Genomic DNA, 57,671 nt, shown 5'->3' on the forward strand with positions numbered 1-57,671 from the left:
GTATCAGACGGTTCTTCTCCGCGGCCGCGCCGGGAGTCGTCAACGTCGGCGCCGGCGGCCCGCCCGTCCTCGACGATCAGCTCGAGCGCGCCGCACCAGCGGATGCCGCGGCCGAGGCCCGCGCGGGAGGAACGGCGACCGTCGAGGTCGCACCGCCGGCCCCGGCGACGCTGCGGATCGGGTACGCCCCTGACCGCGACGGCGAACCCGATGCGGGTGAGATCGTGTGGACGTGGGTCCCGTACGACGAAGCGGACGGAAGAGGCAAGGACCGGCCCGTCCTGGTGATCGCACGACAGGACGAGGACCGTGTCTACGCGGTGCGTCTGACCAGCAAGGCCCACGACGGCGATCGCGAGTACCTCCCGATCGGCACCGGCGACTGGGACTCCCGCGGCCGGCCTTCGTGGGTGGACGTGGAGCAGATCTTCAGCGTGCATCGCGACGGCATGCGGCGGGAGGCCGCCGCACTCGAGTTCGAGCGATTCGTGCGCGTGGCCGGCGCGCTGCACCGCCGCCACGGGTGGGACGTCGCCGACTGACCGACGAGGGCATGATGCCGATCGAGAGCGAGCACCGAGACACGGATTCGCCCTACGTCACGCGGGTGTGGCGAGGGCGCACCACCGGCGCCGGATTCATGAACTCCGTCGCGACCTCGACGTGGGAGCTCGTCTTCTGGGAGGACGACGGCGTGGTCCACGCGGCAGTGCGCGGGCCCGAGACCCGGCCCACAGCCGTCGCGATGGACAGCGAGTCCGAATCCTTCGGAATCACCTTCGCGCACGGCGCGAGCATGCCGCACCTGCCCAGTCGTCGCCTCATCGATTCGGAAGCAGAGAGCGTCCACGTCGAACGCGGCCGGTTCGTACTGCGGGGCGAGGAGTGGGAGATCCCGGATTACGACAACGCCGAGCAGTTCGTCCACAAGCTGGTGCGCGCGGGAGTGCTCACCCGCGATCCGCTCGTGGATGATGTGGTGTGGGGTGAGATCGCACGCGTGGGCGCCCGGTCGGTGCAGCGCCGGGTCGCCAGCGCGACCGGCTTGACGGCCGGCGCGATCCGGCAGATCGAGCGCGCGCGGCGGGCCGCCCTGCTGCTGGGGGAGGGCGTCCCCACTGCACGGGTCGTGCACACCCTCGGCTTCTACGACCAGCCCCATCTGGCCCGCTCCCTCCAGCGGTTCATCGGGCGCACCGCGACGCAGTTGCAGAACCCTGCCCCCGACGATGCGCTGTCGCTTCTGTACAAGACCGAGTCGGGGGACCCTTCGTAGCGTGGCTTCGACGCGGCGGAACCGTCGCGCACGATCCTCACGGAAGGAACCGACATGCTCGACGGCACTGTCCACTCCGCAGACGGCACCCGCATCGCGTACTCCGCATGGGGTGACGGCGATCCGATCGTCATCATCGACGGGGCGACCGCCCATCGCGCGACGACGCCGGAGAACGCCGCCACGGCGGAGCTCCTCGCGGACGAGTTCCGCGTGATCAACTACGACCGTCGGGGCCGGGGCGCGAGCGCAGACACTGTCCCGTATGCCCCCGAGCGCGAGTTCGAGGACCTGGCGGCTGTCATCGCACAGGCCGGTGGGGGCCGCCCCGCGACGGTCTTCGGGTGGTCCTCCGGCGGGCTGCTCGCACTCAACGCCGCCCAGGCCGGCGTTCCGATCGCGCGTCTGGCGGTGTTCGAGCCGCCGGTTGTCGTAGGCGACACGCGCCCGCCCTTGCGCGCCGACTACGTCGAACAGCTCGACGCCGCCGTCGCCGAGGGACGACCCGGAGACGCCGTGCTGCTGTTCCTCACCGACGCGGTGGGCCTGCCACCCGAGATGGCTGCGGGCGTGCGCGAGGATGCATCGATGTGGGCACAGCTCGAGGCGATCGCGCCCACCATCGCGTATGACGGTCGTCAGATCGGCGAGACGATGTCCGGCCGACCTCTCCGTCCCGACCTGTGGGACGCCATCGAAGTGCCGGTGCTCGTCCTGCACGGCGACGCCACGTGGCCGCAGCTGGCGGCCGGCGCCCGCGCGGTCGCCGATCATCTGCCCACGGCGACGCTGCGGGCGGTGCCGGGCGAGAACCACAGCACGAGCGGTGACGCGCTCGCCGCCGCCGTGCGCGACTTCGCGAAGGAGAACTGACATGGGCGACATCGTGGTGACGCAGTTCATCTCGCTCGACGGCGTGGTGGAGGCGCCGGGAGGGGAGGACTTCCGCTATCCGAACTGGAGTTTCGAGTTCGATCGCGGCGCCGACGGCGAGCGATACAAAGAGGTCGAGGCGCTGCAGGCCTCGGCGCTGCTCCTCGGCAGACGCACGTACGAGGGCTTCGCGGGCGCATGGCCGGAGTACGAGGGCGAGCTGGCCGACAAGTACAACGGCATGCCGAAGTTCGTCGTCTCGCAGACTCTCGTATCTCCCGAATGGGCCAACACGACGGTGCTCCGCGGCGATCTCGGTGAGACGGTGGCCCGTCTGAAGTCGGAGGTGGATGGTGAGATCTCGGTGCCCGGAAGCATCCGGCTCGTCCAGGGACTGCTGGAGTACGACCTCGTCGACGAGATCCATCTCATGACGTTCCCGGTCGTCCTCGGGCACGGCCGCAGGCTGTGGACGCAGACGCCGGACAAGACCGCCTGGAACCTGGTCGAGGCCACCGCCTACGGCCATGACGGCGTGCTCGTGACCGTCTACCGCCGGCGACGCTGAAGGAATCGTGTGGTGGGCGATACCAGACTCGAACTGATGACCTCTTCCGTGTGAAGGAAGCGCGCTACCAACTGCGCCAATCGCCCGTCTCCCGTGGGGGACGAGTAACGATCCTACCGGATGCTCACGGTCCACTTGAACCACTCCGCGAGACACGCGCGACGTGCGCTCGGTTTGGCAGTGCGCGATTCGTGGGCTAAAGTTTTCCAAGTGCCGGGGTGAGAATCCCGGAACGAAATGCGGATGTAGCGCAGTTGGTAGCGCATCACCTTGCCAAGGTGAGGGTCGCGAGTTCGAGTCTCGTCATCCGCTCGAGTGCAGGGATCTCTCCCGAGATCGCGGCACGTGGGTCAATCCACACGCGGTGGCGTGGCCGAGCGGCTAGGCACCGGCCTGCAAAGCCGTTTACACGGGTTCGAATCCCGTCGCCACCTCGCCTGCACAACTGAATAGCCCGAACGGGCGCGATTGGCGCAGCGGTAGCGCGCTTCCCTGACACGGAAGAGGTCACTGGTTCGATCCCAGTATCGCGCACCACATGAAACCCCCGGTTCACCGGGGGTTTTCGGTTTCAGGACTCAACGCACATGCTCGCTGGGGTAGGTGTCCCGGATCCGATCACGGAAGTACCGCCCGGCGCTCTGCGCGTCGAGCAGCCCGCGGTGCACCGATCCGGGCACCGCGAAGTAGCGGTACACCTCGCCGGACGTGAACTCCAGCTCGAGGACCGCGGTGGCAGGGTCGTAGCCCGCCGCCGCGATGGCGGACGACTCCAGACTCGTGCGCTTCATCCCTTCCGAGGCTACGCCGTCCGCCGCCGGAGCCGGGGGAGAGGTGCCGGGGCGATAGCCTTGAGGGCGTGTCTGACGCCGTGTCCTACCCCGCTGACGGGTTCGCCCTGTTCCCCGACCGCTCCGTGGTCGCCCTCCGTGTCAACGGCGACCTGAAGGATCTCGCCACGACGGTGCAGGAGACGGATGCCGTCGAGCCCGTCACCATCGACAGCCCGGACGGTCTCGACATCCTGCGCCACTCGACGGCGCACGTGCTCGCGCAGGCGGTGCAGCGCATCAACCCGCAGGCCAACCTCGGCATCGGCCCGCCGATCACCGACGGCTTCTATTACGACTTCGGCGTGGAGCATCCGTTCACCCCGGAGGATGTCAAGGCGATCGAGAAGGAGATGCAGCGCATCGTCCGGGAGGGCCAGCGCTTCGTGCGCCGCGTCGTCACCGACGAGGAGGCTCGCGCCGAACTGGCCGCAGAGCCGTTCAAGCTCGAGCTGATCGGGCTGAAGGGCGGCGCGGACAAGACCGAAGGCGCCGCCGTCGAGGTGGGAGCAGGCGAGCTCACGATCTACGACAACGTCGACCGCGACGGGCAGACCGTCTGGAAGGACCTGTGCCGCGGTCCCCACCTGCCCAATACGCGGACGATCGGAAACGGCTGGGCGCTGCAGCGGATCGCCGGCGCGTACTGGCGGGGGAGCGAGAAGAACCCGCAGCTGCAGCGCATCTACGGCACCGCGTGGCCGACCAAGGACGAGCTGCGCGCCTACCAGTCACGTCTTGAAGAAGCCGCCAAGCGGGATCACCGCAAGCTCGGCAAGGAGCTCGACCTGTTCTCGTTCCCGGACGAGATCGGGTCGGGCCTGTCGGTGTGGCACCCGCGCGGAGGCGTCGTCCGGGGCGAGATGGAACAGCACGCGCGTCGACGCCACGTCGAGGGTGGCTACACCTACGTGTACACGCCGCACATCTCGAAGGAGGACCTGTTCCTCACCTCGAACCACCTCGTCACGTACAAGGAGGGCATGTTTCCGCCGATCGTGATGGACGAGGAGCGCGACGAGCACGGCGAGATCGTCAAGCACGGCCAGGACTACTACCTCAAGCCGATGAACTGCCCGATGCACATCCTGATCTACAAGGAGCGTGCACGCAGCTACCGTGACTTGCCGATGCGGCTCGCCGAGAACGGCACCGTCTACCGCAACGAGCTCTCGGGCGCCCTGCACGGGCTCACCCGCGTGCGCGGCTTCACACAGGACGACTCGCACCTCTTCGTCACCCCTGAGCAGCTCGAGTCGGAGACCACGCGTGTCCTGGAGTTCGTGATCTCGATGCTCCGCGACTTCGGTCTCGACGAGTTCGAGCTCGAGCTGTCGATGCGCGACGACGAGAAGGACAAGTGGATCGGCTCGGACGAGTTCTGGGACTACTCGACGAACGCGCTGCGCAACGTCGCGATGGCCAGCGGGCTCAAGCTCACCGAGGTCCCCGGCGAGGCGGCGTTCTACGGACCCAAGATCGACCTCAAGACCCGGGATGCCATCGGTCGCGTGTGGCAGCTCTCGACCGTGCAGGTCGATCCGAACCTGCCCGAGCGCTTCGAGCTGGAGTACACCGATCGCGACGGCCAGAAGAAGCGGCCGATCATGATCCACCGCGCCTTGTTCGGCTCGATCGAGCGGTTCTTCGCGATCCTGCTCGAGCACTACGCCGGGGCGTTCCCGGTCTGGCTGTCGCCGGTGCAGGTGGTCGGCATCCCGGTCGCCGAGGAGTTCGCCGACTACCTCGGCGAGGTGATATCGACGCTTCGGGCCGGGGGCGTGCGGGCCGAGCTCGATCACTCGGACGACCGCATGCAGAAGAAGATCCGCACCCACACGACGCAGAAGGTGCCGCTGCAGCTCATCGCGGGTGAGCAGGACCGGTCCGCCGGCACGGTCTCGTTCCGCTTCCGCGACGGGTCTCAGGAGAACGGCGTGCCCATCGACGACGCAGTGCGCCGCATCCGCGAGGCGATCGCGAGCCATGCCCTCGTGAACACGGCCGAGGACCTGGCGTGAGCGACGACCCGGTCGCGGGTGAGGACGATCCCTCAGACGCGGCACTCGTCGACGCGGCGACTCTGCCGGGCGTGCCGGACGAGTTCCAGCGTCTGTGGACCCCGCATCGCATGGCCTACATCCAGGCCGGTCCCGAGGTGCTGCGGCACGAGTGCCCGTTCTGCGAGGCGCCGCGCAAGTCCGACGAGGACGGTCTCATCGTGTTCCGCGGGCGGACGGCCTATGCGCTGCTGAACCTCTTCCCGTACAACTCCGGCCACCTGCTGGTGTGCCCTTACCGTCACATCGCGACGTACGACCAGGCGACGGACGAGGAGGTCGCCGAGATCGGCCTGCTGACGCAGCAGGGCATGCGGGTGTTGCGCAGCGTGTCGCGCTGCGACGGCTTCAACATCGGCATGAATCAGGGTCACGTCGCCGGCGCGGGCGTCGACGAGCACCTCCACCAGCACATCGTGCCGCGCTGGGCCTCGGACGCGAACTTCTTCCCGATCATCGCCAAGACCAAAGCGCTCCCGCAGCTGCTCGGCGAGGTGCGCCGCGCCGTCGCCGACGCCTGGCGCGGCTGACCGAGACACGCCTCAGCGCACCTGCTGCACCTCGAACTGCAGGCGCGGGTGGGCGTAGGCCTCCTGCGACTCCACGAGCTGCAGCTCGCGCTCGCCCGAGGCATGCGTGCGCTCGAGCAGGTCGAACACGCTCGACGTCGTGCGCGCGAGCGCGTCGGCGGCGTCCCCGGACCGACCGAAGTGGGCTGTGAACAGCGCGGCGGTGACATCGCCCGAGCCGTTGGCCTTCATGGGGATGTGGGGCGTCTGCACGAGCCACGCACCGTCGTCGGTGACGGCGAGCATCTCGATCGTGCCCTCGGGACGGTCCGGACGCTCGACGCTCGTCACCAGGACCGTGCTCGGCCCCATTGCGCGGGCGAGGTCGACCGAGGCGAGCGTCGATTCCAGGTCGGCGGGGTCGGTCTCGGTGAGGAAGCCGAGCTCGAACTGGTTCGGCGTGATGATGTCGGCGGCCGGCACGACGCGATCGCGCAGCAGCACCGGGATCGCCGGGGCGACGAAGCAGCCGGACTTGGCGTTGCCCATCACCGGATCGCACGCGTATACGGCACCGGAGTTCGCGGCCTTCACACGCGCGACGGCGTCGAGGATCACATCGGCGATCCCCTCGCCGCCCTGATACCCCGACAGCACGACGTCGATCTGCCCGAAGACGCCGCGTTCCTCGATTCCGAGGATCACGTCGCGCACGTCGTCGGGACTGATCAGAGGGCCGCGCCATGCGCCGTAGCCGGTGTGGTTGGAGAAGTTCACCGTGTACACCGGGAGCACTTCCACGCCGATGCGCTGCAGGGGGAATACGGCCGCGGAGTTGCCGACGTGGCCGAAGGCGACGGCGGACTGGATCGACAGGATCTTCACCGGTCGATCATCCCACCTCGGCGGCCAGACGCCGTCCGGCCACCGCGTGCACGGCGGCCGCGATGTCGGCGGCCAGCTGTTCGGCGTCGGCGTCGTCGAGGTCGTGCACGGTGAGCCGGAGCCGCTCTGAGGGCTCGGCGTCCGCGAGCACGAATTCGTCGCCGCTGCGCGCGAGCCAGCCTCGGCGCATCAGCCGCTCGGCGACAGCGCGCGCAGGCACCGGCAACGCGACCCACAGGTTGAGTCCGTCGCCCGGCTCGGCGGGGACGCCGTGGGCGGTGAGACGCTCGGCGAACGCCGCATTGCGCGCCGCGTAATGCGCGCCGGCGCGGTCGATGTCGCGCATCACGGCGGCATCGGTCACGAGCGCGTGTGTCAGTCGCTGCAGCAGGTGGCTGACCCACGTCGTCCCCGGGGTGAGACGCGTCGCGAGCCGCTCCGCGGTATCGGGATCGGATGCCGTCACGGCCAGGCACATGTCGGGCCCGAGGAACTTCGAGACCGAGCGGATGAGCGCCCAGCGCCGGTGCTGCGGTCCGATGAGCGAGTGGAAGGGGCGCTGCGATAGCAGCGAGAAGTGGTCGTCCTCGATCACGAGGACGTAGGGGTGGTCCGCGAGCACCTCCCGCAGCAGCGCGGCACGCCGCTCGGTCAGGCTCGCACCGGTGGGATTCTGCGCGCGAGGAGTGCACACCACGGCGCGGACCCCCTGCTCGAGGGCGCTGCGCAGTCCGTCCACCGTCATCCCTTCGGCGTCCACCGGGACGGGAACCGGTCGGTAGCCGCCGAGCCGCACGGTGTGGATGCTCGCGAGGAAGCAGGGGTCCTCGAGCGCGACCGCATCGTCCCGCGTGAGGGATTGCGCGAGCAGCCGTTCGACCGCGTCCGCGGCTCCGCTGGTGATGGTGAGCCGGAACGGACCAGCCGAGGCCAGATCGCGCTGCATCCATGCGCCGGCCCAGCTCTCCAGACCGGGATCGATGACCGGTTCGCCGTACAACACGGGCCTGCCTGCCATGCTGCGCAGCGCCTTCGACGGATCGGGGATGCGATCCGGGTCGGGATTGCCGGTGCCGACGTCGCGCAGGACGGAATCGGCGGCGAACCCCTCCTGGGCGACGGGGGAGCGGTCGGCGACGTGCGTCCCTCCGCGGCCCCGCGTGACCACCACGCCCGCCTGCGTGAGCTGGCGATAGGCGGCGACGGTCGTGTTGCGGTTGACGCCGAGGCTCTCGGCCAGAGCGCGCACCGGGGGAAGCGGATCGCCGGGCCGCATCATCCCGCGCTCGACGAGCCCGCGCAGGCTGTCGGCGATCTCCGACGCCGTGCGGCCGCTGATTCTGTGGTCCATGTCACCGTTCATCGCCTTCCCGAGTGTAGGCCCGGTACATGCTATCTTTTGGCCTAGGTCAATCACGATGACTGTCCGTCCGCGTGCGCCGGGATGGCGCATCCACCCGAAGGGAACCCGCTGTGACCAGTGCCGACACCGGAACCAGCCGCGTCAAGCGCGGCCTCGCCGAGATGCTGAAGGGCGGCGTGATCATGGACGTCGTCACGGTCGAGCAGGCCAAGATCGCCGAGGACGCGGGCGCCGTCGCCGTCATGGCCCTCGAGCGCGTGCCCGCCGACATCCGTGCACAGGGCGGCGTCTCGCGCATGAGCGACCCCGACATGATCGACGGCATCATCGACGCGGTCTCGATCCCGGTCATGGCGAAGGCGCGCATCGGGCACTTCGTCGAGGCGCAGGTGCTCCAGGAGCTCGGTGTCGACTACATCGACGAGTCCGAGGTGCTCTCGCCCGCGGACTACGTCAATCACATCGACAAGTGGAAGTTCACCGTCCCGTTCGTCTGCGGAGCGACCAATCTCGGCGAGGCGCTGCGCCGCATCAACGAGGGCGCGGCCATGATCCGCTCCAAGGGCGAGGCCGGCACCGGCGACGTCTCGGAGGCCACCAAGCACATCCGCAAGATCTCGAGCGAGATCAACGTGCTGCGCTCGATGACGAAGGACGAGCTCTACGTCGCGGCCAAGGAGCTGCAGGCGCCGTACGAGCTCGTCGCAGAGATCGCCGAGACCGGCAAGCTCCCTGTCGTGCTGTTCGTCGCCGGTGGCGTCGCGACGCCGGCCGACGCGGCGATGATGATGCAGCTGGGTGCCGACGGCGTCTTCGTCGGCTCCGGGATCTTCAAGTCGGGCAACCCCGCCCAGCGCGCCGCCGCGATCGTGAAGGCCACCACCTTCTACGACGACGCGAAGGTCGTCGCCGACGTGTCGCGCGGCCTCGGCGAGGCCATGGTGGGGATCAACGTCGCCGACCTTCCCGCCCCGCACCGCCTCGCCGAGCGCGGCTGGTGAGCACGAGGCGCCCCCGCGTCGGCGTGCTCGCCCTGCAGGGCGACGTGCGCGAGCACGTGCGCGTCCTCGCCGGCCAGGGGGCGGCCGTCTCACTCGTGCGACGGCCGGCCGAACTCGCCGCCGTCGACGGCCTCGTGATCCCCGGCGGCGAATCGAGCGTGATCGACAAGCTCTCTCGTGCGTTCGGCATGCGCGAGCCGATCCAGGAAGCGATCGCCACGGGCATGCCGGTCTACGGCACGTGCGCGGGGCTCATCCTCCTGGCCGACTGGATCACGGACGGCATCGCAGGCCAGCAGACGTTCGGCGGCCTGGACGCGACCGTGCGCCGCAACGCCTTCGGCAGCCAGGTGGACTCGTTCGAAGTCGACCTCGAGGTGCCGGAGCTGGGCGACCAGCCCGTGCATGCGGTGTTCATCCGCGCGCCGATCGTGGAGGCGGTGGGAAGCGGTGTCGAGATCCTGTCCCGGCTCCCTGACGACCGCATCGTGGCGGTGCGCCAGGGTTCCCTTCTGGGGACGGCGTTCCACCCCGAGGTCACCGGCGAGCACCGCTTCCATGAGATGTTCCTCGACATGGTCCGCGGCCGCGCCGCGTGAGGGCGGCGACCCCCGCCGATATGCGGACTACGTTCTGACAACGGGTCCAGTCGCTGACCGACGGGCCGGTGTACTTCCCGTTCATCGGCTCAGCCGACACCCTGGCGCCGGCGCCTGCCGCCCTCACGAAGGTGCCGCGCGACCTCGTCGCACTCCTGTCATCCCGCTTCGGCTTCGAATTCGCACTGTAGGCACGGGCTTAGAATGGTCTGCCGGCGGAGACTGCGCAGGATTCGCGCCGAGCCGCGCACGCATCGCCGACCATGATCACAGGAGGACCATGTCCGGGCATTCCAAGTGGGCGACGACCAAGCACAAGAAGGCCGTCATCGACGCACGCCGTGCCAAGTCGTTCGCCAAGCTCATCAAGAACATCGAGGTCGCCGCGAAGATCGGCGGCGCAGACCTCGCGGGCAACCCGACCCTGTACGACGCCGTGCAGAAGGCGAAGAAGACCTCGGTCCCCAACGACAACATCGACCGCGCCATCAAGCGCGGCGCGGGCATCGGCGGCGAGGCCGTCGAGTACACCTCGATCATGTACGAGGGCTACGGACCCAACGGCGTCGCCCTGATGATCGAGTGCCTCACCGACAACAAGAATCGCGCCGCCGCAGAGGTGCGCACGGCACTGACCCGGAACGGCGGCAGCCTCGCCGACCCCGGCAGCGTCGCCTACAACTTCACTCGCAAGGGCGTCATCGTGGTCTCGGGCGAGGGGACGACCGAGGACGACGTCATGATGGCGGTGCTCGATGCGGGCGCCGAAGAGGTCGAGCCGCACGCGCAGGGCTTCGAGGTGGTCACCGAGGCCTCCGACCTGGTGAAGGTGCGCTCGGCGCTCCAGGACGCAGGCATCGACTATGAATCCGCCGACGTGGAGTTCGTGCCGAATCTCAAGGTCGAGGTCGACGCCGACACCGCCCGCAAGGTGTTCCGCCTGATCGACGCGCTCGAAGACAGTGACGACGTGCAGAACGTCTACAGCAACTTCGATCTGAGCGATGAGGTGCAGGCCGAGCTCGAGAACGACGAGGACTGAGCGAAGGGCGCGCCTGGCCGCGGCATCCGTCGTCCTCGCCTAGCGTGGGGGAGTGACCTCGCGTTCCTCCCGCTCGCCGCTGCGGGTCCTGGGCATCGACCCCGGGCTCACGCGCTGCGGTGTCGGCGTGGTGGATGTCGCGCCCGACCGCTCGGCGCAGCTCGTGCACGTCGGCGTGGTCCGCTCGGATCCCGGTGAGCCGATCGAGGTGCGCCTCGCGCTCATCGCGGCCGGGCTGCGCGCCGTCATCGAGGCGCACCGGCCAGACGTCGTGGCGGTCGAGCGCGTCTTCGCGCAGCACAACCGGCAGACGGTGATGGGCACCGCGCAGGCGAGCGGGATCGCCCTGCTGGTGGCGGGCGAGCGCGGGCTTCCGGCCGCTACTCACACGCCGTCCGAGGTCAAGGCGGCGATCACCGGATACGGATCGGCAGACAAGAGGCAGGTGCAGACGATGGTGGCCCGGGTGCTGCGCCTGGACGCGCTGCCCCAGCCCGCCGACGCGGCCGACGCGTTGGCACTGGCGCTGTGCCACGCGTGGCGCGGGGGCACGACGGCGGCCGCGGCATCCGGCCCCCTCACTCCGGCACAGCAGGCCTGGGCGGATGCCGAGCGCCTCAGCCGCCGGTGAATCATCGCGCCGAGCGCTGAGCGTGTCGCTCGAACAAACGTCCGAACCGGCACGTAGGCTCGACGCATGATCTCGTCAGTCCGCGGCACTGCCGTCCACGTCGAAGCGGATTCGGTCGTCGTCGAGGTCGGCGGGGTCGGCCTTCACGTCGCCGTCACACCGCAGGTCGCGCGGGCCACGCACGTCGGCGCGTCCGTCCTGCTTCACACGACGCTGATCGTCCGCGAGGACGCGCTGTCGCTGTTCGGCTTCGAATCTCGCGAGGAGCTGACGGTGTTCACCCAGCTGCTCGGCGTGACGGGGGTGGGCCCGAAGTCGGCGCTCGGCGTTCTCGCGACGCTGAGCGTGCCGCAGATCGCCGATGCGGTCGGCGCCGACGACGACGCGCCTTTCCGGCGCGTGTCGGGCATCGGCCCCAAGACGGCGAAGCTCATCGTCGTGCAGCTGACCGGCAAGATCACGGCGTCGCGCACGGCACTGGGAGGAACGGATGCCGGGACTCCGGCGGGCGTGACCGCTCAGGTGGTGCAGGCCCTGGTCGGCCTGGGCTGGTCGGAGCGCGTGGCCGCCGACGCGGTCGAGACGACGGCGCTGGACGCGTCCGAGACGGACCGGGCCTCGGTGCCCGTCCTGCTCCGGCTGACGCTCGCAGCATTGGGCCCGGCCCGGAAGGAGACCGTGAATGGCTGACGTGCGCGAAGTCGGCGACCCGGTCGACGAGACCGAGCTGGCCATCGAGGGCGCCCTTCGCCCCGGGTCGCTGGCGGAGTTCGTCGGTCAGCAGAAGGTGCGAGGGCAGCTGCAGCTGCTGCTGGACGCCGCGCGCATCCAGCAGCGTCCGGCGGATCACATCCTGCTGTCGGGCCCGCCGGGCCTCGGCAAGACGACGCTGGCGATGATCGTCGCCCACGAGAGCAACCGGCCGCTGCGATTGTCGAGCGGTCCCGCGATCCAGCACGCCGGCGACCTGGCGGCGCTGCTGTCGAGTCTGACACCCGGGGAGGTGCTCTTCATCGACGAGGTCCATCGCATGGCACGCTCCGCGGAAGAGATGCTGTACCTCGCGATGGAGGACTTCCGCATCGACATCATGGTGGGCAAGGGCGCCGGCGCCACGAGCATCCCGCTCGATCTGGCCCCGTTCACGCTGGTCGGCGCGACGACGCGATCCGGAATGCTGCCGAATCCGCTTCGCGACCGGTTCGGCTTCACTGCGCACCTGGAGTACTACGAGCCCGAAGAGCTCGAGCGCGTCATCGAGCGATCGGCCGCGATGCTGGGCGTCGCCGTTCCGCCGGGCCCCCGCGCCGAGATCGCGCGTCGCTCGAGAGGCACACCGCGCATCGCGAACCGCCTGCTGCGGCGCGTGCGCGACTACAGCATCGTGCACGGCAACGGCCGGGCAGCGGATGCGGCCATCGTCGATGCGGCTCTCGACCTGTATGACGTCGATGCGATCGGGCTCGACCGGCTCGACCGGGCCGTGCTCGACGCCCTCGTGCGACGGTTCCGCGGGGGACCGGTGGGCCTCGGCACGCTCTCGGTGGCCGTCGGCGAGGAGTCCGAGACCATCGAGTCCGTCGTCGAGCCCTACCTCGTGAGGATCGGGTTCATCGGGCGCACGCCGCGAGGAAGGATCGCGATGCCGGAGGCGTACGCGCACCTCGGCGTGGCCTCGCCGGAGTCGGTGCTGGGATTCGATGACCTATAATCACTGGAGGCTTTCGCCCACCCCCCTTTGAAAAGCAGCGCCGCCTGGCGTGCCTGAACCGAAAGGTGCTCTCGCCTCCATGGACATCGCTACCTTCCTGAGCAATTACGGCCTCATCATCCTGCTGGTCGTGCTCCTCGTCTTCATGTTCTGGAGCTCGCGCCGTCGGATGCAGAAGCAGAAGCTCGAGCAGGAGCAGAAGGCGCGCGAGACGGTCCCCGGCGCCGAGGTCCTGCTGCAGGGTGGGCTCTACGGCACCATCATCGCGTTCGACCCCGACAACCTCGACCAGCCCGCGATCGTCGAGCTCGCGCCCGGTGTCGAGATCAAGGTCCACAGCCAGGCCATCCTGCGGGTCGTGAACCCCACCGAGGGCGCCGTCAGTGAGGACGAGTACCTCGCCGCGGAGGAGAGCCACGCCGAGTACGCCGAGGGCGTCGCCAACGGCGACATCACCTCCATCAGCGACGACCACCGCGTCACCAGCAACGACGAGAACGACCCCGACGCCGAGTCCGGAACCAAGTCACGCGACTGACCGTCTGACCGACCGCCCGTCAGGGCACTCCAGAAAGCGAAGACGTGGCGACATCCACTCCCGTCCGGCATGCGTGGCGCGCGCTGATCGGCCTTCTCGCCATCACCGCCGTACTGTTCGGCATCAACGCCCTCGGCGTCTATGTGTTCAAGGGCAGTTCCTGGGTCCCCGAGCTCGCGCTCGACCTGCAGGGCGGCACGCAGATCGTGCTCGAAGCGCAGACCGAGGACGGCGCCGACCCGTCGACCGAGCAGATGCAGCAGGCGGTCACGATCATCCGCCAGCGCGTCGACGCGTCGGGTGTCGGCGAGGCCGACGTCACGACGCAGGGCGGCAACCAGATCGTCGTCCAGATCCCCGGACAGGCAGACGAAGAGACCCGCAACCGCATCGAGGCCTCGGCTCAGCTGCAGCTGCGCGCCGTGCTGGTCGCCGGCGCGCCGACGAACACGTTCGTGGGCGAGGACGGCAACGAGACGCCGTACCCGACGCCGGATCCCACACTGCAGGCGACCCCTTCCGTCGCGCCGACCAACGGCAGCGACACCGCGTGGGTCACTCCGCACCTGTCGGCCGAGTTCCAGGCGTACGACTGCGCCGATCCGGCCAACGACCCCGCGAGCGCACCGGCGGACGAGCCGCTCGTCACGTGCGACGCCGACGGCACGGTCAAGTACATCCTCGGACCGGTGGAATTGGACGGATCGTCGATCGACGACGCGACGTTCGGGCTGCAGACCACCAACAACCAGTGGGCGGTCAACCTCGACTTCGACGACGAGGGCACCGAGACTTTCGGTCAGATCAGCCAGCGCCTGTACGGCGCCGATCCGCCGCTGAACCAGTTCGCGTTCGTGCTCGACGGCTACGTCCTGTCGGCGCCTTCGATGAACGGCGTGATCCTCGACGGCAAGCCGAGCATCACGGGCAGCTTCACGCAGGAGACCGCGAAGGTCCTCGCCGATCAGCTCAAGTACGGCGCCCTGCCGCTGAGCTTCAGCGTCGAGAGCTCCAACTCCATCTCGGCGACGCTCGGTTCTCAGCAGCTGCAGATCGGACTCATCGCGGGTCTCATCGGTCTCGCGCTGGTCGCGCTGTACTCGCTGATCGTCTACCGCGCGCTCGGGTTCGTCATCATCGCGTCGCTCGTGGTGATGGCGGTGCTCACCTACATCACGCTGTGCATCCTCGCGTGGCGCATGGGCTTCCGTCTGTCGCTGGCCGGTGTGGCGGGCCTCATCGTGACGATCGGCTTCACGGCGGACTCGTTCATCGTGTACTTCGAGCGCATCCGCGATGAGCTGCGCGACGGCAAGTCGATCACGAGTGCCGTCGAGGACGGCTGGGGTCGCGCCAAGCGCACGATCTACATCTCCAAGTCGATCAACATCCTCGCCGCCGTGGTGCTGTACATCCTCGCCGACTCGACGGTGAAGGGCTTCGCGTTCACGCTCGGGCTCACCACCGCGATCGACGTGCTCATCTTCATCCTCTTCACCCACCCGGTGATGCAGCTGCTTGCACGCACCCGGTTCTTCGGTTCGGGGCATCCGCTCTCGGGACTCGACCCGACCGCTCTGGGCGCGGTGTACCGCGGCCGCGCACAGTTCCGTGCTCCGGTGCCCGCCGTCGCCCCGACCGCATCGGCACGTCGCGCCGCCAAGTCGCGCGGCGAGGCCGTACGCCGTCAGACGATCGCCGAGCGCAAGCAGGCGGAGCTGGCCGCGGGAGGTGCGGGTAACGCATCGAACCCGAGCGGCACGAAACCCGGCAAGCCCGTCAAGGAGGGGGACGACTGATGCGCTCCATGAGTCAGCTCGGCAACGACCTCTACACCGGCAAGACGTCCTTCCCGTTCGTCGGGCGTCGCAAGCTGTGGTTCCTCATCGCCGCCATCCTCGTGATCGGCTCGGCGCTGGTTCCCCTGATCCGTCCCATCCAGTTCTCAATCGAGTTCACCGGCGGCTCGCAGTTCACCGTCAACGGTGTCGCGACCACCGACCAGCTGATCGCGACCGAGGCGGTGCAGTCCGTCGTTCCCGACGCGACGACGAAGGTCGTCACGATCGGCGAGGACGCGGTGCGCGTGCAGACCGATCAGATGACGGATGCCGAGAGCCGCGAGGTCTCGGCGGCGCTGGCCGAGGCATACGACGTGGCGGCGACCGAGGTGAGCTACTCGTTCATCGGCCCGAGCTGGGGTGCCGACGTCACACGCACGTCGCTGTGGGGTCTGGCCATCTTCCTGGCCCTGACCTTCCTGATCCTCGCGCTGTACTTCCGCACCTGGAAGATGTCGGTGTCGGCGATCATCGGCCTGGTCGATGTCCTCATCATCACGATCGGCGTGTACGCCCTGTTCGGTTTCGAGATCTCGCCTGCGGCGGTGATCGGGTTCCTGACGATCCTCTCGTACGCGCTGTACGACACCACGGTCGTGTTCGACAAGATCAGGGAGAACACCAGCGAGGACGGCGAGGTGTCCGGGCGGACGTTCGGCGAGTCGGTCAACCTCGCGGTGAACCAGACCCTGGTGCGCTCGATCAACACGACGGTCGTGGCGGTCCTGCCGACGGGGGCGATCCTCTTCATCGGCCTGCTGTGGGTCGGCGCCCAGACGCTGACCGACCTGTCGTTGTCGATCTTCGTCGGAACGATCGTCGCGGCCTACTCGACGATCTTCGTGGCGGCACCGCTGTACTCCCTGCTGCGCGAGAACGAGTCGGCGATCAAGACGCGCGACGAGCGCGTCGTGGCCGCTCGGGAGCTCGCCGGCACGCCGGCCTGAGACGGCCGGCGGCCGGGCCATCCGCGGGTCGGGCGTAGGATTGTGAGGTCCAGCGGAGGGGAGGGGATCGTATGACCGAGACCGTTCCTCCCGCCCAGACCTCGTCGTTGCGGCGCCTGGTCCCGCGCATCTTCTCCCGCTCCGCGAGGCGTGACGACGTGGAGCAGCTGCTCCGGACGGTGCGCACGCATCATCCCAAGGGCGACCTCTCTATCATCGAGCGCGCCTACGCCGTCGCGGATCAGGCCCATTCGGGGCAGGCGCGACAGAGCGGCGAGCCCTACATCACGCATCCGCTGGCGGTGGCCCAGATCCTCGCCGATCTCGGGCTGGGTCCGCGCGCGATCGCCGCCGCCCTGCTGCACGACACCGTCGAAGACACGCAATACTCGCTCGAGACGCTGAGCGCCGAGTTCGGCGACGAAGTCGCGATGCTCGTGGACGGCGTCACGAAGCTCGACAAGGTCAAGTACGGCGAGAGCGCGCAGGCCGAGACGGTCCGCAAGATGATCGTCGCGATGTCGCGCGATATCCGCGTGCTCCTCATCAAGCTCGCCGACCGCCTGCACAACGCCCGCACGTGGGGGTTCGTCCCGCCCGAGAAGGCGCGGAAGAAGGCGACCGAGACCCTCGAGATCTATGCGCCGCTGGCGCACCGGCTCGGCATCCAGGCGATCAAGTCCGAGCTCGAGGACCTCTCGTTCGCGGTGCTGCACCCCAAGCTCTACGCCGAGATCGACAGCCTCGTCAAGCAGCGCACGCCGCAGCGCGAGCAGTACGTGCAGAACGTCATCGATGCGGTGGACGGCGACCTGCGGGAGCTGCGCATCCGCGGCCGCGTCATGGGCCGTCCCAAGCAGCTGTACTCGGTGTACCAGAAGATGGTGGTCCGCGGGCGCGAGTTCGACGACATCTACGACCTCATCGGGATCCGCATCCTGGTGGGCAGTGTGCGCGACTGCTACGCCGTGCTCGGGGCGATCCACGCTCGCTGGACGCCGCTGCCCGGACGTTTCAAGGACTACATCGCGACACCCAAGTTCAACCTCTACCAGTCGCTGCACACGACGGTGATCGGCCCGGGCGGCCGCACCGTCGAGATCCAGATCCGCACCAACGAGATGCACCAGCAGGCCGAGTACGGTGTCGCGGCGCACTGGAAGTACAAAGAGCGGATGGCCGGCGGCAAGGCGGACCCGAAAGCCCTCGACACCGACATGGCCTGGCTGGCCCACATCTCGGACTGGCAGGCCGAGACGGCCGACCCGGGTGAGTTCCTGGACTCGCTGCGCTTCGAGATCGGCGCCAAAGAGGTCTACGTCTTCACCCCGAAGGGCCGCGTCGTTGGTCTGCCCGCGGGGGCGACTCCGGTCGACTTCGCCTACGCGGTCCACACCGAGGTCGGCCACCGCACCATGGGCGCCAAGGTCAACGGCCGGCTGGTGCCGCTGGAGTCCGAGCTCAAGAGCGGGGACGTCGTCGAGGTCTTCACCTCGAAGAACCCGGATGCCGGGCCCAGCCAGGACTGGCTCGGATTCGTCAAGAGCACGCGGGCTCGCAACAAGATCCGAGGCTGGTTCACCAAGGAGCGTCGCGAAGAGGCGGTCGAGCAGGGCAAGGAGGCGATCGCCCGGGCGATGCGCCGCCAGAACCTGCCGCTCCAGCGCCTGATGAGTCAGGACTCGTTCTCGGAAGTCGCGCATCAGCTTCGCTACGAAGACGTGTCGGCGCTCTACGCCGCCGTCGGCGAGGGTCATGTCTCGACCCAATCGGTCATCGAGAAGGTGACCGCGCTCGTCGCCGCCAACGACACCACGACCGGGCCGATCGACCTGCCGGCCGTCGGGCGGGCTCGCTCCGCCTCGCGTGGCGGCGACTCCGGCATCCTGGTGCGCGGTGCCCCTGACATCCTGGTCAAGCTCGCGAAGTGCTGCACTCCGGTGCCCGGTGACCAGGTGATCGGCTTCGTGACACGCGGGAGCGGCGTCTCGGTGCACCGCACGGACTGCACGAACGTCAAGTCGCTCATGGATGATCCCGCCCGCCTCATCGATGTCGAGTGGGCGCCCACGACGAAGAGCGTCTTCCTGGTGCAGATCCAGGTCGAGGCGCTGGACCGATCCGGCCTGCTCAGCGACGTCACCCGCGTGCTGAGCGAGCACCACGTGAACATCCTCTCCGCGACGGTATCGACCACCAACGACCGGCTCGCGCTGAGCAAGTTCGTCTTCGAAATGGGCGACATCGTCCACCTGGATCGCGTGCTCAACGCGGTGCGGCGCATCGACGCCGTGTACGACGTCTACCGCGTGACCTCCTCCTGATCCCGTGCGGCCATCATGCCGCGCAGGAGTGCCAGACCCAGCCGCTTGTGCGGCAGCACGCCCGACTCGAGCCTCGCGATCGCCGGGGCGAGCACGTCGGGGCGTCCGGCTGCGAGCAGCCGCGCCGCCCTCGCGTGCCGCTCGTCATCGGTGCGGGCAAGATCGACCAGGGTGCGCAACGGCGTCGTCACGCGGATGCCGCCGATGATCTGCAGATCGCTCGCGGGCACCGCGAGATCTCGGTAGACGAGCTGGCGATCGGGCGTCCGGTGCAACCGCCGGCTGACGGCGCGCTGCACGGTGTGCCGGGACGGCGGCTGAGGAAGGGCCCCATGAATCCACGCGGCGGTCAGATGGGTCGCGGCGAGCGAGTCCCCGAGCCGCGGGCCGAGCGAACCGGCGCGCAGCGCCGCGGTCTCGACGGCGTCGGCGGGGATGTAGGCGTCGCCGAGGCCGACCAGGTCACCGTCCAGGCACGCCGCCGAGAGCTCGGCAGGGGACAGCCGATCGTCTGCGAAATACAAGAACGGTGACGCCACGCTCGAAGTGTGCCGCACGACGGCGGTCGAGGGACGCTGCCGTCCCTCGACCTGTGGACAACCGGCCTGCCGTCAGCCGCCCAGGGCCTTGAGCCACGCGCGGCGTGCCTCCAAGGCCTCGGTAGCCTTCGCGATGGCCTTCGCGTCGCCAGACTTCTTCGCCGTCTCGACTTCGTCTTCCAGCTTCTGGATCGCGTCGGTGAGCTGGCGCGTCATGTCGTTCGCGCGCGCCTTCGTCTCGGGGTTGTTGCGCTTCCAGTCGGTCTCCTCGCGGGTGCGCAGCGACTGTTCGATCTTGCGCAGCTCATCGTCGAGCGACCGCTCGGCGTCACGGGGGAAGATGCGGCCGATCTCATCCCACTGGCGCTGGATGCCGGTGAGGAGGGCCCGAGCCTTGGCGATGTCGCGCTCGTCCGGCACGGCCTTCGCTTCTTCGAGCAGTGCGCGCTTGGCGTCGATCTTCTCGCGGGAGGCCTCGGCATCCGCCGCCTCGCGGTCGATCCGCGCACCGTACAGGGCGTCGCCGGCAGCCTTGAACCGCGCCCAGAGCGCGTCGTCCACCTTCTTGCCGGCACGGCCGGCGGTCTTCCACTCGTCCAGAAGGTCTCGGTAGGCCGGGATGCCGTCCTCGCCGCGGGGAGCAAGCGCTTCGGCCCGCTCGACGAGCCGCGTCTTGCGGTCGCGCACGGACTTGTGCGCCTCGTCGAGTTCGGCGTAGAACGCACGGCGGTGCTTGTCGACGATCGCACGTGCATCGCGGAATCGCTTCCACAGTTGCTGTGCGGTGGACTTCGGCAGTCGCGGCCCCTGCTGCTGCTGGGCCTGCCACTGTTCGAAGAGCGTGTTGAGTTCGGCGGTCGCCTGCTTCCACTGCACGCTGCGGGGATCGCGGGCGGCGAGCGCCTCGGCCTTCTCGACGAGTTCGGTGCGCGCCTTGACCGCGTCGTCCACGGCTTCACGTGCCGCGGCGGCCTCGGTCTCGGACGCTGCGGCGAGGGTCTCGGTCAGCGCCGCGATACGCGCCGTCAGGCTGGCGAGGTCACCGACGGCGGCCGCACCCTCGAGCTTGGCGCTGATCGTCCGCGCGGTGGCACGCAGGTCGGACGCGGAGGCGCCGCCACGACGGTGACGGACCTCGAGCAGGGTCACCTCGCTCGCGAGATCCGCGTACTTGCGCTCGTAGTAGGCGAGGGCCTCCTCGGCGGATCCGTCGGGGTACTCGCCGACGACGCGCCAGCCACCGGCCTCGCGGACCGACACGGTGCCGTCCCCGTCGACGCGGCCCCACGGCTCGTTCGCCTCGGTCGATGCCGCGCGGGCCGGCGCGGAGCCCCTGGCGCGCGCGAGCGCGGCAGGGGACGGAACGGGAATGGTCGCGCGCGCAGGCACCGGCGCGTCTTCCGTGGCCGCAGCGGCGGTGTCGGCGGGCGCGTCCTCGGCGGGCGCGTCCTCGACGGGCGCGTCCTCGACGGGCGCGTCCTCGACGGCAGCGTCCTCGACGGGCGCGTCCTCCACGGGCGCGTCCTCGACGGCAGCGTCCTCCACGGGCGCGTCCTCCACGGGCGCGTCCTCCACGGGCGCGTCCTCGACGGCAGCGTCCTCGACGGGCGCGTCCTCGACGGGCGCGTCCTCGACGGGCGCGTCCTCGACGGGCGCGTCCTCGACGGGCGCGTCCTCGACGGGCGCGTCCTCGACGGGCGCGTCCTCGACGGGCGCGTCCTCGACGGGCGCGTCCTCGACGGGCGCGTCCTCGACGGGCGCGTCCTCGACGGGCGCGTCCTCGACGGGCGCGTCCTCGACGGGCGCGTCCTCGACGGGCGCGTCCTCGACGGGCGCGTCCTCGACGGGCGCGTCCTCGACGGGCGCGTCCTCGACGGGCGCGTCCTCGACGGGCGCGTCCTCGACGGGCGCGTCCTCGACGGGCGCGTCCTCGACGGGCGCGTCCTCGACGGGCGCGTCCTCGACGGGCGCGTCCTCGACGGGCGCGTCCTCGACGGGCGCGTCCTCGACGGGCGCGTCCTCGACGGGCGCGTCCTCGACGGGCGCGTCCTCGACGGGCGCGTCCTCGACGGGCGCGTCCTCGACGGGCGCGTCCTCGACGGGCGCGTCCTCGACGGGCGCGTCCTCGACGGGCGCGTCCTCGACGGGCGCGTCCTCGACGGGCGCGTCCTCGACGGGCGCGTCCTCGACGGGCGCGTCCTCGACGGCAGCGTCCTCGACGGGGGCGTCCTCGGCGGCGGCATCCGGATTCGCCTCCTCGGAGACGTCTTCGGGCGCGCCGTCGCTCTGCGACGAGTCCTCACCCGGCGCGTCCGCGACGATCTCGGTCTCGGATTCGCTGGTCTCAGGGCCTTCGGGGGCTTCGTTGTCGGCGGTGGGCTCTGCTGCGGCAGTCACGGAATGCACCTCATCACGGCTTGCGCCGTCTGCGGGGGATGGACGGCTCCCCAGCCTAGTACGGCCGGTGCCCCGCGTTCGGTGCGGGAGGAGCCGTGTCAGGGAGTGGGCGTGGGGGTGATGCCGGAGTCGGGCGACGGGCTCGAAGACGGGGCCGGTGTCGAGGCGGTGGGCGTCGGGGTCGGCGTCGACGTGGGAGCAGGCTCCGGCACGCCGGGACCGGCCACGAAATACGCTGTCTGCACCGCGGCCAAGCCCACGACGAGCAGGCCGCCCGCGATGCCGGCGATCAGGTTGTCGCGCGTGCGCCGGCGAATCTGCCGATCATGGAAGTCGCGACGCGCCTCGTACAGGCGCGCACGCTCCCGCGCGGCGCGAGCATCGCGATCTTTTCCTCCGACCGCCACAGGGGCCTCCTTCGCTCCGGTCTCGGCCCGGGGCGGGTTGATCCTATGGGTCGCGCGGACCGGCGGCCAAACCGGCGGCCGGCCCGCCGTCGGATCCCCGGGATAGCCTGGGACGGTGATCCCCGCTCCCTCTCCACGCGCCGCTGGCGCGTCGCGCGGAGCCTCGGGGAGCGTGGGCCCACAGACCGCACTGTTCCAGGGGCAGACGCCCCTCGCGGTCCGCATGCGCCCCACCTCGCTGGACGAGGTCGCCGGTCAGTCGCATCTGCTGCGTGCGGGTTCGCCGTTGGTGACGCTGGCGAATCCGGATGCCTCGACCCGCACCGGGACGTCGGTCATCCTGTGGGGGCCTCCCGGCACGGGCAAGACCACGCTCGCGCAGGCCATCGCGCGCTCTTCGGGGCGCCGCTTCGTCGAGCTCTCGGCGGTCACGGCCGGGGTGCGGGACGTGCGGGAGGTCATGCAGGAGGCGCTCACACAGCGCGACCTCTACGACCAGTCGACCATTCTCTTCCTCGACGAGATCCACCGCTTCACCAAGGCCCAGCAGGACGCCCTCCTGCCGGGCGTCGAGAACGGATGGGTCGTCCTGATCGCCGCGACGACCGAGAACCCGTCGTTCTCGGTCATCTCGCCGCTGCTGTCACGTTCGCTCCTGCTCACGCTCAAGCCGCTCACCGACGACGACCTGCGCATGCTCGTCGACCGGGCCGTCGACGATCCGCGCGGGCTGGCAGGCGCCGTCACGCTGTCGGACGAGGGCCGCGACGCCCTGGTGCGCCTGGCCTCGGGCGACGCGCGACGGGCGCTGACGGCACTCGAGGCCGCGGCATCCCTCGCCGTTCCCGAGGACGGGGACGACGACAGCGCCCCCGACGGCGACGCGGTGCCCGAGGTCACGTCGGAGCATGTGGCCCAGGCCGTCGACCGGGCGCTGCTGCGTTACGACCGGCAGGGCGATGAGCACTACGACGTCATCAGCGCGTTCATCAAGTCGATCAGGGGATCGGATGTGGACGCCGCGATCCACTATCTCGCCCGCATGATCGAGGCGGGCGAGGATCCGCGCTTCATCGCCCGGCGCCTCATCATCTCGGCGGCGGAAGACATCGGTCTGGCCGATCCGCAGGCGCTGCCCATCGCCGTCGCTGCGGGGGACGCGGTCCAGTTCATCGGCATGCCGGAGGGCCGCATTCCGCTGGCGGAGGCGACCGCGTACCTCGCGACGACGGCGAAATCCAACGCCGCTTACCTCGCGATCGACGCCGCGATCGCAGACGTGCGCTCGGGCGGGTTCGGTCGCGTGCCGGTGCATCTGCGAGACGCCCACTACCCGGGTGCGAAGCGCCTGGGGCACGGCAAGGGATATGTGTACCCCCACGACGCCGAGATCGGCATCGCCGCGCAGCAGTACCTTCCCGACGAGCTCCGCGGCCGCCGCTACTACGAGCCGAAGGCCCTCGGCGCGGAGCGCGACGTGCAGGCGCGACTGGAGAAGATCCGGCGGATTCTCGACGGGCAGTGAGCAGGAACGGCCGCAACAGGGGCCTCTGCTAGACTTGACCGGCTCGAAACCGAGTTTTCGGGCATCCCCTCTCTTCCTCACCACCTTCCGGCATGCCCCGGCGTGCAGTCCAGACAGGGCGAAGACAGGCGATACGCCCGCGAGCCGTGAAAGACACGGCAGCGTCAAGAAAGGAACACTTCGTGGCTACGAAGTCCCAGGATCGCCGCAAGGTGCGTCTCTCGCGCGCCCTCGGCGTCGCACTGACCCCCAAGGCGGCCAAGTACCTCGAGAAGCGTCCCTACGCTCCCGGTGAGCACGGCCGCACCAAGCGCAAGCAGGACAGCGACTACGCCGTCCGCCTGCGCGAGAAGCAGCGTCTGCGCGAGCAGTACGGCATCCGCGAGAAGCAGCTGCGGATCCAGTTCAACGAGGCTCGCCGCACCCAGGGCCTGACCGGTGAGAACCTCGTCGAGCAGCTCGAGATGCGTCTTGACTCGCTCGTGGTGCGCGCCGGCTTCGCCCGCACCACCGCGCAGGCCCGCCAGCTCGTCGTGCACCGTCACATCCTCGTCGACGGCCAGCTCGTCGACCGCCCGTCGTTCCGTGTGAAGCCGGGCCAGGTCATCCACGTCAAGCCCAAGAGCGAGGGCCTCGAGCCCTTCCAGGTGGCGGCCGCCGGCGGTCACGCCGAGGTCCTGCCCCCGGTCCCGGGCTACCTCGAGGTCGAGCTCGACAAACTGCAGGCCCGTCTCGTGCGTCGCCCCAAGCGCGCCGAGGTTCCGGTCGTCTGCGACGTCCAGCTCGTCGTCGAGTACTACGCAGCACGGTAAGGATCACTGCGAAGACCATTCGCACGAAGGAGGGCGCCGGGGCAACCCGGCGCCCTTCGGCGTTCCGAGTGGCGCTTCTCATTTCGCCCTACGATGGAGGGATGCCGCGCCCGCGGCCCCTGCGAGGAGTGATGACATGAAGAACCTGTTCTGGTTCGTACTCGGCATCGCCGGCGGCTTCGTCGTGGCGCACCTCATGAACAAGGATCCCCGCGGACACGAGATCCTCGCCGATGTCGACGCCCGCATCTCGGAGTTCACCGACCGCATGGGCGATGCGTACCGCGAGCAGGAGGCCCGGTTCTCGGGCCTCGTCGACGACGTCAAGGACGCAGCGAAGGCGGCGGCATCGGGGGTCGCCGACGTGGCGTCCGACGCCGCGGACGCCGTATCCGACACCGCCCGCAAGCTCACCGACTGACCCAGCGGATCGCATCCCCCGGCACGACCGGGGGAGTGACCCGCGCATCTGCGAGGACCTGAATGAAGACCGCCGAGATCGCCCAGCGCTTCCTCGACTACTTCGAGAAGAACGGCCACACCATCGTGCCCTCGGCATCGCTGGTGACCGACGACCCGGCGCTGCTGTTCACGGTGGCCGGCATGGTGCCGTTCATCCCGTACCTCAGCGGCGACGTTCCCGCCCCGTACGCCCGGGCGGCCGACAACCAGAAGTGCATCCGCACGAACGACATCGAAGAGGTCGGCAAGACGCCGCGTCACGGCACGTTCTTCCAGATGCTCGGCAACTGGTCGTTCGGCGACTACTTCAAAGAGGGCGCGATCCGCTTCGCGTGGGAGCTGCTCACGGCACCCGAGGCGGATGGCGGACTGGGCTTCGACCCGAAGGACCTGTGGGTCACCGTCTACGAGGAGGACGACGAGGCCTTCGAGCTGTGGCAGACGGTCGCCGGGTTCCCGGCCGAGCGCATCCAGCGCCTGGGCAAGGACACCAACTACTGGAGCACCGGACTGCCGGGGCCGGCGGGACCCTGCTCCGAGATCTTCTTCGACCGCGGCCCGGCATACGGCATCGACGGCGGCCCGGCCACGGACGACGACCGCTATGTCGAGATCTGGAATCTCGTCTTCATGCAGTACGAGATCACCAACGTGCGCTCGAAGTACGACTTCGACATCGTCGGAGAGCTCCCGGCCAAGAACATCGACACCGGCATGGGGCTGGAGCGCATCGCGTTCATCAAGCAGGGCGTCGACAACATGTACGAGACCGACCAGGTGCGGCCGGTGCTCGACAAGGCGGTCGAGCTGAGCGGCCGCACGTACGGCGCAGATCACGACGACGACGTGCGCTTCCGCGTGATCGCCGACCATGTCCGCTCGTCGCTCATGCTGATGTCGGACGGCGTCACACCGTCCAACGACGGCCGTGGCTACATCCTCCGGCGCCTGATGCGCCGCGCAATCCGCTCCATGCGGCTGCTGGGCGTGGACGGGCCGACCTTCGCCGAGCTGTTCGCCGCATCCCGCGATGCCATGAAGGACGCGTACCCCGTCGTCGAGACCGACTGGGCACGCATCTCGCAGTATGCGCTCGCGGAGGAGGCGACGTTCCTGCGCACGCTGGCCGCGGGCGAATCCATCCTCGACGAGTCGCTCGGCCAGACGAAGGCCGCGGGCGGGAGCACCATCGCAGGAGCCGAGGCCTTCCTGCTGCACGACACGTACGGCTTTCCGATCGACTTGACGCTCGAGATCGCGCAGGAGGCGGGCCTGACGGTCGATCGTGCCGCCTTCGACACCCTCATGCAGGAGCAGCGGTCGCGGGCGAAGGCCGACGCGAAGGCCCGCAAGCGCCAGCTCGCCGACACGAGCGTGTACCGCGACCTCCGCGCACAGGGCGAGACGGTCTTCACCGGCTACACCGACCTCGAGACGTCGTCGCGCGTGCTCGGCATCCTCGTCGACGGCGTCCCGGTCGACCGCGCCGGTACGGGTCAGATCGCCGAGGTGATCCTCGCCGACACGGCGCTGTACGCCGAGTCCGGCGGCCAGGTCGCCGACAAGGGCGTCATCGTCGGTCCGGGGTACGAGCTCGAAGTCATCGACGTGCAGAAGCCGGTCGCCGGCCTGATCAGCCACACCGTCGAGGTGACCAGCGGCGAGGTCGGCGTCGGCCAGGCGGCGACGTCCATCGTGGATGCCGCCAACCGCCGCTCCGCGCGCCAGGCGCATTCCGCGACGCACCTGGTGCATGCGGCGCTGCGCGACACGCTGGGCAAGACCGCGACGCAGGCGGGCTCTCTCAACCGCGCCGGCTACATGCGCTTCGACTTCACGTGGAACCAGGCGCTGTCGGACGCCACGAAGACCGAGATCGAAGAGATCGCCAACAACGCCGTGCGTGACAACCTCGAGGTCACCACACGGGTTCTCGCGCTGGACGAGGCGAAGTCCCTCGGCGCGATGGCGCTGTTCGGCGAGAAGTACGGCGACACGGTCCGCATGGTCGACATCGGCGGGCCGTGGTCCCGCGAGCTGTGCGCAGGCACGCACGTGTCCGCGAGCGCCGAGATCGGACTCATCAGCCTTGTCGGCGAGTCCTCGGTCGGTGCGTCGAACCGACGCGTGGAAGCACTCGTCGGACTCGACGCCTTCCGATCGCTGGCGGCCGAGCGCGCCCTCGTCTCGCAGCTGACGTCCACCCTCAAGACACCGCGTGAGCAGCTGCCCGCGCGGATCGCCGAGCTGACGGCCAGCCTCAAGGCGGCCGAGAAGAAGATCGCCGCATTCGAGGCGAAGGCGCTCGGTGACCGGCTCCCGGCGCTGACCGCTGCCGCCTCCCGCGTCGGCGACACACTCGTCGTCGCGGAGTCCCTCGGCATCGCCGCCTCGGCCGACGACGTGCGCTCGCTCGCACTGCAGGTCCGTGAACGACTGGGATCCGCCGCGGCCGTGGTCGCGCTGGGCGCCGAAGTGAACGGTCGTCCGGTCGTGATCGTGGCGACCAACGACGCAGCGCGCGGCGCGGGCGTCAAAGCCGGAGCGCTCGCAAAGCGCGCTGCGACCGTGCTCGGCGGTGGCGGCGGCGGTCGCGACGACGTGGCCCAGGGCGGCGGAACGGATGCCTCAGCCCTGCCGGCAGCGCTCGCCTCGGTGAAGGACGCCCTGGCCTCGTGAGCGGCTCAGGCTCGTGAGCGGCTTCCGGCGGGGCGTTCGGCTCGGCATCGACGTGGGGAAGGCCCGCGTCGGCGTCGCGCGCTGCGATCCCGACGGACTGCTCGCGATCCCGGTCGAGACCGTCACGCGCGATGACGGGTCCGTGGCTCGCATCCTCGCACTCGCCGACGAGCACGCAGCCGTCGAGGTGCTCGTCGGTCTGCCGCTCAACATGCGCGGAGAGGACACGGCGTCGACCGAGGACGCGAGGGCATTCGCGAGCGCCCTGGCGGCGGCATCCGTCGTACCCGTCCGGCTCGTCGACGAGCGGCTCTCGACGGTGTCGGCACACGCGGCGCTGCGCAGTTCGGGCAGAACCCAGCGTTCGTCGCGTAGCATCGTTGACCAGGTCGCCGCAGTCGTCCTGCTTCAGCAAGCACTCGACGTCGAGAAGAGCACTGGACGGCCACCCGGAATCCCCGTCCCCCAGGAGCCCGCCTGACATGCCCGAATCAACGTCCGACGATCCGTTCGCGGATCTGTACGGCAAGCTCCCCGATCCGCGGACCCGCGAGAGCGGTTCCCACGGCGCGAGAGCCGGCGGCTCCGCAGACGGTTCTGCGGGTGCGGGCGTGACGGTTGACGGCGTGCCTCTCTCGCGCCGGGCCGCGCGCGAGGCGGCGGCACGCGGACAGACCGGGTCGCATCCGATCACCCCGTCCCCGGAGGCCGCGCCGGTGGTGCCCGACCCCTCTGACTCCTTCCAGGCCGCGGACGCGGCCGAGACGGCCGCCGACGGCAGCGGCTTCCAGCCGGTGCCGCTTCGCACGCCGCGTCCCGCCCATCGCGACGGCCAGGACGAATCCACCGAAGACCCCTGGGTCTTCGCCGGCACGACGGCGGCACCCGCGCTGCCGTACAGCCGCACCGGTGCGATGGCGACCGTCCCGGCCGCAGCCGCCGCGGGCGTTGGCGAGACCTCGGACCTTCCGACCGGCGGCCCTGCCACCCCATCCGCGATCGGCACCGGGGTCGGCGCCCCCTCTGGACGACGCGACGCGGGCGCGCCCGCCCGTGGGGCCCACGGCGGCCGGCGCGGCGCCGCTCCGTCGGCGACGCTGGACGACCTCTTCAGCGGGAACAGCTCGACCGAGGACCTCGGGGATGTCCCTCCGCCGAAGAACCGTCGCCGCCGGCGCATCGGCGGCTGGATCGCCCTGGGCGTCGTGCTCCTGATCCTCGGCGGCATCGCGGGCGGTGCGTGGTACGTCTGGACGGCCTACGAAGACAACATCCGCGAGGTCATGGGCTGGGAGGAGCCGAAGGACTACGAGGAGGGGCTCGCCAGCGGCGAGGTCTTCGTGACGATCGCCTCGGGCGACACCGGCTCGCCGATCTCGCAGTCGCTGTACGACGCGGGCGTGACCAAGACCCCCGAGGCGTTCTACGACTACCTCATCGAGTCCGGCCAGAATCCCCCGTTCCAGCCCGGTGTGTACAAGCTGCAGAAGCAGATGACCTCGGAGGCTGCGCTGGCGGCGCTCATGGAGCCCGCGAACAAGATGGAGCTGACGGCGCAGATCCCCGAGGGCTTCACCGTCGACGGCACGCTGGAGCGGCTCGCCGAAGGAACGGGAATCCCTCTGGAGGAGTTCCAGGCAGCTGCTGCGGATCCTGCGGCGTACGGCGTGCCCGCCGACAGCCTCGAAGGCTGGCTGTTTCCGGCGACGTACACCTTCGATCCCGGTGTCACGGCGCAGTCGGCCATCCAGACCCTCGTCGACCGCACCGTCCAGTCGCTCGATGCCGCAGGCGTCCCCGTTGAGCGGCGCCAGGAGATCCTTACGATCGCCTCGATCGTCCAGCGCGAGGCACGCCTCGAAACCGACATGCAGAAGGTGTCGCGCGTCATCCAGAATCGGCTCGATCCGGGCAACCAGGAGACGTTCGGCCTGCTGCAGATGGACTCCACCGCGCAATACGGCGTCGGAGAGGATGACGGAACGGTCAGTTCGTCCGAGAACGCACTCACCGACGACAACCCGTGGAACACCTATGTGCATCCCGGGCTGCCGATCGGTCCGATCTCCAACCCGGGTGACGTGGCGATCAACGCCGCCATGCATCCGGCCGAGGGTCCGTGGTACTACTTCGTCACGGTGAACCTCGACACGGGAGAGACCGTGTTCACCTCCACGATGGCCGAGCATGAACGGGCGCGTGAACAGTGGATCCAGTGGTGTCGCGACAACCCCGGTTCGGGGTGCTGACCTCCGCGAGCCGGCTCGAGGTCTGGGGCGATCCGATCGCACACAGCCGCTCGCCGCAGCTGCACGCCGCCGCATACCGACTGCTCGGACTCGACTGGACGTACGGGCGTCGCCGTGTCGGCGAGACGTCGTTCGCCGCGGAGCTGGCCGGCCTCGATGACGCGTGGCGCGGCCTGTCGCTCACGATGCCGCTCAAGGGCGCCGCGTTCCGTGCCGCGGCCTCGCATGACCGGGCCGCCGAGCTGACCGGCGCCGTCAACACCCTGCTCCTGGACCCTGCGGGTCCGCACGGCTTCAACACCGACGTCGGAGGCATCGTGAGGGCCCTGGCCGACGACGCCGTCACGGCACTGCCCCGTGCGCGCGTCGTCGGTGCCGGCGCGACGGCGACCTCGGCGCTCGTGGCCCTCGCCGAGCTCGGCGCGCGCGAGGTGGAGATGGTCGCGCGGCGACCCGAGGCGGTCGCGCCGCTGCGCGAACTCGGCGCGCGGCTGGGTCTGGGTGTCGTCGCCCGCTCGTTCGACGCATCCGGCTACGACGATGTGCCCGTCACGATCGCGACGCTTCCGGGCGATGCAAGACTCCCGGATGCCGCGGCCGCCGGACTCGCAAGGGCCGGCGGTCTGCTGCTCGATGTGGTGTACGGCCACTGGCCGACAGCGTTGTCGTCCGAGTGGGAACGGCACGGCGGGACGGCACGCTCCGGACTCGGGATGCTGCTGTACCAGGCCCTGCTGCAGATCCGGATCTTCCGCAACGGCGACCCCGGTGCGACGCTGCCCGGCGAACGCGTGCTCGTCGACGCCATGCGGCGTGCACTCGAGGACCCGCACGCGGCGTAACCGGCACCCGGCACGTGGGAGACTGGAGCAATGCTCCGCGTGCTCACGGCCGGCGAATCGCACGGCCCCGAACTGGTCGCCGTCATGGAGGGCCTGCCCGCAGGCGTCCCGATCTCGCGTGCGGCGATCCAGGCAGATCTGGCCCGCCGCAAGCTCGGCTACGGCCGCGGCTCGCGCATGAAGTTCGAGGAGGACGAGCTCACGATCTCGTCGGGCGTCGTCCACGGCTCCAGCCTCGGCAGCCCCATCGCCCTGCGCATCGGCAACACCGAATGGCCCAAGTGGGTCGAAGTGATGAGCGCCGAGCCCGTCGAGCTGACGGAGCGCTCCCGCGGTCGCGGCGCCGCGCTCACGCGCCCGCGCCCCGGTCATGCCGACCTCGTCGGCATGCAGAAGTACGGCTTCGACGAGGCCCGGCCGATCCTCGAGCGCGCGAGCGCCCGCGAGACCGCGGCCCGCGTCGCCCTCGGCGCCCTCGCACGGGCCTTCCTCGCCGAGCTCGGCATCCGCCTCGTCAGCCACACGCTCTCGATCGGCCCGGTACGCGTGCCCGAGGGCGCTGCCCTGCCCACCCCCGACGACGTCGACGCGCTCGACGCCGATCCGCTGCGCTGCTTCGACTCCGCCACGAGCCAGGCGATGGTCGCCGAGGTGGACGACGCACGCAAGCACGGCGACACGCTGGGCGGCGTCGTCGAGGTGCTCGCGTACGGTCTTCCGCCCGGCCTCGGCTCGCACGTCCACTGGGATCGGCGCCTGGACGGCAAGCTCGCGCAGGCGCTGATGAGCATCCAGGCGATCAAAGGCGTCGAGGTCGGGGACGGGTTCCTCACCACGACCCGGCGTGGCTCGCAGGCGCATGATGAGCTCCACATCGCAGGCGAGGGCATCACGCGCTCGAGCGACAAGGCCGGCGGCACCGAGGGCGGCATGTCGACGGGCACCGTGCTGCGCGTGCGCGCAGGCATGAAGCCGATCGCCACCGTGCCGAAGGCGCTGCGCACCGTCGATGTCGCCACCGGCGACACCGCGTCTGCCCACCACCAGCGCTCGGACGTGTGCGCCGTGCCCGCCGCCGGCGTCGTCGCCGAGGCCATGGTGGCCATCGTGCTCGCCGAGGTCGTGCTCGAGAAGTTCGGCGGCGACAGCGTCACCGAGACCCGACGCAACCTCGACGGCTACCTCGACTCCATCCCCGCCGAGTTGCGCACCGCCTCGGCGAGCGACGCGGCACTCGGCGCCGCCGGCGCATGACCACCGGATCCGAGGCGATCGTCCTCATCGGTCCGATGGGGGCCGGCAAGACGAGCATCGGCAAGCGAGTCGCCCGGGCCCTCGGCATCCGGTTCTACGATTCCGATGCCGCCGTCGCGCGCGACCACGGGCCGATCGAGAAGCTGTTCGCCGAGCACGGCGAAGAGCACTTCCGCGCGCTCGAACGCCGCGCGGTGGCCGACGGACTGGCCGGTGGCGGTGTCGTCGCCCTCGGGGGCGGCGCGGTGCTTCACCCTGACACGCGCGCCGACCTCGCCTCGCACCGCGTGGTGCTGCTCATCGTCTCGCCGAGGGTGGTCGCCGGACGCGTGCGCGATTCGAGTCGCCCGCTGCTTCAGGCCGGGGACGCGATCGAGCGGTGGGCGGCGATCCTCGAAGAGCGCCGCCCGGTGTACGACGAACTGGCCGATGTGACGTTCGACACCTCGAGCGGACCCCTGCAGGGCGTCGTCGACGACATCGTCGCGTGGGTGCGCGATCCCGAGCCGGAGGAGAGAGCATGACGGATGCCACCACCATCAGCGTGAGTGGAGACGCGAGCTACGACATCACCGTCGGCCGCGGCATCCTGTCCACGTTGTCCGGCACGCTGCCTCCGGCAGCCCGCAAGGTGCTCGTCATCCACCCTCCCACCCTCGCCGAGCAGGCTGAGCACCTGCGGGCCCAATTGGTGACGGACCGTGAAGTGCTGCTCGCCGAGATCCCCGACGCCGAGGCCGGCAAGCGGATCGAAGTCGCCGCCTTCTGCTGGCAGGTGATGGGCAAGGCCGACTTCACCCGCACCGACGCCGTCATCGGCTTCGGCGGGGGAGCGGTCACCGACCTCGCGGGCTTCGTCGCCGCGACGTGGCTGCGCGGCGTTGAGGTCGTCCAGGTGCCGACGACGGTGCTGGGCATGGTCGATGCCGCCGTCGGCGGCAAGACCGGCGTCAACACCGCCGAGGGCAAGAACCTCGTGGGCGCCTTCTGGGCTCCGCGCGCCGTCGTGTGCGACCTGGCTCTTCTCGACACGCTCTCGCGCAACGAGCGCGTCGCCGGCTACGCCGAGGTCGTCAAGGCGGGCTTCATCTGGGCTCCCGAGATCCTCGATCTCGTCGAGACGGATCCCGAGGCCGCGGTCGATCCGCGCAGCGACGCGTTCCGGCGCACCGTCGAGCTCGCCATCGACATGAAGGCGCAGGTCGTCGGGCAGGACCTGCGCGAAGCAGGCCTGCGCGAGATCCTCAACTACGGCCATACGGTGGGTCACGCGATCGAGCACGCCGAACGGTATCGCTGGCGCCACGGCGCGGCCATCTCGGTCGGCATGGTGTTCGCCGCCGAGCTGTCGCGACTGGCCGGACGGCTGCCGGATGCCGCGGCCCAGCGGCATCGCGACATCCTCGACACGCTCGGCCTGCCCACCAGCTACCGCCCCGGCGCATGGCCGCAGCTGCTGGCCACGATGCAGCGCGACAAGAAGAGCCGCGGCGGCATGCTGCGCTTCATCGTGCTGGACGACATCGCCAAGCCCACGGTGCTGCAGGCCCCGGACGAGTCGCTGCTGTTCGCCGCGTATCAGGAGGTCGCCGGGTGACGCGCCTGCTCGTGCGCCGCATCCGCGCCGACGAGTGGGAGCGTGTGAAGGCGCTGCGACTGGAGTCGACCAGCGACCCCGATGCGGCGATCGCCTTCCTCGAGAACCCCGCCGAGGTGGCAGCACGCCCCGACTCGTTCTGGCACGAACGAGCGCAGCAGGGGGCGGACAGCGAGACAGCAGCGCAGTTCGTCGCCGAGTCCGGCGACGCGTGGGTCGGAAGCCTCTCGGTGCTCATCCGGGCGACGGGGCAGACCGACCACTTGGGCCGCTATATCGACGATCGGCGCGCGGATGTCGTCGGCGTCTACGTCAACCCCTCGCATCGAGGCTCGGGCGCCGTGGACCTGCTGCTGGGCGCGGCGGGGGACTGGGTCCGCGGACTCGGCCTCACGCGGGTCTCACTCGACGTACACCGCGACAACCTCCGCGCGCAGGCCGCGTACCGGCGGTCCGGCTTCGCTCCCACCGGCGAGACGATCACCGGGCCGATCGGCCCCGAGATCATCATGTCGAAGGCGCTCTGACGCAGAGCTCTCGCGCCGCTTGGCAGCAGCCACGCTGATATCGTGCCGATGTGACCGCGCCCCACCGCCTCCTGCTCGTCAACGGACCGAACCTGAACCTGCTCGGCACCCGCGAGCCCGGGATCTACGGCTCCGATACGCTCGCCGACGTGGAGCGGCTGGTGACGGATGCCGCCGCCGCACGAGGCTTCGAGGTGCGAGCCATGCAGAGCAATCACGAAGGCGTGATCGTCGATGCGATCCATGCGGCGCGCGAGGACTGCGCCGGCATCGTGATCAACCCCGCGGGCTTGAGCCATACCTCCGTGGTCCTGCGAGACGCGCTGGCCGCCGTCGCGCTCCCGGTCGCCGAGATCCACATCTCCGACGTCATGCAGCGCGAGTCGTTCCGCCATCACTCGTACGTGACGGACGTGGCGGTCGTGCATGTGATCGGCGAAGGCGTCCCCGGGTACGCGAAAGCCGTCGACCTCCTCGTCGACGTCATCACCGGGCAGGCCGAGGGCTGACGAATCCGGCCCGGATCGGGCATCCCGTAGAATCGAACGTCGGTCCGCGCGGCAAGCGTGACCGGATCCCCGAACGGAACGGAACCTCCACACCCATGGCATCCACCGCAGACATCAAGAACGGCGTCGTCCTCAGCATCGACGGCCAGCTCTGGAGCGTCATCGAGTTCCAGCACGTCAAGCCGGGCAAGGGTGGCGCGTTCGTGCGCACCAAGCTCAAGAACGTCGTCTCGGGCAAGGTCGTGGATCGCACATACAACGCCGGCGCGAAGATCGAGATCGAGAACGTCGATCGCCGCGACTTCACGTACCTCTACAACGACGGCGACTCGTTCGTGTTCATGGACGTCGCCGACTACGATCAGCTGACCGTTCCGGCCACCGTCGTCGGTGAGGCCAAGAACTTCATGCTCGAGAACCAGCAGGTGCAGATCGCGCTCAACAACGGCAACCCGCTGTACATCGAGCTTCCGGCCTCGGTCGTGCTAGAGATCACCTACACCGAGCCCGGCCTGCAGGGCGATCGCTCGTCGGCGGGCACGAAGCCCGCGACCGTCGAGACGGGGTACGAGATCCAGGTGCCGCTGTTCCTCGAGACCGGCACGAAGGTCAAGGTCGACACCCGCACGGGCGACTACCTCGGCCGCGTCAACTAGTCGCGGCAGTGCTTTTCAGATGAGTGCCCGTACCAAGGCGCGCAAGCGCGCGCTCGACATCCTGTTCCAGGCCGACGTCCGCGGCGATGAGATCGGCACGATCCTCGCCGCCGAGGCCAAGCGGGCGGCGAACGAGCCCGCCCGGCAGGCGTCATGGCTCTACGCGCGCGAGATCGTCGACGGTGTCATCGACAATCGCGACGCGATCGACGAGCAGATCACCACGTTCGCGAAGGACTGGTCGCTGGCGCGCATGCCCGCGGTGGACCGCGCCGTGCTGCGCATGGCAGCGTGGGAGATCCTGTACAACGACGAGGTCCCGGCAGCCGTCGCGATCGATGAGGCCGTCGAACTGGCCAAGGAGTTCTCGACCGACGACTCCGGCTCGTTCGTCCACGGCGTGCTCGCACGCATCGCGCGCGCGTCCTGATCCGGCCCGCTTGTCGGCGGGGCTTGCGAGGATGGATGCCGTGACCCCGCCCTCCGTCGACGCCGAGCACATCCGGCGTCAGGCGGACGGCGGCGCGTACGAGCGCGGTCTGGCGTACTTCGCCGGCGGCGCCGTCCAACAGGTCACATGGGATCCGGTCGCCTCGATCATCGAGTCGCTGGTCGTCGGCAGCGGCGGCAGCTCCTACCGCTGCCGCGTCCGGCTCGACCCGCTCCGTCCCGATCGGCCGATCGCCGCCACCTCGTGCACGTGCCCCGTCCAGTTCGACTGCAAGCACACGGTCGCGACGCTCCTGGCGAGCAACCGGCTGGCCGAACACGCATCGCGTGCACCGGGCGAGTCCTCCTGGCGAGCTGTCCTCGCGCCCGCCGGGCCGCCGTCCCGCGCGACGACCCCGCTCGCCCTCGGGATCGAGCTTCGTCAGCGGGTGCGTCGCGGAGTGTCGGCGTGGGCCCCGGCACGCGTAGAGACGGCGACGGCGCGCGGGCTCCACCAGCACGGTGCCGATGTGCTCGTCGGGCTGCGCCCGCTCGAGCGCAGCGGCCGCCGCGACGCCTGGATCAAGGGCACGGTGTCGTGGGACGCCCTGCGCCGCCCGAATCTCGCATACGAACCCGGCCAGGCCCGCTGGTTCGCAGAGCTGTACAGCATCGCTCGCGACATCCGCCTGTTCGGCGCCTTCTCCGACGCATCGGAGTGGCTCACGCTCGACGACGTCGAATCCAGCCTGCTGTGGCCCCATCTGATGGCGGCGCTCGACCACGGGATCCCGCTCGTGGCGACCAAGCGCACCGCAACGGTGTCCGTCGCCCGCGAGGCATCGGTCACCCTGCGCGCGCGGACGTCGGCTGCCGGGCTCGAGATCGACCCGGTCGTCACGATCGACGAGGTCGAGGTGGATGCCGCGAACCTCCGCCCGATCGGACGCTCGGGCATCTACCGCTTCGCGATGCGCGGCGAGCGCATCGACCTCACGCTCGCGCCACTGACCCTGCCCGACCCGATCCCGGCACTCCTGGCGTCACGTGAACGGGTGACGATCCCGACGGAGGAGACGGACGAGTTCGTGCGCGAGCATCTGCCGCGCATCCTGCGCCACGTCGCCGTCGACGCGCCGGGAATCGACGTGCCACCGCCGCCGCGCCCTCGGCTGGTGGTGTCCGTGCGCTTCGCACCGTCGCACCGCGTCGACTACGCGCTGGCCTGGCGGTACGGAGCCGCCGAGCCGCGGCCCTTCGGTCTCGACTCGACGTCCGACCGCGATGAGGCGGCCGAAGCCGAGATCCAGGCGCACGTCGAAGCGCTCTGGCGCGAGGCGTCGCCGGTCGTCTTCGCGGCGACCGGCACCCTGTCGGGGCTGGATGCAGCGGAGTTCGCTTCACGCCTGTTGCCGACGCTCGAGGCGGCCGCCGACGTCGACGTGCAGATCTCGGGCGAGCGACCGCGCTATCGCGAACTGACCGGCGACCCCCGCATCGCCGTCTCGACGGTCGAGTCGACGGACGCCGACTGGTTCGACCTCGGTGTGGTCGTGACCGTCGACGGCCGGAGGATCCCGTTCGCCACGCTGTTCACCGCTCTCTCGCGGGGCCGCAAGAAGGTGCTGCTCAGCGACGGGGCGTACTTCTCGCTGTCGCATCCGTCGCTGCAGCGGCTGCGGGACCTGATCGACGAGGCCGGCGAGCTCGAGGAGTGGGAGACGGGACCACGGCTGAGCCGATACCAGACGGATCTGTGGGCCGAGTTCGAGGACCTCGCCGATGAGGCAGCACCGGCGGTGGCCTGGCGCGAGACCGCCCGAGGACTTCGGGACGCCGACGGCATCCCACCGCTCCGCGTGCCGCCGACGCTGCAGGCCGACTTGCGCCCTTACCAGCGGGCAGGGTACGAGTGGCTGGCCTTCCTGTGGAGTCACCGCCTGGGCGGCATCCTCGCCGACGACATGGGGCTGGGCAAGACGCTGCAGATGCTCGCGCTCATCGCCCGGACCCGTGAGGCGGGGGAGCGCCGTCCGTTCCTGGTGGTGGCACCGACCTCGGTGCTGTCGACATGGCGCACGGAGGCGGCACGGTTCACCCCCGACCTGCGTGTCGCGGTCATCGACGGCACCCGCACGACGACCGGGACGACGGTTGAGAACGCAGCCGAAGCGGCCGACCTCGTCGTGACGTCGTACACTCGCCTCCGCCTGGAGGAGGCGCAGTTCGCACCGGTGGCGTGGGCGGGCATGATCCTGGACGAAGCGCAGTTCGTCAAGAACAGCCGCACGAAGACGTATCGCGCCGTGCAGGGGATGAACGCCGACGTGGTGTTCGCGATCACTGGCACGCCACTCGAGAACAGCCTCACCGAGCTGTGGGCGCTGCTCTCGCTCACGGCACCGGGCCTGTTCGCCTCCGCCCGGCGATTCCGGGAGGAGTACGTGGGACCCATCGAGAAGGGCAAGGTTCCCGAGAACCAGGACGGCGGCGCCTACCGCGCCGCCCGGCTTGCCCGGCTGCGCCGCCGCATCCGTCCCCTCGTGCTGCGTCGCACGAAGGAGCTCGTCGCGGCCGATCTGCCCGCCAAGCAGGAGCAGGAGGTGCGTGTCGAGCTGAGCGCGGCGCACCGGGCGCTGTACGACACGGTGCTGCAGCGTGAGCGACAGAAGGTGCTGGGCCTCCTGGACGACCTCGATCGCAACCGTTTCATCGTGTTTCGCTCGCTCACGCTGCTGCGGATGCTGAGTCTCGCGCCGGGGCTGATCGACCCGGCCCATGCGCACATCCCGCCGAGCAAGCTGACGGCCCTGTTCGAGCAGCTCGACGAGGCGCTCGCCGAGGGGCACCGCGCGCTGGTGTTCAGCCAGTTCACGTCGTTCCTGGGGCTCGTCGCCGGGCAGCTCGAAGAGCGCGGAATCCGTTATGCGTACCTGGACGGCTCCACCCGCGACCGCGACGCGGCCGTGGCCGCGTTCCGCGGGGGAGAAGCGCCCGTATTCCTGATCAGCCTCAAAGCGGGCGGCTTCGGACTGACACTCACCGAAGCCGACTACGTGTTCCTGCTGGATCCGTGGTGGAACCCCGCCGCCGAGGCGCAGGCGGTGGACCGGGCGCACCGGATCGGCCAGGAACGCAGCGTCATGGTGTACCGCCTCATCGCGAACGGGACGATCGAGGAGAAGGTCATGGTGCTGCAGCAACGCAAAGCCCGCCTGTTCCGCTCGGTGATGGACGACGACGCCCTGTTCGGACGTGTGCTGGACGCCGACGACATCCGCGGGTTGTTCGAGGTCTGACCATCGCCGCGCCTAGAATCGTCTGGGTTCGCCGGTTCGACTGCGGAAAGGGGAGGACTGCCCATGCGCATCACGGGCCTCGGCCACGCCGGAATGTTCATCGAGACGGCGGGCGGAAGCATCCTCTGCGACCCGGTCGTCGGCCCGACGTTCTTCGGCTCGTGGTTCCCGTTCCCCGACAACCGGGGTCTCGACTGGGAGAGGTTCGGCAAGGCCGACTTCCTGTACGTTTCGCACCGGCATCGCGACCACTTCGACCCCGCCCTCATGCGCCGTCACGTGCCGACCACCATCAAAGTGCTGCTGCCGGACTATCCCACCGACGACCTCGAGCAGGATCTGCGCCGCCTCGGCTACGACAACATCATCTACACGCAGGCGGGCGTTCCACTCGAGTTCGGTCCGCTGAAGGTGATGGTCACGCCGCTGCGCGCCCCCAGTGACGGCCCCATCGGCGACTCCTCACTGAGCGTCGACGACGGCACCGCGAGCATCCTCAACCAGAACGACTCGCATCCGCTCGACCTCGAGAAGCTGCTCTCGTTCTCCGAGCCCGAGGCGTACTTCACGCAGGTGTCGGGTGCGATCTGGTGGCCTATGGTCTACGACCTTCCGCAGGACGCGAAGCGGAACTTCGCCAAGCTCAAGCGCGACGCGCAGAACAAGCGGGCGATGTACTACATCGAGAAGGTCGATGCCGAGCATGTCTTCCCGATGGCCGGACCGCCCATGTTCCTGCGCGAAGAGCTGTTCAAGTACAACGGCTGGGGCCAGGACGACGATTCGATCTTCACCGACCAGCGCCAGTTCCTTCAGCACATGAGCCAGGTCAGGCCCCAGCAAAAGGGCTACGAGTTCGTTCCCGGAACGGTCGTGGAGCTGAACGGCGGGCAGATCTCGGTGACGCAGACGCTGTACACGGATGCCGAGATCGACCGGATCTTCGACGACAAGTGGGCATACCTCGCCGAGCAGCGCGACAGCCGGCAGGATGAGATCCGCGCCGATGAGGCCACGCGGGCCGCCGTGCTGCCGCCGGAAGAGATGCTCACCGCCATCAAGGAATGGTGGGAGCCGCTGCTGCGACGTGCGCGCACGATCCGCAACGGCGTCGGAGGCGTCGTGCGTTTCCGGATCGGCGGCCTCGACATGGTCGTCGACTTCCCCAAGGCGAAGGTCCGCGAGTACGCGGGCGAGGAGTGCATCTACTGGTACACGATCCCGGCCGACCTCGTCTCGACCAACATCGCCGATCACGAGATCGACTGGTCGAACTCGATCTTCCTGTCGATGCAGTTCGAGGTCGGCCGCAGCGGAAAGTTCAACGAGTTCCTCACGACCTTCCTCAAATGCTTGTCGCGTGACCGCATCGAATACGTCGAGAACTGGTACGCGGAGCAGACCGATCAGACCGAGGATGCGCAACTCGGCGACTGGATCGTGCAGCGTCGCTGCCCGCACCTGCGCGCGGATCTCACCAAGACGGGCAAGATCGAGGACGGCGTGCTCACCTGCTCGCTGCACGACTGGAAGTGGGAGCTCGCGAGCGGCAAGTGCCTCACCAGCCAGGGCCACGCGATCCGGGCGTCGCACGTCGACGCCGAGGCGGCGCAGCCGGCAGCCTGACGACACCCGTCCGCCGCCGGTCTCGACGACCGGTAGACTGCCGGAGAACCACAGCAACCTTTAACCCCGTCCTGTGAGGCGGAGAAGGGAGCGGCGGATGAGCACGCGCACTGTGCTGCACCAGGCCGACATCGCCCGGGCCCTGACTCGGATCTCTCACGAGATCCTCGAGTCCAACAAGGGGCCGGAGGGACTGATCCTCCTCGGCATCCCCACTCGCGGCGTAACGCTCGCCCACCGCGTCGGACGCCTCATCGAGGAGTTCTCCGACGCCGTCATCCCGGTGGGCGCGCTCGATGTGACCATGTACCGCGACGACCTGCACCGCAACCCGACGCGCGCTCCACAGCCCACGCAGATCCCGCCCGGCGGAATCGATGGCCGAGTCGTCGTCCTCGTCGACGACGTGCTGTTCTCGGGCCGCAGCATCCGTGCGGCGCTGGACGCCCTGCAGGACATCGGCCGCCCTGCCGCGGTGCGCCTGGCCACGCTCGTCGACCGCGGTCACCGGGAACTCCCCATCCGGCCCGACTTCGTCGGCAAGAATCTGCCCAGTTCGCGAGACGAGCGGGTGAATGTGCACCTGGCCGAAGTCGACGGGCGCGAGGAGGTGACGATCGAGTCATGAGGCACCTGCTCGACACGAAGTCCCTCTCGCACGCCGACGCGCTGCGGATCCTCGACGTTGCCGAAGACATGGCCGACACGCAGCGCCGCGAGGTCAAGAAGCTGCCGACGCTCCGCGGCAAGACGGTGGTCAATCTCTTCTTCGAGGACTCCACGCGCACCCGCATCTCGTTCGAGGCCGCCGCAAAACGGCTCTCGGCCGATGTCATCAACTTCTCGGCCAAGGGCTCGAGCGTCTCGAAGGGTGAGTCGCTGCAAGACACCGCACAGACCCTGCAGGCGATGGGGGCGGATGCCGTGGTCATCCGTCACGGCGCCTCGGGGGCGCCGCGGACCCTGGCCACGAGCGGCTGGATCACCGCAGGAGTCGTCAACGCCGGCGACGGCACGCACGAGCATCCGACCCAGGCCCTCCTCGACGCCTTCACGATCCGCAAGCGACGTTTCGGTGAAGACAGTCGCGGACGCGACCTGGCAGGGCTGTCGGTCACGATCGTCGGCGATATCCTCCATTCGCGCGTCGCGCGCTCGAACGTGTGGCTGCTGCACACCCTCGGCGCGAACGTGACGCTCGTCGCGCCGCCGACGCTCATCCCGCAGGACGTGTCGACGTGGCCTGCCCGCATCTCGTACGACCTCGACACCGCGATCGCGGAGGGTCCCGACGCGCTCATGATGCTGCGGATCCAGCTCGAGCGCATGAACGCCGCCTATTTCCCCACTGAACGGGAGTATTCCCGTCGCTGGGGCCTGGGGGCCGACCGCCTCGCCGCCCTCCCGGCGGATAGCATTGTCATGCACCCCGGACCCATGAACCGGGGCATGGAGATCTCCGCCGAGGCCGCCGACTCGCCGCGTTCGACCGTGCTCGAGCAGGTCGCGAACGGCGTCTCGGTGCGCATGGCCGCGCTCTACCTGCTGCTGGCAGGTGCGGAGGATGACCTGAGCGGCCCGGGCCGCACGCCGAACGAGAAGGGGAGCACGCGATGACCGTGACTCGATCCGCCGCCGGCGGCACCGCGACCACCGAGACGCTCCTCTTCCGCGGGGCCAGGATCGACGGCTCGGACACGGCCGACCTTCTCGTCCGGGACGGCCTGATCGCCGAGATCGGCGCCGGTCTCAGCCACGCCGGAGCCAGCGTGGTCGACGTCGACGGCCTCGTCGCACTGCCGGGCCTCGTCGACCTGCACACGCACCTGCGCGAGCCCGGGTACGAGGCCTCGGAGACGATCCTCACCGGCTCGCGCGCCGCCGCCGCCGGGGGATACACCGCGGTGTTCGCGATGCCGAACACGTCGCCGGTCGCCGACACCGCCGGGGTCGTCGAGCAGGAGTTGGCGCTCGGCGAGGCCGCCGGCTTCGTGACCGTCCAGCCGATCGGTGCCGTCACGGTGGGGCAGAAGGGCGAGCGCCTCGCCGAGCTCGGTGCGATGGCCGATTCGCGGGCTCGCGTGCGCGTGTTCAGCGACGACGGCTTCTGCGTGTGGGATCCGCTCATCATGCGGCGCGCGCTGGAGTACGTGAAGGCGTTCGACGGCGTCATCGCCCAGCACGCGCAGGACCCTCGATTGACCGAGGGCGCCCAGATGAACGAGGGCGCCGTCTCGGCCGAGCTCGGTCTGGCGGGCTGGCCGGCGGTGGCGGAGGAGTCGATCATCGCGCGCGACGTCCTGCTGGCCGAGCATGTCGGATCCCGGCTGCACGTGTGCCACCTGTCCACGGCGGGATCCGTCGACATCATCCGGTGGGCCAAGAAGCGCGGGGTGAACGTCACCGCCGAAGTGACACCGCACCATCTGCTGCTCACTGACGAACTGGTGCGCGACTACGACGCGCGCTTCAAGGTCAACCCGCCGCTGCGCCGGGAAGAAGACGTCCTCGCGGTGCGCGAAGGCCTCGCCGACGGGACCATCGACATCGTCGCAACCGACCACGCACCGCATCCGGCCGAGGCGAAGGCCTGCGAGTGGCATGCTGCGGCCAACGGCATGGTGGGACTCGAGAGCGCGCTGCGCGTCGTGCAGCAGGCGATGGTCGACACCGGCCTCATCACGTGGGGCGACGTCGCGCGGATCATGTCGCGCGAACCCGCGCGGATCGGCCGGCTCGCAGAGCACGGCACGCCCCTCACGGCCGGGCAGCCGGCATCCCTCGTCTTCTACGACGCCTCCCCGGCGCGCACGTTCACGGCGGACGATCTGCGGGGCCGCAGCACCAACTCGCCCTACATCGGACGCGGGCTGCCGGGAGAGGTGCGCTGGACCCTCCATCACGGTGTCGTGACCGTCGCCGATGGCCGGCTTCTCGATCAGCCGGGGGTCCGAGCATGAGCCGCGAGGGCGCCCTCGCGATCATCGTGCTCGTCGCCGTGCTGCTGGTCGGAGCCGGCGCGTGGGCGTGGTGGCGCCGCACACGGCGTGACGCGCAGCCGCTCGTGCAGCCGGGCGACCTCGCCGTCGGCGCGCACGTGCGCGCGAGCTTCGACGTGCTCTACGTCGCCACGACGCGACACGACGCACCGCTGGAGCGAATCGCCGCTCCGGGCATGGCCTTCCGCTCGAAGGCGACGGTGACCGTCGCCGATGAGGGAATCGCCGTCGCGATGACCGGTCAGGCTCCGTTCGTGCTGACGGCGGAGCGCATCGTGGATGTCGGCCAGTCCACGGTCGCGATCGACCGAGTCGTCGAAGCCGGCGGACTCACCCGGCTGACCTGGCGCACCGACGCCGGATCGACCGTCGACAGCTACTTCCGACCCCAGGATGCCTCGGCCCGCGCCCTCGCCGACGCCGTGGCGGGCATCCTGAACCCGACCCAGACGGGAACCGACGCATGAACACCCTCTTCCAGACCGAACCGGCCGTCCTCGTGCTCGAGGACGGCACCCGCCACGTCGGGCGCGCCTACGGATCGCTGGGCACCACGCTCGGCGAGGTGGTCTTCGCCACCGGCATGACCGGCTACCAGGAGACCCTCACCGACCCGTCGTACGCCGGCCAGATCGTGCTGCAGACCGCTCCGCACATCGGCAACACCGGAATGAACGACGAGGACCCGGAGTCCCGTCGCATCTGGGTGGCCGGATACATCGTGCGCGACCCCTCCCGTGTGGTGTCGAACTGGCGCGCCGACGAGTCCCTCGACGACGCGCTCTCCCGTGACGGCGTCGTGGGGATCAGCGGCATCGACACGCGGGCCGTGACCCGCCACATCCGCTCGGCCGGCAGCATGCGCGGCGGGATCTTCTCAGGCGATGCAGCGGCGATCGATGCCGAAGAGCAGGTGCGCCTCGTGCGCGAGGCGCCGCAGATGGCCGGGCAGAACCTGTCGGCTGCCGTCTCGGTCGCCGCCGCCGAAGTGACGCCCGCCACCTCCGAGCGCATCGGCAACCTCGCAGTGCTCGACCTCGGCGTCAAGCAGGCCACCGTCGACAACCTCGCCGCACGCGGGTTCGACGTCCACGTGCTGCCGCAGGACGTCACGATCGAGCAGATCCGCGCGATCGACCCGGTCGCCGTCTTCTACTCGAACGGTCCGGGCGACCCCGCGGCGTCGGGCGATCACGTCGAGCTGTTGCGCGGCGTGCTCGACGAGCAGCTGCCGTTCTTCGGCATCTGCTTCGGCAACCAGCTGCTCGGCCGCGCCCTGGGCCTGGGCACCTACAAGCTTCCCTTCGGTCACCGCGGTATCAACCAGCCGGTGCTCGACAAGTCCACCGGGCGTGTGGAGATCACGGCACACAACCACGGCTTCGCCGTCGAGGCGCCGATCGACGGCGAGTTCGACAGCCCGAACGGCTACGGACGCGTCGAAGTGAGCCACGTCGGTCTCAACGACCAGGTGGTCGAGGGGCTGCGCGCCCTCGACATCCCCGCGTTCTCGGTGCAGTACCACCCCGAGGCCGCCGCCGGCCCGCACGATGCCAACTACCTGTTCGACCGCTTCCGCGACATGGTCGTGGCGCACCTGGAGAAGAAGAATGCCTAAGCGCGACGACATCACCTCCGTCCTGGTCATCGGCTCCGGCCCGATCGTGATCGGTCAGGCCTGCGAGTTCGACTACTCCGGCACCCAGGCCTGCCGCGTGCTGCGCGAGGAGGGCGTGCGCGTCATCCTGGTCAACTCCAACCCGGCCACGATCATGACCGACCCCGACTTCGCCGATGCGACGTACATCGAGCCGATCACCTGGCAGGTCATCGAGACGATCATCGCCAAAGAGAAGCCCGACGCGATCCTGCCGACGCTCGGCGGCCAGACGGCGCTCAACGCGGCGATCGACCTGCACAACCACGGAATCCTCGAGAAGTACGACGTCGAGCTGATCGGCGCGAACTTCGAGGCGATCAACAAGGGCGAGGACCGCCAGATCTTCAAGCAGCTCGTGCTGGACGCGGGCGCGGATGTCGCGGCATCCCGCATCGCCCACACGATGGACGAGGTGCTCGCGGCCGCGGACGAGCTGGGCTATCCGCTCGTCGTGCGCCCGTCGTTCACGATGGGCGGGCTCGGCTCGGGCTTCGCGTACGACGAGCGCGACCTGCGTCGCATCGCAGGTGCCGGCCTGCGCGATTCGCCCACGACCGAGGTGCTGCTCGAGGAGTCGATCCTCGGGTGGAAGGAGTATGAGCTCGAGCTCATGCGCGACACGGCCGACAACACGGTCGTGGTGTGCTCGATCGAGAACGTCGATCCCGTCGGCGTGCACACCGGCGACTCGATCACGGTCGCGCCGGCGCTCACGCTGACCGACCGCGAGTACCAGAAGCTGCGCGACATCGGCATCGACATCATCCGCGCCGTCGGGGTGGACACCGGCGGCTGCAACATCCAGTTCGCCGTCGATCCGGCCACCGGGCGCATCATCGTCATCGAGATGAACCCGCGCGTCTCGCGGTCGTCGGCGCTGGCGTCGAAGGCCACCGGGTTCCCGATCGCGAAGATCGCCGCCAAGCTCGCGATCGGCTACCGCCTGGACGAGATCCCGAACGACATCACGAAGGTCACGCCGGCCAGCTTCGAGCCGACGCTCGATTACGTCGTCGTGAAGGTGCCGCGGTTCAACTTCGAGAAGTTCCCCGCCGCCGACACGACGCTGACGACGACCATGAAGTCGGTCGGCGAGGCCATGGCGATCGGCCGCAACTACGCGACCGCGCTGCAGAAGGCGCTGCGATCGCTCGAGAAGCGCGGATCCAGCTTCCACTGGGGCGACGAGCCGCGTACCGCCGACGAGCTGCTCGAGATCGCCGCCGTCCCGACGGACGGCCGCATCGTGGTGCTGCAGCAGGCGCTGCGCAAGGGCGCCACGGTCGCGCAGGCGTTCGAGGCCACCGGGATCGACCCGTGGTTCCTCGACCAGATCGTGCTCATCAACGAGGTCGCCGAGTTCGTGCGGCAGGCCGGAGAGCTGGATGCCGCGACCCTGCGCATCGCGAAGGAGCACGGCTTCAGCGACGCCCAGATCGCACAGCTGCGCAGTACAGCCGGCGAGGTCGGCGAGGCGGAGGTCCGCGGCATCCGTCATGCCCTCGGCATCCGTCCCGTCTACAAGACGGTCGACACGTGCGCGGGGGAGTTCCCCGCCCTCACGCCCTACCACTACTCGAGCTACGACTTCGAGACCGAGGTCTCGCCGTCGGAGCGCACCAAGGTCGTCATCATCGGATCGGGTCCGAACCGCATCGGGCAAGGCGTCGAGTTCGACTACTCGTGCGTGCACGCGTCGTTCGCACTGTCGGACGCGGGCTACGAGACGGTCATGGTCAACTGCAACCCTGAGACCGTGTCGACCGACTACGACACGTCGGACCGCCTGTACTTCGAGCCGCTGACGCTCGAGGACGTGCTCGAGGTGCTCCACGCCGAGGCGCAGTCCGGCACGATCCTGGGCGTCGTGTGCCAGCTGGGCGGCCAGACGCCGCTCGGGCTCGCCAAGGGCATCGAGGACGCCGGCTACACGATCCTGGGCACGAGCCCGGCGGCGATCGATCTGGCCGAGGAGCGCGAGCAGTTCTCGCGGCTCCTCGACGAGGCGGGGCTCATCGCTCCGCGCAACGGCACCGCGATCGACGTCGACGGCGCGGTCGCGGTCGCGGAGGAGATCGGGTACCCGGTCCTGGTGCGGCCGAGCTTCGTGCTCGGCGGACGGGGGATGGAGATCGTCTACTCGACCGAGGCGCTGCGGGACTACTTCGTGCGGATCGCCGATCAGGCGATCATCGGCCCGGGAATGCCGCTGCTGGTCGACCGCTTCCTCGACGACGCGATCGAGATCGACGTCGACGCGCTCTTCGACGGCACCGAGCTGTACATCGGCGGCGTGATGGAGCACCTCGAGGAGGCCGGCATCCACTCCGGCGACTCCAGCTGCACCCTCCCGCCGGTGAGCCTCGGACGCACCGACATCGACCGCGTGCGCGTCGCGACGCACGCCATCGCCGAGGGCGTCGGCGTGCGCGGGCTGCTCAATGTGCAGTTCGCGATCTCGGCCGGCGTGCTCTACGTCATCGAAGCGAACCCGCGCGCGAGCCGCACCGTGCCCTTCGTCTCGAAGGCGCTGGGCATTCCGCTGGCCAAGGCCGCGTCGCGCATCATGGCCGGCAGCACGATCGCCGAGTTGAAGGACGAAGGGATGCTGCCGGCACAGGACGGGTCCCGCGTGCCGCTGGACGCGCCCGTGGCCGTCAAGGAGGCCGTACTCCCGTTCAAGCGCTTCCGCACCGCGGACGGGCAGACCGTCGATTCCGTGCTCGGGCCTGAGATGCGCTCGACGGGCGAGGTCATGGGGATCGACCGCGACTTCCCGACGGCGTTCGCCAAGTCGCAGGAGGCCGCCTACGGCGGCATGCCGCTGGAGGGAACGGTCTTCATCTCGGTGGCCGACAGCGACAAGCGCGCCGTCATCCTCCCGGCCCACCGCCTGCAGGAGCTCGGCTACGACCTCGTCGCGACCGAGGGCACCGCCGAGATCCTCGCCCGCAACGGCATCGCCGTGCGCGTGGTGAGCAAGTACTCCGAGACGCAGGAGTCCGGCGGCACGAACGTCGTGGACCTGATCAACGCCGGCGAGATCGACATCGTCGTCAACACCCCGTCCGGCGGGTCCGCCCGCGCCGACGGCTACGAGATCCGCGCGGCCGCGGTCGCCGGAGACAAGGCGCTCTTCACGACGATGGCCGTGCTCGGCGCCGCCGTCAGCGCCCTGCCGGTGCTGCGCGAGGGCTTCGCGGTGAGGAGCCTGCAGGAGTACGCGGCCGACCGCGAGGCGCGCCGATGACCTCGACGACCGTGACGAGCTCCTTCGGTGAGCGACTCCGTACGGCGATGGCCGAACGCGGGCAGCTGTGCGTCGGGATCGACCCGCACGTGCACCTCCTCGCGCAGTGGGGGCTGGATGCCTCGGCCGCCGGCGCCCGCGAGTTCGGGCTGCGCACGGTCGAGGCAGCGGCCGGTGCCGTGGGGGTCGTCAAGCCGCAGGTGTCGTTCTTCGAGCGGTACGGCTCGGCGGGCTTCGCAGCACTCGAGGACGTGCTCGCCGCCGCGCGCGCGGCCGGGCTCCTCGTGATCGGCGACGCCAAGCGCGGCGACATCGGCACGACCATGGACGCCTACGGCGAGGCGTGGCTGACGCCGGGCTCACCGCTGGAGGTCGACGCGGTCACCGTCAACCCGTTCCTCGGCGTCGGGACCCTGGAGGGCACGTTCGCCCTCGCCGAGAGCGCCGGCAAGGGCGCGTTCGTGCTCGCCGCCACCAGCAACCCCGACGCGTTCACCGCGCAGCGCGCACGTCTGGATTCCGCCGAGCCTCCGGGCGAGACGGTGTCGGGCGCGATCGTCCGGGAGGTGTCCGCGCGCAACGCCCGCGTGACCGCGCCCGGCCGGTGGGGCAGCATCGGCTTCGTCATCGGCGGCACGGTGGACTGGGCGGAAGCCGGCCTCGAACCGTTCGAACCGATCGCCCCGATCCTCGGCCCCGGGTTCGGGCACCAGGGCGCCGAGCCGGGGGATCTGCGGTCCCGCTTCGGTGCACTCGCCCCCGCGGTGATAGCGTCGGAGAGCCGCAGCATCCTGGCTGCCGGACCCGACCGGCTCGCCGCGCGCATTCAAGAGCGCGCCCTTCTCTACCGTGGTGACTGACATGCCTGATTCCCGCACCCCGCCCGAGGTCGACCGAGCGGCGGCATCCCGCCGCGCGGTCGCCGCACGCCGCGAACGCGCCGCCTTGAAGAAGGATGTCGCGATGCGGGTCATCACGCCGCAGGAGCTCCTGCGGCGTGCCCTCGCCGATCCGTCGGCACCAGCCGGCGCGATGCGCGTGCCGGAGTTCCTCACGGCCATCCCCGCCATCGGCGAGGGCAAACGCGACCGCATCCTGAAAGACCTCGAGATCTCGCCCGTGAAGCGTCTCGGCGGACTGGGCTCCCGGCAGCGCGAGGACCTGCGCCGGTTCCTCGACGAACGCTGGCCGGAGCTGCAGCCTCGCGACAGCCGGAGTCGCCTGGTCGTCCTGGCAGGGCCCACCGCGGTCGGCAAGGGCACGGTCGCATCGCATATCAAGGAGCACCACCCCGAGATCCACCTGTCGGTCTCGGCGACCACGCGCAAGCCGCGGCCCGGCGAGGTCGACGGCGAGCACTACTTCTTCGTCGGCGACGACGAGTTCGATCGCATGATCGCCGCCGGCGAGCTGCTCGAGCACGCGACCGTGCACAACGCGTATCGTTACGGCACGCCGCGCCGCCCCATCGAGGCCGCTCTCGCGGACGGACGAACGGTGCTGCTCGAGATCGATCTGCAGGGGGCGCGTCAGGTGCGCGCGGCCGATCCCTCGGCGACCCTGGTCTTCCTGCTCCCGCCCAGCTGGGACGAACTGGTCCAGCGGCTCGTCGGACGGGGCACCGAGGACGCGGCGGAGCGCGCCCGTCGGCTGCGCACCGCCAAAGCCGAACTCGCCTCGCAGGGGGAGTTCGACTACCGCGTGGTCAATGACGACGTGGCACGTGCAGCCGACGAAGTCGCTGCGCTCGCCCGGTGATCGACGCCCGGCCTACGTGCCGAGACTGAGGGCTCAGGTCTCTCGTCCGGGGTTTCCTCCGACGCCCATGCTCGAAGGACAGCGTGCGATCGGATCGCGCGCTGCTCCGACGACGAAGGGCCGAGGATGACCGGCGTACCAGACAGGCCCGTGCTGGGCAACCGACCCGCGGGGACGACTCGGCGCACTCTTCTGCTCGGCGGTGGGGCGTCGATTCTCGGCCTGGCGACCGTCGGCCTAGCCGCCTGCACGGCATCCGGCACGCCGGCCCCGACCCTCCCGACCGCCACCGGCGCGGGCGCGGGCGCGGGCGCGGATCCCACGCTCACCGGCATCGTGTTCGCCGACGGGGAGTTCGATGGCCAGCTGCTCCGCGCCCTCGACGTGATCCCTTATCGGGGCGCGGACTTCGGAGAGGCGTTCATCACCGCCCGCACCATCGCCGACGGAGACGAGGAGGCGTGGTTCGCGGCCTGGCAGGCACTCGCCGACCGTATCTACGCCGATGCCGAGCTCAGTCTCGCCGCCGGTCACCGAGTCAGCGCACGAGACGGCTTCGCGCGCGCAGCGACGTACTACCGCACCTCCGGGGTCTTCATGTACAAGCCCCCGATCGACGACCGCTTCGTACAGTCCTACCGGCAGCAGCAGGATGCGTTCCGCCGCGCTTCGGAGCTCATGGACTGGTCGATCCGGCCGGTGTCGGTGCCGTTCGACGGCCGACAGCTCGACGCCTACTTCGCGACCCCGCCGGGTTCCGGCCTCTTCCCCGTGGTCGTGCTCGTCGACGGCTACGACGGCACTCTCGAGGAGACATTCTTCGCCGGGGGCGCCGCCGCGCTCGAGCGGGGCTACGCGATCCTGATGATGGACGGTCCCGGCCAGGGCGGCGCGCTCATCGAGCAGGGGATGGTGTTCCGTCCCGACTGGGAGAGCGTGGTCGGCGCAGAGATCGACTGGCTCGTCGCACAGCCCGAGGTCGACGCGTCGCGCATCGCGCTGCTCGGTCGCAGCTGGGGCGGGTTCCTCGCGCCGCGCGCCGCAACGGCCGAGCATCGTGTGGCCGCGGTCATCGCGGACGCGCCTCAGTTCACGCCCGGCGCAGGTGCCAAGGATCTGCTCCCCAAGGAGTACCGGGACCGGTTCGATGAGCCGAGTGCAGAAGACGATGCGATCAACGAGGCGCTCTACGCCCAGATGGAGCAGTCGACCGCGCTGGCGTTCTCGATGAACCGCGGCATGCTCACCCACGGGGTGGAATCACCGCTGGCCTATCTGCGGGAGATGACCTCGTACTCGCTCGCCGGCATCGCGGCCGACATCACCTGCCCGGTGCTGCTGACGACGGGCGAGAACGATCCCCGGAACGGCGGCGCACAGGACCTCTACGACGCGCTCACATCAGCCAAGGAGTACATCCCGTTCCGCAACGCCGAGGGCGGCGGGCAGCACGACGAAGAGGGCGCTGCCCTGCTGTTCGGCCAGAGGGCGTTCGATTGGCTCGACGCCGCCCTCGCCCGCTGACGACGCCGGGGGACCGGCTCCAGGCGGTAGACTGATCGGATGCCACGTGCGCGGCCGCGCCGCGACGCCGATCGACATCCATTCCACCAGGAGGTTTCGCCATGGCCGGAACGAACCAGGGCATCATCGAGCCCCCCATCGACACTCTTCTCGAGAAGGTCGACTCCAAGTACCAGCTCGTGATCTACGCATCCAAGCGCGCCCGCCAGATCAACGACTACTACTCGGACCTGCACGAGGGCAACCTGTTCGACAACGTCGGCCCCCTCGTGGACTCGACGGTCGAAGACAAGCCGCTCACGATCGCGCTTCACGAGATCCACGAAGACAAGCTGCGACTTCGTCACGTCGAGTAGACCGCCGTTACGTCCCGGTGCCCCCGGGAGCGGACATGTCCGCTCCCGGGGGCATACTGGTGCCGGCACCCTTCCGATCTGGAGCATCGATGACCGACCTGCGTCTGTTCACGTCCGAATCCGTCACCGAGGGGCATCCCGACAAGATCTGCGACCAGATCTCGGACTCGATCCTCGACGCGATCCTGACCGAGGACCCCGATGGCCGAGTCGCCGTCGAGACGCTGGTGACCACCGGGCTCGTGCATGTCGCGGGAGAGGTGTCGACGTCTGCGTACGTCGAGATCCCCGCGATCGTGCGCAACGTGGTCAATCGCATCGGGTACACCTCCAGTGAGACCGGCTTCGACGGCGACTCGTGCGGCGTGAGCGTGTCGATCGGGGCTCAGTCCTCCGACATCGCCGCCGGCGTCGACAAGGCGTTCGAGCGTCGTGAGGACGGCTCGGAGGACCCCCACGACCTGCAGGGTGCCGGCGACCAGGGCATCATGTTCGGCTACGCCACCACCGAGACGCCCGAGCTCATGCCGATGGCGGCGTGGACGGCCCACCGCATGGCGGAGCGCCTCGCCGAGGTGCGCCGCTCGGGCGCTCTGCCGTTCCTGCGCCCCGACGGAAAGACGCAGGTCACGCTCGGTTACGACGGCCAGACGCCGAAGACCGTCGAATCGGTCGTGCTGTCGACGCAGCACAACCCCGACATCTCGCAGAAGGCGCTGCGCGCGGCGGTCCGTGCCGAGGTCATCGACCCCGTGCTGGAGTCGACCGGGCTGGACCTGCCCGACGTGCAGTTCTACATCAACCCGGCCGGCCCGTTCGTCATCGGCGGCCCCAAGGGCGACGCCGGGCTCACGGGCCGCAAGATCATCATCGACACCTATGGCGGCGCCTCGCGGCACGGCGGCGGCGCGTTCAGCGGCAAGGACCCGTCGAAGGTCGACCGCTCAGCGGCGTACGCGATGCGCTGGGTCGCCAAGAACGCGGTCGCGGCGGGGCTGGCTGAGCGGCTCGAGGTGCAGGTCGCGTACGCGATCGGCAAGGCGAAGCCGGTCGGCCTGTACGTCGAGACCTTCGGCACAGGTCGAGTGTCGGACGAGGCGATCACCCGCGCGATCCTCGAGGTGTTCGATCTGCGTCCGAAGGCGATCATCGACCAGCTGGACCTGCTGCGGCCGATCTACGCCCAGACGGCGGCGTACGGGCACTTCGGTCGCGAGCTGCCCGACTTCACGTGGGAACGCACCGACCGTGCTGACGCCCTCCGCGCAGCAGCGGGGCTCTGAAGAACGCCGCGTGAGCGCGGTGCGTGACGACGCACGACCCCGCGGGGGCCGGCAGTGACGGCCCGCCGGGTGGCGCGAGTGCTCATCGACTCGCCGTTGCCGCAACTCGATCGCCTGTTCGACTACGCGATCCCTGACGACCTCGCCTCCGACGCCGTGCCGGGTGTGCGGGTGCGCGTGCCGTTGCGCAGCGCCGGCAGGGTCGTCGACGGATACCTGGTCGAGGTCGGGGATCCAGATACCTCGGACCGGCCGCTCTCCGAACTCGACGCCGTGGTGTCACCGGTCCCGGTGCTCACCGCGGGTCTCTACGCGCTCGCCCGGCGCGCGGCAGACCGGGCCGCCGGGTCGGCGAGCGACATCCTGCGTCTCGCGATTCCGCGACGCATGGTGCGGGCCGAGAAGACGTGGCTCGCCGCCGAGGCACCGGCCCGGCCCGAGGTGACCGAGGAATCGGGAGCGTGGGCGCGCGAGGTCTTGTCGGCGTATCCGGGACTGGCTGAGGCCGTCGATGCCGGCGAACGACTGGCGGTGGACGCGCCACCGAGCCCCACGCAGCTGCCGGACGGTGCACCGGTCGGATCCTGGGCCGTGCTCCTCGCCGCGGCCGCGGTGCAGACGCTCGCAAGCGGGCGCAGTGCGATCGTGGCCATGCCGGATCATCGCGACCGCGCGCAGCTGGAAGCGGTGCTCGCGGCGCATGTGCCCGCCGAGGCGCTGGTGCGCGACGACGCGAAGCGAAGCGGCCCTGAGCGCTACGCCGCCTTTCTGCGCACACTGGCGGCAGTGCCGTGCATCGTGATCGGCAACCGGTCGGCGGTGTATGCGCCGGCGTACGAACTCGGGCTGGTCGCGCTGTGGGACGACGGCGATCCGCTGCTGGCCGAGCCGCTCAGCCCCGGAGTCCACGCGCGCGATGCCGCATTGCTGCGCCAGGAACTCGACGGGGGCGCGCTCATGTTCGCCGGACACACCCGCACGACCGATGTCGAGCGCCTCGTCGCGGTCGGGTGGGTGCGTGATCTCCCGGCCGCGCGCCGCCGCAGTCCGCGCGTCGTGCTGAGCGCGACGCGCGAAGGGGAGTCCCGCGGCGCGCGCGTTCCCTCATCCGCGTTCGCCGCGGCCCGCGCGGCGCTCGAGAGCGGACCGGTGCTCGTCCAGGTCGCGCGGCCCGGATACGCTCCGGTGCTCGTGTGCGCGCAGTGCCGGCATCCCGCCCGGTGCGCGCACTGCGGCGGACCGTTGCACGCAGCCCGCCCCGGCGCCGTACCCGCGTGCAGCTGGTGCGGCCGGGCGGCCACACGCTGGGCGTGCACGGAATGCTCGGGGACCCTGCTGCGGATGGCCTCCTCCGGCAGCGAGCGGACCGCGGACGAGCTGGGGCGCGCGTTCCCCGGCACCCGCGTGATCGTGGCCGACGGCGACCACCCGGTGCAGCAGGTGGACGCGCGGCCCGCGCTGGTCGTCGCCACCCGCGGCGCCGAACCGCTGGCCGTCGGCGGCTACCGCGCGGTCATCCTGCTGGACGGCGATCGGATGCTGCTCGCCGAGGACCTTCGCATCGGCGAGTCGTGCCTGCGCTGGTGGTCCAACGCCGCAGCGCTTGCCGCGCCTGGTGCGCCGGTGCACCTGGTGGGCGTGGGAGGTGCCGTCGCGCGTGCTCTGGCGACGTGGACGCACGCGGCGTACGCCCGCGCCGAACTGGCCGATCGTGCGCCGCTGCGCATGCCGCCCACCGTGCGGGTGGCAGCGGTGGACGGAGCGCGTCCAGCGGTCGATGCCGCGCTTGCGGAACTGCGGCGGTCCGTGCCGGAGCTCGATCCCGAAGCGGTGCTCGGGCCGCTCCCGCGCGGCGAGGCCACGCGGGCCCTGGTGCGGTTCGACTACGGGCTCGGACCGCGCGTCGCCGAGAGCCTTCGCGCATCCGTCGTCTCGGCAGCCGTGAAGGCGCGTCGTCCGGCGAAGGGACGCCCGGCCGGCCCCGCCAATACACTGAGAGTGCGGGTGGACGTGCCCGACCTCGATCTCTGATCCGCCACGCAGGGAGCTTCATGCGCCTCGTCTTCGCCGGCACGCCGGCGCCTGCCGTCCCGTCGCTTCGGCGGCTCGCGGCATCCGGTCACGACATCGCGGCGGTCATCACGCGTCGCGATGCGCCGCTGGGTCGCAAGCGCGTGCTCACGCCGTCGCCGGTGGCCGCCGCTGCCGTCGAACTCGGGCTCGACGTCATCCGTGCCGACCGCCTGGACGCCGCCGTCACCGAGCAGGTCGCGGCGCTGGCGCCGGACCTCGGAGTGATCGTCGCGTACGGCGGGCTCGTGCGCGAGCCCCTGCTGTCGGCACCGGTCCACGGCTGGATCAACCTGCACTTCTCGCTTCTGCCGCGTTGGCGTGGGGCCGCCCCCGTGCAGCACGCGCTCATCGCCGGCGACCGGCGCACGGGTGCCGGCGTGTTCCAGCTGGTTCCCGAACTCGACGCCGGAGACGTCTTCGGCGAGATCGCGCTCGACATCCCGGCGGACGCGACGGCCGGCGAGCTCCTCGACACACTCGCGCACGAAGGCGCCGAGCTGCTCGTCGACGTCGTCGAGCGCCTCGCACAGGGGACCGCGGTCGCTCAGCCGCAGCGGGGGCAGCCGACGTACGCGTCCAAGCTCGACGACGAGGATGGCCGCATCCGCTGGAGCGACCCCGCCGAGGCAGTGCTCGGCCGGATCCGCGGCGTCACCCCGGAACCGGGAGCGCACACGTCCGTCGATGGCTCGCGCCTGAAGGTGATCGCGGTCCGTCGTGCCCCCGCCGATGCTCCCGCCCTGCAGCCCGGCACGTTCGCGCTGCACGGTCGCGAGGTGGTGGCCGGCACGGGCTCCGTGCCGATCCTCATCGACACCGTGCAGCCGGCCGGCAAAGGCGCGATGCGCGCCGCCGACTGGTGGCGCGGCCTCCGCGGCACCGACACCGTGGTGGCGGCATGAGTGCGACGGTTGCCGCGCGCCGCGTCGCGTACGAGACGATCCGCGCGGTGCACGAGTCGGACGCGTACGCGAACCTGCTGCTGCCCACGTCGATCGTGCGCGCCGGACTGGCCGGCGCCGATGCGGCACTGGCCACCGAGCTCACCTACGGCACGCTGCGCCGCCAGGGCACGTACGACGCCGTGATCGCGATCGCCGCCGACCGCCCCGTGCACGAGATCGATCCCGCCGTCCTGGACGCACTGCGCCTGGGCGTGCACCAGCTGCTCTCGACGCGCGTCGCCTCGCACGCGGCCGTGAACGAATCCGTCGAGCTCGCGCGAGCAGCCGCGGGGCGCGGCGCCGCGGGATTCGCGAACGCGGTGCTGCGACGCGTGTCGCGTGACACGCCCGGCGATTGGATGACGCACGTCGCGGCGAGCGCGCGGTCGGACGACGAGCAGCTCGGACTGCTGTTCTCGCACCCGGTGTGGGTCGTCCGCGCTTTCAGGCGCGCGCTGGCCGCCGAAGGTCGCGCCGACGAGCTCGAAGCACTCCTCACCGCCGACAACGCGGCGCCGCGCGTCACGATGGCCGCGCTGCCGGGGCTGGCCGAACCTCCCGAGGATGCCCGGCGCACGCCGTTCTCGCCGATCGGGTTCCGCCTCGGCGGCGGCGACCCCGAGGGGATCGTCCGGGGCTCGGGCGGACGCATCCGCGTGCAGGACGAAGGCTCGCAGCTGGCGGCGCTCGCACTGACCCGCGCCATGCCGGTCGGCGCCGGGGAACGGTGGCTGGATCTGTGTGCCGGGCCGGGCGGCAAGACCGCGGTCCTGGCCGCCGAGGCACTCGCGCACGGCGCCTCGCTCGAGGCCAATGAGATCTCACCGGCGCGGGCGGGACTCGTCCGCCGGGCGCTGGAGGGGGTGCCCCTGGAGGTGCCGGTGTCGGAGCAGGACGGACGTGTCCGCGCTGCCGAAGCCCGCGACACGTACGACCGCATCCTCGTCGACGCCCCGTGCACGGGGCTCGGCGCGCTGCGCCGACGCCCCGAGGCGCGCTGGCGGAAGGCGCCGAGCG

At 70.0% G+C, this 57,671-nt stretch carries 53 protein-coding genes and 4 tRNA genes (1 of these 57 running past the window's edge); 50 read left to right on the top strand and 7 right to left on the bottom strand.

Annotation, left to right across the window (positions count from 1 at the left end; all coding sequences use genetic code 11):
- Positions 1–2: 2 nt before the first annotated feature.
- From ACLKM7_RS11330 to ACLKM7_RS11345, 4 genes are read left to right on the top strand one after another with little or no spacing between them, the layout of a single operon-like run.
- Entirely contained in the window at positions 3–542 is a 540-nt protein-coding gene (locus tag ACLKM7_RS11330; RefSeq protein WP_436447283.1) for a type II toxin-antitoxin system PemK/MazF family toxin, read from the top strand.
- A gap of 14 nt (positions 543–556) precedes the next feature.
- On the top strand, positions 557–1,276 hold the full coding sequence (locus tag ACLKM7_RS11335; protein ID WP_436447284.1) for a helix-turn-helix domain-containing protein: 720 nt from the start codon (positions 557–559) through the stop codon (positions 1,274–1,276).
- Between the two features lie 54 nt (positions 1,277–1,330).
- On the top strand, positions 1,331–2,149 hold the full coding sequence (locus tag ACLKM7_RS11340) for an alpha/beta fold hydrolase (protein ID WP_436447285.1): 819 nt from the start codon (positions 1,331–1,333) through the stop codon (positions 2,147–2,149).
- Position 2,150: 1 nt separating this feature from the next.
- Positions 2,151–2,717, top strand: a complete 567-nt coding sequence (locus ACLKM7_RS11345; protein ID WP_436447286.1) for a dihydrofolate reductase family protein — start codon at positions 2,151–2,153, stop codon at positions 2,715–2,717.
- A 10-nt stretch (positions 2,718–2,727) separates the two neighbouring features.
- On the opposite strand, the gene ACLKM7_RS11350 is transcribed toward ACLKM7_RS11345, so the two are convergent.
- Positions 2,728–2,803: transfer RNA gene (locus tag ACLKM7_RS11350), tRNA-Val, on the bottom strand.
- A 153-nt stretch (positions 2,804–2,956) separates the two neighbouring features.
- Here ACLKM7_RS11350 and ACLKM7_RS11355 point away from each other — a divergent pair.
- The 3 genes from ACLKM7_RS11355 to ACLKM7_RS11365 all read left to right on the top strand — a co-directional run bounded on the left by ACLKM7_RS11355 (position 2,957) and on the right by ACLKM7_RS11365 (position 3,254).
- A tRNA-Gly gene (locus ACLKM7_RS11355) sits at positions 2,957–3,029 on the top strand.
- A 51-nt stretch (positions 3,030–3,080) separates the two neighbouring features.
- A tRNA-Cys gene (locus ACLKM7_RS11360) sits at positions 3,081–3,151 on the top strand.
- 28 nt (positions 3,152–3,179) lie between these two features.
- Positions 3,180–3,254 (top strand) — tRNA-Val (locus tag ACLKM7_RS11365).
- 41 nt (positions 3,255–3,295) lie between these two features.
- On the opposite strand, the gene ACLKM7_RS11370 is transcribed toward ACLKM7_RS11365, so the two are convergent.
- On the bottom strand, positions 3,296–3,508 hold the full coding sequence (locus ACLKM7_RS11370; protein ID WP_436447287.1) for a KTSC domain-containing protein: 213 nt from the start codon (positions 3,506–3,508) through the stop codon (positions 3,296–3,298).
- 68 nt (positions 3,509–3,576) lie between these two features.
- Between ACLKM7_RS11370 and thrS the strand changes: the two genes are divergently transcribed.
- Both thrS and ACLKM7_RS11380 read left to right on the top strand, forming a co-directional pair.
- Positions 3,577–5,568, top strand: a complete 1,992-nt coding sequence (thrS, locus tag ACLKM7_RS11375) for a threonine--tRNA ligase (RefSeq protein WP_436447288.1) — start codon at positions 3,577–3,579, stop codon at positions 5,566–5,568.
- Positions 5,565–6,137 (top strand): HIT family protein, encoded by a 573-nt coding sequence (locus ACLKM7_RS11380; RefSeq protein ID WP_436447289.1) that lies wholly within the window; start codon positions 5,565–5,567, stop codon positions 6,135–6,137. The genes thrS and ACLKM7_RS11380 overlap by 4 nt, the downstream gene beginning before the upstream one ends.
- 12 nt (positions 6,138–6,149) lie before the next feature.
- Here the strand turns inward: ACLKM7_RS11380 and pdxY are convergent, their stop codons facing one another.
- Positions 6,150–7,001 carry a pyridoxal kinase PdxY gene (pdxY, locus tag ACLKM7_RS11385; protein ID WP_436447290.1) on the bottom strand — a complete coding sequence of 284 codons (852 nt, stop codon included), beginning with the start codon at positions 6,999–7,001 and terminating at the stop codon, positions 6,150–6,152.
- 7 nt (positions 7,002–7,008) lie between these two features.
- A complete protein-coding gene (locus ACLKM7_RS11390; RefSeq protein ID WP_436447291.1) occupies positions 7,009–8,352 on the bottom strand; it encodes an aminotransferase class I/II-fold pyridoxal phosphate-dependent enzyme in 1,344 nt (447 codons plus the stop codon).
- A gap of 122 nt (positions 8,353–8,474) precedes the next feature.
- Between ACLKM7_RS11390 and pdxS the strand changes: the two genes are divergently transcribed.
- The 11 genes from pdxS (at position 8,475) to ACLKM7_RS11445 (ending at position 18,998) form a co-directional block, all read left to right on the top strand.
- A complete protein-coding gene (gene pdxS / locus ACLKM7_RS11395) occupies positions 8,475–9,365 on the top strand; it encodes a pyridoxal 5'-phosphate synthase lyase subunit PdxS (RefSeq protein WP_436447292.1) in 891 nt (296 codons plus the stop codon).
- Positions 9,359–9,964 carry a pyridoxal 5'-phosphate synthase glutaminase subunit PdxT gene (gene pdxT, locus ACLKM7_RS11400; RefSeq protein ID WP_436447413.1) on the top strand — a complete coding sequence of 202 codons (606 nt, stop codon included), beginning with the start codon at positions 9,359–9,361 and terminating at the stop codon, positions 9,962–9,964. Before pdxS ends, pdxT begins: the two co-directional genes overlap by 7 nt.
- Positions 9,965–10,032: 68 nt before the next feature.
- Complete coding sequence (locus ACLKM7_RS11405; protein ID WP_436447293.1) at positions 10,033–10,155, top strand: hypothetical protein; 123 nt, start codon at positions 10,033–10,035, stop codon at positions 10,153–10,155.
- A gap of 89 nt (positions 10,156–10,244) precedes the next feature.
- A complete protein-coding gene (locus ACLKM7_RS11410; RefSeq protein WP_436447294.1) occupies positions 10,245–11,006 on the top strand; it encodes a YebC/PmpR family DNA-binding transcriptional regulator in 762 nt (253 codons plus the stop codon).
- Positions 11,007–11,058: 52 nt separating this feature from the next.
- Positions 11,059–11,637 (top strand): crossover junction endodeoxyribonuclease RuvC, encoded by a 579-nt coding sequence (gene ruvC / locus ACLKM7_RS11415; RefSeq protein ID WP_436447295.1) that lies wholly within the window; start codon positions 11,059–11,061, stop codon positions 11,635–11,637.
- A 66-nt stretch (positions 11,638–11,703) separates the two neighbouring features.
- Positions 11,704–12,327 carry a Holliday junction branch migration protein RuvA gene (gene ruvA, locus ACLKM7_RS11420; RefSeq protein WP_436447296.1) on the top strand — a complete coding sequence of 208 codons (624 nt, stop codon included), beginning with the start codon at positions 11,704–11,706 and terminating at the stop codon, positions 12,325–12,327.
- The gene (gene ruvB, locus ACLKM7_RS11425; RefSeq protein WP_436447297.1) at positions 12,320–13,348 is read left to right on the top strand and encodes a Holliday junction branch migration DNA helicase RuvB; all 1,029 of its coding nucleotides are present in this window, start codon (positions 12,320–12,322) and stop codon (positions 13,346–13,348) included. The genes ruvA and ruvB overlap by 8 nt, the downstream gene beginning before the upstream one ends.
- 79 nt (positions 13,349–13,427) lie before the next feature.
- Positions 13,428–13,886, top strand: a complete 459-nt coding sequence (locus ACLKM7_RS11430; protein WP_436447298.1) for a preprotein translocase subunit YajC — start codon at positions 13,428–13,430, stop codon at positions 13,884–13,886.
- Between the two features lie 44 nt (positions 13,887–13,930).
- Complete coding sequence (gene secD / locus ACLKM7_RS11435) at positions 13,931–15,685, top strand: protein translocase subunit SecD (protein ID WP_436447299.1); 1,755 nt, start codon at positions 13,931–13,933, stop codon at positions 15,683–15,685.
- On the top strand, positions 15,685–16,674 hold the full coding sequence (gene secF, locus ACLKM7_RS11440; protein ID WP_436447300.1) for a protein translocase subunit SecF: 990 nt from the start codon (positions 15,685–15,687) through the stop codon (positions 16,672–16,674). Before secD ends, secF begins: the two co-directional genes overlap by 1 nt.
- 71 nt (positions 16,675–16,745) lie before the next feature.
- Positions 16,746–18,998 (top strand): RelA/SpoT family protein, encoded by a 2,253-nt coding sequence (locus ACLKM7_RS11445; protein ID WP_436447301.1) that lies wholly within the window; start codon positions 16,746–16,748, stop codon positions 18,996–18,998.
- On the opposite strand, the gene ACLKM7_RS11450 is transcribed toward ACLKM7_RS11445, so the two are convergent.
- The 3 genes from ACLKM7_RS11450 to ACLKM7_RS11460 all read right to left on the bottom strand — a co-directional run bounded on the left by ACLKM7_RS11450 (position 18,977) and on the right by ACLKM7_RS11460 (position 22,341).
- Positions 18,977–19,537, bottom strand: coding sequence for a type IV toxin-antitoxin system AbiEi family antitoxin (locus ACLKM7_RS11450; RefSeq protein ID WP_436447302.1), 561 nt, complete (start codon positions 19,535–19,537; stop codon positions 18,977–18,979). The genes ACLKM7_RS11445 and ACLKM7_RS11450 overlap by 22 nt on opposite strands.
- A gap of 72 nt (positions 19,538–19,609) precedes the next feature.
- Positions 19,610–21,934 (bottom strand): DUF349 domain-containing protein, encoded by a 2,325-nt coding sequence (locus ACLKM7_RS11455; protein WP_436447303.1) that lies wholly within the window; start codon positions 21,932–21,934, stop codon positions 19,610–19,612.
- A 98-nt stretch (positions 21,935–22,032) separates the two neighbouring features.
- Positions 22,033–22,341 (bottom strand): dioxygenase, encoded by a 309-nt coding sequence (locus ACLKM7_RS11460; protein ID WP_436447304.1) that lies wholly within the window; start codon positions 22,339–22,341, stop codon positions 22,033–22,035.
- A gap of 223 nt (positions 22,342–22,564) precedes the next feature.
- Between ACLKM7_RS11460 and ACLKM7_RS11465 the strand changes: the two genes are divergently transcribed.
- From ACLKM7_RS11465 to ACLKM7_RS11610, 30 genes are all read left to right on the top strand, one after another.
- Positions 22,565–23,866 (top strand): replication-associated recombination protein A, encoded by a 1,302-nt coding sequence (locus ACLKM7_RS11465; protein ID WP_436447414.1) that lies wholly within the window; start codon positions 22,565–22,567, stop codon positions 23,864–23,866.
- A 182-nt stretch (positions 23,867–24,048) separates the two neighbouring features.
- Positions 24,049–24,678 carry a 30S ribosomal protein S4 gene (rpsD, locus tag ACLKM7_RS11470; RefSeq protein ID WP_168913901.1) on the top strand — a complete coding sequence of 210 codons (630 nt, stop codon included), beginning with the start codon at positions 24,049–24,051 and terminating at the stop codon, positions 24,676–24,678.
- A gap of 136 nt (positions 24,679–24,814) precedes the next feature.
- Entirely contained in the window at positions 24,815–25,099 is a 285-nt protein-coding gene (locus ACLKM7_RS11475) for an ATPase (protein ID WP_436447305.1), read from the top strand.
- A gap of 62 nt (positions 25,100–25,161) precedes the next feature.
- Positions 25,162–27,819, top strand: coding sequence for an alanine--tRNA ligase (gene alaS / locus ACLKM7_RS11480; RefSeq protein ID WP_436447306.1), 2,658 nt, complete (start codon positions 25,162–25,164; stop codon positions 27,817–27,819).
- A 13-nt stretch (positions 27,820–27,832) separates the two neighbouring features.
- The gene (ruvX, locus tag ACLKM7_RS11485) at positions 27,833–28,300 is read left to right on the top strand and encodes a Holliday junction resolvase RuvX (RefSeq protein WP_436447307.1); all 468 of its coding nucleotides are present in this window, start codon (positions 27,833–27,835) and stop codon (positions 28,298–28,300) included.
- 1 nt (position 28,301) lies between these two features.
- Positions 28,302–30,068: an endolytic transglycosylase MltG gene (gene mltG, locus ACLKM7_RS11490; RefSeq protein WP_436447308.1), complete on the top strand. Its 1,767-nt coding sequence runs from the start codon at positions 28,302–28,304 to the stop codon at positions 30,066–30,068.
- A complete protein-coding gene (locus ACLKM7_RS11495; RefSeq protein WP_436447309.1) occupies positions 30,035–30,910 on the top strand; it encodes a shikimate dehydrogenase in 876 nt (291 codons plus the stop codon). Before mltG ends, ACLKM7_RS11495 begins: the two co-directional genes overlap by 34 nt.
- A gap of 30 nt (positions 30,911–30,940) precedes the next feature.
- On the top strand, positions 30,941–32,164 hold the full coding sequence (gene aroC / locus ACLKM7_RS11500) for a chorismate synthase (RefSeq protein ID WP_436447310.1): 1,224 nt from the start codon (positions 30,941–30,943) through the stop codon (positions 32,162–32,164).
- On the top strand, positions 32,161–32,688 hold the full coding sequence (locus ACLKM7_RS11505; protein WP_436447311.1) for a shikimate kinase: 528 nt from the start codon (positions 32,161–32,163) through the stop codon (positions 32,686–32,688). The genes aroC and ACLKM7_RS11505 overlap by 4 nt, the downstream gene beginning before the upstream one ends.
- Complete coding sequence (gene aroB, locus ACLKM7_RS11510) at positions 32,685–33,761, top strand: 3-dehydroquinate synthase (RefSeq protein ID WP_436447312.1); 1,077 nt, start codon at positions 32,685–32,687, stop codon at positions 33,759–33,761. Before ACLKM7_RS11505 ends, aroB begins: the two co-directional genes overlap by 4 nt.
- A complete protein-coding gene (locus ACLKM7_RS11515; RefSeq protein ID WP_436447313.1) occupies positions 33,758–34,288 on the top strand; it encodes a GNAT family N-acetyltransferase in 531 nt (176 codons plus the stop codon). Before aroB ends, ACLKM7_RS11515 begins: the two co-directional genes overlap by 4 nt.
- Before the next feature lie 50 nt (positions 34,289–34,338).
- Positions 34,339–34,797 (top strand): type II 3-dehydroquinate dehydratase, encoded by a 459-nt coding sequence (locus ACLKM7_RS11520; protein WP_436447314.1) that lies wholly within the window; start codon positions 34,339–34,341, stop codon positions 34,795–34,797.
- 95 nt (positions 34,798–34,892) lie between these two features.
- A complete protein-coding gene (efp, locus tag ACLKM7_RS11525; RefSeq protein WP_168913892.1) occupies positions 34,893–35,453 on the top strand; it encodes an elongation factor P in 561 nt (186 codons plus the stop codon).
- 19 nt (positions 35,454–35,472) lie between these two features.
- Positions 35,473–35,883 (top strand): transcription antitermination factor NusB, encoded by a 411-nt coding sequence (nusB, locus tag ACLKM7_RS11530; protein ID WP_436447315.1) that lies wholly within the window; start codon positions 35,473–35,475, stop codon positions 35,881–35,883.
- 40 nt (positions 35,884–35,923) lie between these two features.
- Entirely contained in the window at positions 35,924–39,181 is a 3,258-nt protein-coding gene (locus ACLKM7_RS11535; RefSeq protein WP_436447316.1) for an SNF2-related protein, read from the top strand.
- A 63-nt stretch (positions 39,182–39,244) separates the two neighbouring features.
- Entirely contained in the window at positions 39,245–40,807 is a 1,563-nt protein-coding gene (locus ACLKM7_RS11540) for a Rieske 2Fe-2S domain-containing protein (protein WP_436447317.1), read from the top strand.
- Positions 40,808–40,904: 97 nt separating this feature from the next.
- A complete protein-coding gene (gene pyrR, locus ACLKM7_RS11545) occupies positions 40,905–41,435 on the top strand; it encodes a bifunctional pyr operon transcriptional regulator/uracil phosphoribosyltransferase PyrR (RefSeq protein WP_168913888.1) in 531 nt (176 codons plus the stop codon).
- Positions 41,432–42,424: an aspartate carbamoyltransferase catalytic subunit gene (locus tag ACLKM7_RS11550; RefSeq protein ID WP_436447318.1), complete on the top strand. Its 993-nt coding sequence runs from the start codon at positions 41,432–41,434 to the stop codon at positions 42,422–42,424. Before pyrR ends, ACLKM7_RS11550 begins: the two co-directional genes overlap by 4 nt.
- On the top strand, positions 42,421–43,767 hold the full coding sequence (locus tag ACLKM7_RS11555; protein WP_436447319.1) for a dihydroorotase: 1,347 nt from the start codon (positions 42,421–42,423) through the stop codon (positions 43,765–43,767). Before ACLKM7_RS11550 ends, ACLKM7_RS11555 begins: the two co-directional genes overlap by 4 nt.
- Complete coding sequence (locus tag ACLKM7_RS11560) at positions 43,764–44,273, top strand: hypothetical protein (RefSeq protein ID WP_436447320.1); 510 nt, start codon at positions 43,764–43,766, stop codon at positions 44,271–44,273. Before ACLKM7_RS11555 ends, ACLKM7_RS11560 begins: the two co-directional genes overlap by 4 nt.
- Positions 44,270–45,424, top strand: a complete 1,155-nt coding sequence (carA, locus tag ACLKM7_RS11565; protein ID WP_436447321.1) for a glutamine-hydrolyzing carbamoyl-phosphate synthase small subunit — start codon at positions 44,270–44,272, stop codon at positions 45,422–45,424. Before ACLKM7_RS11560 ends, carA begins: the two co-directional genes overlap by 4 nt.
- Complete coding sequence (gene carB / locus ACLKM7_RS11570; RefSeq protein ID WP_436447322.1) at positions 45,417–48,716, top strand: carbamoyl-phosphate synthase large subunit; 3,300 nt, start codon at positions 45,417–45,419, stop codon at positions 48,714–48,716. Before carA ends, carB begins: the two co-directional genes overlap by 8 nt.
- Entirely contained in the window at positions 48,713–49,576 is an 864-nt protein-coding gene (gene pyrF / locus ACLKM7_RS11575) for an orotidine-5'-phosphate decarboxylase (protein ID WP_436447323.1), read from the top strand. Before carB ends, pyrF begins: the two co-directional genes overlap by 4 nt.
- A 1-nt stretch (position 49,577) precedes the next feature.
- A complete protein-coding gene (gene gmk, locus ACLKM7_RS11580) occupies positions 49,578–50,474 on the top strand; it encodes a guanylate kinase (RefSeq protein ID WP_436447324.1) in 897 nt (298 codons plus the stop codon).
- Between the two features lie 126 nt (positions 50,475–50,600).
- The gene (locus ACLKM7_RS11585; protein ID WP_436447325.1) at positions 50,601–51,998 is read left to right on the top strand and encodes an alpha/beta hydrolase family protein; all 1,398 of its coding nucleotides are present in this window, start codon (positions 50,601–50,603) and stop codon (positions 51,996–51,998) included.
- Between the two features lie 101 nt (positions 51,999–52,099).
- The gene (gene rpoZ / locus ACLKM7_RS11590) at positions 52,100–52,354 is read left to right on the top strand and encodes a DNA-directed RNA polymerase subunit omega (protein ID WP_168913881.1); all 255 of its coding nucleotides are present in this window, start codon (positions 52,100–52,102) and stop codon (positions 52,352–52,354) included.
- Positions 52,355–52,443: 89 nt separating this feature from the next.
- Positions 52,444–53,637, top strand: coding sequence for a methionine adenosyltransferase (metK, locus tag ACLKM7_RS11595; protein ID WP_436447326.1), 1,194 nt, complete (start codon positions 52,444–52,446; stop codon positions 53,635–53,637).
- Between the two features lie 54 nt (positions 53,638–53,691).
- Positions 53,692–55,668 carry a primosomal protein N' gene (locus tag ACLKM7_RS11600; RefSeq protein ID WP_436447327.1) on the top strand — a complete coding sequence of 659 codons (1,977 nt, stop codon included), beginning with the start codon at positions 53,692–53,694 and terminating at the stop codon, positions 55,666–55,668.
- A gap of 20 nt (positions 55,669–55,688) precedes the next feature.
- Positions 55,689–56,612: a methionyl-tRNA formyltransferase gene (gene fmt, locus ACLKM7_RS11605; RefSeq protein ID WP_436447328.1), complete on the top strand. Its 924-nt coding sequence runs from the start codon at positions 55,689–55,691 to the stop codon at positions 56,610–56,612.
- Positions 56,609–57,671 carry the 5' portion of an RsmB/NOP family class I SAM-dependent RNA methyltransferase gene (locus ACLKM7_RS11610; protein WP_436447329.1) on the top strand. Its footprint extends 308 nt past the window's final position, so only the first 1,063 of its 1,371 coding nucleotides appear in the window; its start codon is at positions 56,609–56,611; its stop codon lies off the right edge, out of view. The genes fmt and ACLKM7_RS11610 overlap by 4 nt, the downstream gene beginning before the upstream one ends.

This window comes from Microbacterium sp. I2 (assembly GCF_051364985.1).
GTDB lineage: Bacteria > Actinomycetota > Actinomycetes > Actinomycetales > Microbacteriaceae > Microbacterium.

What these genes read in the sequence shown, in the direction of transcription:
- ACLKM7_RS11370 (WP_436447287.1), bottom strand. Translation starts at nt 3,508, where the DNA reads ATGAAGCGCACGAGTCTGGAGTCGTCCGCCATCGCGGCGGCGGGCTAC.
- gmk (WP_436447324.1), top strand. Translation starts at nt 49,578, where the DNA reads ATGCCTGATTCCCGCACCCCGCCCGAGGTCGACCGAGCGGCGGCATCC.
- aroC (WP_436447310.1), top strand. Translation starts at nt 30,941, where the DNA reads ATGCTCCGCGTGCTCACGGCCGGCGAATCGCACGGCCCCGAACTGGTC.
- ACLKM7_RS11585 (WP_436447325.1), top strand. Translation starts at nt 50,601, where the DNA reads ATGACCGGCGTACCAGACAGGCCCGTGCTGGGCAACCGACCCGCGGGG.
- ACLKM7_RS11550 (WP_436447318.1), top strand. Translation starts at nt 41,432, where the DNA reads ATGAGGCACCTGCTCGACACGAAGTCCCTCTCGCACGCCGACGCGCTG.
- ACLKM7_RS11335 (WP_436447284.1), top strand. Translation starts at nt 557, where the DNA reads ATGCCGATCGAGAGCGAGCACCGAGACACGGATTCGCCCTACGTCACG.
- aroB (WP_436447312.1), top strand. Translation starts at nt 32,685, where the DNA reads ATGACGGATGCCACCACCATCAGCGTGAGTGGAGACGCGAGCTACGAC.
- ACLKM7_RS11475 (WP_436447305.1), top strand. Translation starts at nt 24,815, where the DNA reads ATGAAGAACCTGTTCTGGTTCGTACTCGGCATCGCCGGCGGCTTCGTC.
- rpoZ (WP_168913881.1), top strand. Translation starts at nt 52,100, where the DNA reads ATGGCCGGAACGAACCAGGGCATCATCGAGCCCCCCATCGACACTCTT.
- ACLKM7_RS11560 (WP_436447320.1), top strand. Translation starts at nt 43,764, where the DNA reads ATGAGCCGCGAGGGCGCCCTCGCGATCATCGTGCTCGTCGCCGTGCTG.
- ACLKM7_RS11505 (WP_436447311.1), top strand. Translation starts at nt 32,161, where the DNA reads ATGACCACCGGATCCGAGGCGATCGTCCTCATCGGTCCGATGGGGGCC.
- ACLKM7_RS11390 (WP_436447291.1), bottom strand. Translation starts at nt 8,352, where the DNA reads ATGGACCACAGAATCAGCGGCCGCACGGCGTCGGAGATCGCCGACAGC.
- mltG (WP_436447308.1), top strand. Translation starts at nt 28,302, where the DNA reads ATGCCCGAATCAACGTCCGACGATCCGTTCGCGGATCTGTACGGCAAG.
- pyrR (WP_168913888.1), top strand. Translation starts at nt 40,905, where the DNA reads ATGAGCACGCGCACTGTGCTGCACCAGGCCGACATCGCCCGGGCCCTG.
- nusB (WP_436447315.1), top strand. Translation starts at nt 35,473, where the DNA reads ATGAGTGCCCGTACCAAGGCGCGCAAGCGCGCGCTCGACATCCTGTTC.
- ruvB (WP_436447297.1), top strand. Translation starts at nt 12,320, where the DNA reads ATGGCTGACGTGCGCGAAGTCGGCGACCCGGTCGACGAGACCGAGCTG.
- carA (WP_436447321.1), top strand. Translation starts at nt 44,270, where the DNA reads ATGAACACCCTCTTCCAGACCGAACCGGCCGTCCTCGTGCTCGAGGAC.
- carB (WP_436447322.1), top strand. Translation starts at nt 45,417, where the DNA reads ATGCCTAAGCGCGACGACATCACCTCCGTCCTGGTCATCGGCTCCGGC.
- efp (WP_168913892.1), top strand. Translation starts at nt 34,893, where the DNA reads ATGGCATCCACCGCAGACATCAAGAACGGCGTCGTCCTCAGCATCGAC.
- ACLKM7_RS11340 (WP_436447285.1), top strand. Translation starts at nt 1,331, where the DNA reads ATGCTCGACGGCACTGTCCACTCCGCAGACGGCACCCGCATCGCGTAC.
- secF (WP_436447300.1), top strand. Translation starts at nt 15,685, where the DNA reads ATGCGCTCCATGAGTCAGCTCGGCAACGACCTCTACACCGGCAAGACG.
- ACLKM7_RS11465 (WP_436447414.1), top strand. Translation starts at nt 22,565, where the DNA reads ATGCGCCCCACCTCGCTGGACGAGGTCGCCGGTCAGTCGCATCTGCTG.
- ACLKM7_RS11345 (WP_436447286.1), top strand. Translation starts at nt 2,151, where the DNA reads ATGGGCGACATCGTGGTGACGCAGTTCATCTCGCTCGACGGCGTGGTG.
- fmt (WP_436447328.1), top strand. Translation starts at nt 55,689, where the DNA reads ATGCGCCTCGTCTTCGCCGGCACGCCGGCGCCTGCCGTCCCGTCGCTT.
- ACLKM7_RS11540 (WP_436447317.1), top strand. Translation starts at nt 39,245, where the DNA reads ATGCGCATCACGGGCCTCGGCCACGCCGGAATGTTCATCGAGACGGCG.
- metK (WP_436447326.1), top strand. Translation starts at nt 52,444, where the DNA reads ATGACCGACCTGCGTCTGTTCACGTCCGAATCCGTCACCGAGGGGCAT.
- ACLKM7_RS11555 (WP_436447319.1), top strand. Translation starts at nt 42,421, where the DNA reads ATGACCGTGACTCGATCCGCCGCCGGCGGCACCGCGACCACCGAGACG.
- pyrF (WP_436447323.1), top strand. Translation starts at nt 48,713, where the DNA reads ATGACCTCGACGACCGTGACGAGCTCCTTCGGTGAGCGACTCCGTACG.
- ACLKM7_RS11445 (WP_436447301.1), top strand. Translation starts at nt 16,746, where the DNA reads ATGACCGAGACCGTTCCTCCCGCCCAGACCTCGTCGTTGCGGCGCCTG.
- ruvA (WP_436447296.1), top strand. Translation starts at nt 11,704, where the DNA reads ATGATCTCGTCAGTCCGCGGCACTGCCGTCCACGTCGAAGCGGATTCG.
- ACLKM7_RS11410 (WP_436447294.1), top strand. Translation starts at nt 10,245, where the DNA reads ATGTCCGGGCATTCCAAGTGGGCGACGACCAAGCACAAGAAGGCCGTC.
- alaS (WP_436447306.1), top strand. Translation starts at nt 25,162, where the DNA reads ATGAAGACCGCCGAGATCGCCCAGCGCTTCCTCGACTACTTCGAGAAG.
- ACLKM7_RS11430 (WP_436447298.1), top strand. Translation starts at nt 13,428, where the DNA reads ATGGACATCGCTACCTTCCTGAGCAATTACGGCCTCATCATCCTGCTG.